Source organism: Emticicia soli, from assembly GCF_037860775.1.
Taxonomy (GTDB): domain Bacteria; phylum Bacteroidota; class Bacteroidia; order Cytophagales; family Spirosomataceae; genus Emticicia; species Emticicia soli.
This window is the reverse complement of the sequence record NZ_JBBEWC010000004.1, coordinates 115,344-173,014: the sequence shown is the minus strand read 5'-3', so window position 1 is coordinate 173,014 and position 57,671 is coordinate 115,344. Positions and strand designations below refer to the sequence as shown.

Below are 57,671 nucleotides of genomic sequence, written 5' to 3'. Positions count from 1 at the left end.
CGGTATGGCTGAGAGTTCAAAAAATCCGGTGGAATCGCTTATAGCTCCTTTGATTAAGCTTGAGTCCTGCGCAGCAAGCAATGATACATTAACAAACGGAACGCCTTGTTTATTGGTACTATCAAGTACTTTGCCTTTGATAGTAGTTTGGGCAATTGTGAGAAAACTAGAAAAAGCAAAAATAATGCTTAAAAGCAATGACTTAGACATAATATTAACATTTAGACAAATATTTGCCAAATGTAATTTTTGAAGAAAAACCAGCGGTTCAGATTTTAGAAATCAGGAGTTCGGAATTATAAAACCGAACTTTGTAGAGAAAATGTATGAAAATAATTGATTGATAGTGAGGTTTTTATATGGTTTTTTGTTTCTCTGTTTGTTCTTTATAAAGCATAGGTGTGGTATTCTTTAATTTTTTAAAAGTTGTATAAAAGGTAGATTTAGCGTTGAAGCCAACCTCATAGCCGATGGCTTCAAGCGTAAGGTTAGGCTGCTCGATAATCATTCTGCAGGCTTCTTCGATACGGTATTCGTTGATATAAGTAGAGAAGCTTTTACCCAGATTATCGTTTAGTAATTGTGAAAGTTGATGCCCTGAAATATTGAGTTTTTTCGATAAATCGTTCAGTTTAAGGTCAGGGTCTTTATATAATGCCTGCTCTTTTAATAATTGCTCAAGTTTATGTGCTAAAGTATTAGCTTGCTCGTCGGCTATTTTTTTGTTAGCATATCGGTCTTGTGGAGCAAACAAAAGATTATCCATCTTTTCTTTTTTTATCAAAAACAAGAGACTGATATATAGAATAAGCGTAAAAGAGAGCGGACCGCTTATATAAGAGCCTTCTACGATATTGAACATGAAAAATATATAACCGATAACAATGATGCTATTGCCTGCCAATAATAATAATTGAAACTGCTCAGAGAGGTTTAATTTTTCTTGTCGCTTATAGGCTTTAACTATGGTATCTTTCATGACGAATCCTGTAGCCACCATATACAGAAACCATTGTAGATAAATGCCTCTAATGACATAGTACCAAGGGGCAGGGTATGCTTCATAAGGAAAAATTACACCTATAGAAAGAATAATTGCCAGATGAAAAACAAAATTTCGCTTCCAGTAGGTAAGTAAATCTACGGTATGCTCACGAATAGATTTTATGAGATAAAACAGCGTAGGGCCAATAAAAAAACAAGCTGATAGGCCTATTTGTAGGTAAATGCGGTCTAAATCAGGCTTAAAAACCAAAAATACCGATTTACCGATTCTGACACTCAGGAAAAATAGTAATAGACCTAGCAGGAATCCGGTAAAGTTTCGATTCTTTTTGAAGAATAAAAAATAGGTAGCTAAAAGCAAACCATTGAAAGCGCCCAAGCCACTAAAGAAAAACATTAACTCTTGCCTGATACCCATGAGTCTTGAAGTTTTAGCATAGCTTTTACACAAAAATATTCAAAATAATCGGAGCTTCAAGATTATTTTTTAAACAAAAAAGGTCTTTCAGAATGTTCTAAAAGACCTTTTTTGTACGTATATCTGATAATTATTTTTTACCGTAACGTTTGTTGAATTTATCAACACGACCGGCTGTATCAAGCAATACATTTTTACCAGTATAGAATGGGTGTGATTGTGAACTAACCTCTACTTTGTAAACAGGGTATTCTTGACCATCTTCCCAAACGATGCTTTCTTTCGTATTAACACATGAGCGTGTTAAAAATTTGTAATCTGACGACAAATCCCAGAAAACAACTGGTCTATAATTTGGATGAATATCTTTTTTCATTGCTGTATTTGTATTGAACTTCTTAAAATCGCTAAAACGGGTTGCAAAATTATTAATATTTTATCATAAAAAAAAGAATATTCAAATTTTAATAGAAAAAACAACTATTTTTTACAATTAATTATAGCAAGCCTTTATTTCAGCCCTGAAAACCGTGTTATTATCAGCCTGAAAACCTGTTCCCAGAATAATTGCATTACCGGCTTCATAGCTCACATTTGATGGTGCAAATATTTTATTATTTGCGTTAATGGTTTCTCCGGCCTTCTGAATTACAGTAACACCGCTGTAGTTATCGCCCGGACTCACAAGGCTTAAAACGCTTGATGTAATAGTAATAGTTGTACCATTAGAATTGCCATTAATAGTAGGGTTTGTAGAAACCACCCTAATTTTATATTGGCCGCCTGCCACTACATTAGCCGGAATAGTACAAGCTACATTACCTGCACTGTTTGAAGTACCAATCACAACCGGGTTATCGAAAGAACTATATAAATCTGATAATTGAACTTCGAACTGATTGCCCGGCAAAAATGTGCCTGTTGTACCAAAGTTGACATTAAAGGTATTTGTACCACCTGCGCAAAGTGAGTTAATATTGAAGGTAGGCGTTGCAATAGCTGCATTGCTGGCAACAATGCTGAAATTAATAGCCGTAGGGCCATAGGTTACATTACCTTGCAAATTGCTTTGGTTGTAGCCTGTTACGGTTAATGTATAGTTGCCAACAGGTAAGTGGCGGCCCAGCACCGTATTGCCTGTATTGTTGAAAAGTGCATAAATAGGCACATTTTCTATGGTTTCAACATTCTGGAAAGGAGCAGGACCTTGTAAAACAATTCTGAAGCTCTCAATAACAACCGACGGACAAATAGGGTTTAGTATAATAGAGGTTTCTTCAGGAACCTGTGCAATTACCATATTATTCTCCAACGGAAATTTATAATCGAACGGTGTTCCGGCTAATACATAATCAAAATCTACTACTTTGCTACAAGGGTCATTATTACTTACCAATACAAAAGTTGTGGCAGTAGCAGTACAAGTACCTTGTGTAACCGTAACTGTATAAGTGCCTGTCATGCCAACAGTAGCATTGCTAATATTTGCAGGGTTATTACTGCTGCTAAAACTATTTGGACCCGTCCAACTGTAAGTACTACCACCAGAGCCGCTTAACTGAATGGTTTGCCCTACATTATAAGGGCCTGTATTACTTGCTGTGGCGTTAATAGTCGTAACTGTAATAGTGGCAGGCGTAGCTGCCGCTTCGCTGCATACACCATTTTTTACTATGGCTCTGTACTGTGTAGTTTGTGTTAATGCAGAATAACTAAGAGTAGTACTGATATTGTTAATTGTTGTAAAAGTGGCAAAATCGTTGGTCGAAGACTCCCACCTGAGAATAGTACCTGTGTGTCCAGTCAAGGTAAGCGTACCGCTGTTATTACCAGCACATACAGTAGCACTGGTATTTACGCTCCCGGCTTGTGTTACACAACCTTGCACAATAGTAAGCGTAGCGGGTTTTCTGATGCTAGTCTGGCAACTTAATCCACTGCCTGCACAACCAGCTTCGGCATAGTAGGTATAAGTACCAATTGCGGTATTAGTTGGTATAAACTCATTGCCTGTGCCTACCTGTGTGCCACCTGTTGGGGCATCCCACCAGGTAATACTGCTTGCCGAGCCTGCGCCTGTAGTATAAACTGTAACCGAAAAACTCTCTACACATAGAGGGTCGGCAGGTGCGTTATCATTGGCTATTAGCTTCCAGATACCGTTAGGGCTTGTGCCATCTAGCATAGACAAACTTTGAGCAGGACTAAATGTACCTGAAGCGGGGCTTGAACCTACCGCACTATTACCATCTTCAAATACTGTTGTAACCACACCAACATAAGTACCTGAAACTGAATAAGTACTGGCATTGAGCAGGTTTATTGTTGTATTGTTGGGGGCAATAATTTTAAATGATATTTCATTATTGAAAGGGTTAGCGTTACCACCTGTTGTACCACAGTCGTTGATAGTCCCTCCATTTCTTTTGCGCCATCTGATAGAAACCCTTGTAAGCACAATATTGCCATTCATGCCTGCAATTGTTACTGTAGGGTCAGAACCGCTTTTATTACCGTTGTCATAGCCAATAACTGGCCCCGAATAAGTAAAAGTTTGCATTGGATGGCAATTACTACTGGCTTGTAGTCCATTTCCGGCAGTAATTGTAGTGCCTTGGCTGATGGTGCGGTTTACAGTAGTAGGTGTAGGAACGCCTAGTTTACCTGTAATTTTTATAGGTGAAGACACCAGCGTACAGTTGAGGTTGGTAATAGCTACCGAATACAAACCTGATTCTTTAGCTATGAAGCGTGCCTGTGTTTGCCCTGGCAAATCGGTATTGTTTCGTTTCCATTGAAACGTATAACCTAAGGCGCTGTTGGCATCAAATATTACCGAGTCACCTTCACAGAAAGTAGTTGGTCGTGTTATACTAACACTAGCAGTTGGGCAGTTTGGGTTCAGCGTGCTTAAAACCGCTGCATCAGCTCTTATGAGCCCGTTTCCGGTAGCATAATCAAAACCTGTGTCGAAAGTGGGAGTTGAGGGGTCATCCATATCTACACACGAGTTAATAAGAGCCGTTTTGATAGCATTTGGACTTAGGCCCGGGTTGCCTTGTAGCATTAATGCGGCAACTGCTGCTGCATGCGGAGCAGCCGCAGAAGTACCATTGAAATTAGGTTTGCCATCATTTTCATAATCATACCCGGCAATAAAAAATGAGGTGTTTGCATTGTCAGGTGCAACTATTTCTGGTTTTTGTCTGACAACTGGCGTTGGAAGCAAAGTGCCGGAGATAGAACGGTAGATAGGTGTGCCTCCACGAGAGGTATAAGACTCAGGCAATGGGGGAGTAACACCATACGCCGGAGTTTTGTCATAACTGGCTGCTCCTACGGCTATTGTGTGTGTAGCATTATGATGGCCAATAATGGTTGATGCTTTAATACCCACAATATCAGATGGGGTGTTAGACCAGCTTAAACCACGAAACCCTATAAATTTTATATTACGAGGATTAGTACCTGCTTTTTTAGTAATAAGAACATAGGCAGGGCCAGAGCCATAAACCTGCAGTATTTCAGCCGGGTCTCCGCCAATGTTGCTATCGGTACTTGAGCTAACCACCTGATAGCCGCCTCCGGAGACCTGCACTAAAATATAAAGGTCGAGGTCGGCAGTAGCACCTGCCGAGCCATTGCCTGTGCTAAAATAAGGGTCGTCCCATTGCAAAGTCATGGTCATACCCCCAGATATCTGGATTGGTAAGATGTATTGGGGATTGGCCGATGTACCAAAATTATGAGCAGTTTCGGTGCTATTCAAAAAAGGCTCAAATGTAGTAAACTGAAAAGGGGCTTCATAAGAACTATTGATTGAGTTGCCGGCTGATGAATAATAAGACACACCATAATTTGCCGTTACTTCGTCGACCGCCTGTGCAATTATGCCATCCTGAAAGAAGGGCTCGAGCAGATAAGTAATATCATCAACAATAATTTTACATCCTGCTTGTGCCAGTGCTCTGATACCATTAGCAAAGTCGGCTTCGCCATTAAAGGCAGAATAATAGTATAGCTGCGCACCTGGTGCTACATCGTGTATAATTTCAATCATGGCCCGGCCTTCATCACCACCGCCTTGCATTGATTCACTCAATACTGTTACAGGGGTTGTAAAACCATCTGGGTTGCCTACACCTGGCAACTCTCCTGAGTTTACACCTGCCGTGGCTCCGCCTAATAAATTATAACTATCAGATAAAACGCCGATTTTTACACCAGCACCATTTAATCCTGATAGCTGTCTGGCTATGCCTGAGCGTTGTGCTGAATCGCCTTGGGTCATAACAGGGCCGGAGTTATTCAGTGGCTTAATTACGGGTTGTATCCACGAAATATTTTTTGAGTTCTCAATCAGGCCATTGATTTTATCTACATCTACCCAACAGGTAACTCTTTTCGACGAGTAGCTTATTATTTCAATAGCCGAGGCAGTAAGCTCTTTTTGCAAAGCTGCTACGTCTGCCGTGGCTATTACATCAACCATGATTTGTTTATTGAGCTCTTTAAATTGAAGCAAGTTGTAGTTTCGTACACTACTCACATCAACAAGTTGATTATTGGTGGTAAGAGAAGCTATTTGTGCCAGGCCTAGTTTTAATTTAGGATTTGTAGGGGCAGGAGTAAAGTTAATTTTCTGGGCATGAGTGTTAAAAATAAACAGGCTAAGCAAAAGGGTAAGAAATAGTATAGGTTTTTTCATGGTACCGACAAATTGATAGAAAAACAAAGTTGGAAATTTAAAAAATAGAAAACAATACAGTTTTATTTGTATTTTTTCCTTTGATACTTAAAACTCTTAGGTATTACTTAACTTAGTACTTCCCGTAATACCTGAAGAGATTTTACCTCACCAAAATCTTCTATGTGCAGTTGATAAAATAAAATAATTACTTCTAGTAGATGGTTTCTTGCTCCTCTGCTCATGCCGAGAGGTGTCTGATAATCGGCAGCAATAAGTTGATTCATTAAGGTTTTATAGCCTGAGTCGAATGGGATAATGATATTGGCTTCATGAAGTTGCGCCATGATTTCATTAGAATCGCGCGGTAAAAAGCCCAGAAAGAACGCATATTTCAATAAGAAAATAAGATGGAAATTCTCGAAATGCTGCTCAGTTTCATCTAAGAAAATAAAAGAATGATAGAGGAAATCGAATAAAACGGCGTTCTCGTTGCTTTCTTTTAGGGTTTTATTGAGAACCTCGTCAAGAAACATTGCTATGCTCGATTTATAAACATCATAAGGAAGCGTTTTAAAAGGATAAGCCGCTTTGATTTCCGAGATTCGGTGAATCTCTTTTTTGTCGTCATGGTACAATACCATATCTACCAGTGTAAGCGGCTGAAACAACGCAATCCGGTTTTTGCCTTTGCTACTCCGCACACCGTTTTCTATATATGATTGTATCCCAAATTTTTCGGTATAGATTTTGGCGATGATAGACGTTTCTCGGTAACGAATATAGTTAATTACTATTCCCCGGGTTTTGTGAAGCATGATAAAGTAAGAAAATAAACAAAAGTAGCCATAAGGCATCAATAAAATGCCAATATATACTAATCAATCGGAGTTTCAATTGATTTGGTGGATTTACACTATAAACATAAGACTCAACATATTCCATTCGCTGAAAAGCATCTTTGTTGGCTACTCCTAAAGCAATAATGCCACCAAGCGCATGAATCAGATGCAAGCCAGATAGAATATAAATAAACATTCCACCTGTATTGTTGCTCATAGTAATACCGCTGATAATCATTTGCCGCCAGCCTAGTGCCTGTAAAATCATAAAAACAATACCAAATATTAACGTTAGACTGATATTGAGCCGATAACTGCGAAAACGCTCTTCTCTGAATGCCTTATTGGCCCAATGAAGTGTAGAGCTGCTTACAAGTATTATCCAGGTACTAGCCCAGAATACGCCGGGTATTTTTAGTGTAATTTGTTGATTACTAAACTCTTTTTTAACAAAAACCAGAATGATGAAAAAAAACAGCAGACTACTCCCCAGAATGCCCAGATAAAGCATAAATGAAAGAGGTTCACGGCGTTTTGTAAGTTGTTTCAACATTCTCTTTGGTGGTATTAGTTAAAATAACCTTGCCATAGCGCAAAGTCCGGAAATTGTGCTTTTAAGTCTTTTTCTGTCTCAAAAATGCCATACACAGTAGAACCCGAGCCTGTCATAGAAGCATATAGTGCTCCTTGCTCATATAACACTTTTTTGGTCTCTGCAATGGTCGGATACTTCCATAACAAATTTTGTTCAAAATCGTTTTTCACAATACCCTCCCATTTATTTAATGGTAATAATAATGCTTCTTTCAGCGGAATTGCCGCTTTTTGGGGTTTTACTCCGGCATAAGCTTCGGCTGTTGATATATGAATGGCAGGATTAACCAGTACGATGAATCTGCCTTTTAAATTTAACGAAAATTCTTCAAATTCATCGCCTTTATTGTAACAAAATACCGGACGATTTTCGATAAAAAATGCACAGTCAGAGCCTAATAGGCGGGCATAGTTTTGTAGCTCATTTGTATTAAGACCCAACTCAAAGATTTCATTGAGTATTTTTAGGGCAAAAGCACCATCGGCTGAGCCGCCACCTAGCCCTGCACCCATAGGTATCACTTTGTGCAAATGAAAATGTGCCGCTTTATCTGCCATTTTAGGGTTTTTGGTGCGTATTAGCTGAAAAGCCTTAATACACAGATTGTTTTTTTCATCGCCCGGAATAGCCAGACCAGAACTCTGAAACTGAAACTGCGCAGCGGGGACTATTTCGAGCGCATCGCACCAATTGACAGGATAAAAAACTGATTCAATGTTGTGAAATCCATCGGGGCGTTTCTCAACAATGTTGAGCCCAAGGTTTATTTTGGCGTTTGGGAAAGTAAGCATTGATTGAGCAATAAAAAACCAAATGTAATAGGTTTAGTTAACATATAGTAATTCATTTTTTGTTTTTAAAGAAGTACCTATCTATATTCATGTTTTATTATTTCAGATACCAATACCATGCAAACACTCAAATACATATTTATTTTGTTGGCTACCAGTTTTTTAATGTTTAATTGTGGAGGTAATAAAGAAGAAACAAAAGCACCTGAAACAGCCGAAGATATAGTACAGAATATTACTGAAGAGGCCGAAAAACTAGCGAATGAAGAGCCCAAAGACGTAGTAGACCCAAAATTATTACAAGAGCTATTACCTGCTGATGCCAATGGCCTGCCCAGAGAAAAAGTATCAGGCGAGAAAACAGGTGCTATGGGTTTTCAGGTAGCAACGGCTGAGGGGAAATACTTTGAAGGAGATAACTCTATAGAGGTAAATATAGCAGATGTAGCAGGTACCGGTGGTATTATGGGTATGGCAGCTTGGTCAATGCTTAATATTAACACGGAGTCAGAGACGGGCTACGAAAAAACAACTACATACAAAGACCATAAGGCATTTGAAAAATATGATGCCCAAACAAAAGAAAGTGAAATGGCAGTGCTTATAGCCAGCCGCTTTGTGGTTAGCATAAAAGGTACTAATGTTGATATGAGTAAAATCAAAGCTACTCTTGATGACATCGATTTAAGAAAACTTGCAGACCTGAAATAGCCTTAGCCCTTAGTGGCCAGTAGGTTAACAAAGCACCCAAAAGTATTTAAAAAATATTCGTTGCTATTGAGAACTTCTGTTCTTGTTCTGAGGTTTATTATTTACCTCAACGTAAAAATTTTACCTTTGTTTGAATGTCATCTCATCATATTGTAAGAGAAAAACAAGAACCTGCATTGATTATTGCCAATGGTGAGGCATGTAGTTTCGAGTTGTTGGGGCAACTGCTGGAGTGGAGTCCTTTCGTTGTTGTTTTAGACCAGGCTATCTATCGTGTAATGGAGCTCGGCATAAAAGTTGATGTACTTTTAGGCGATTTTGATGTTAACATTGACTTAACAGAGATAGAGAAAAGCCAGTATCCTATCGAGATTATTCATACCCCAGACCAGGAAAAAACAGACCTTGAGAAGGCTTTTGAAATGTTGATAACTCGGGGCTTCCCTGCAGTTAATGTGGTATGGGCAACGGGCCGCAGAGCCGACCACTCTATCACCAACATGACCAGTATCATACGTTACAAAAGTAAACTTCGTATCGTCTTAATCGACGATTATTCAGTAATATATCCTTTATTACCTACTCCAAATGTCTTTGAGAAGTGGTTTGCTAAGGGCTCACCCATTTCTTTGATACCTGTTGGTACTGTTACGGGTATACGAACGGGGAATCTGTTGTACAAGCTTGATAATGAGGAACTTAAGCTCGGCTATAGAACCGGAAGCAGTAATGAGGCTGCCAGCGACGGGATTGTAAGTGTTTCTTATGAAAAAGGAGACCTTTTAGTGATGGAATGCCATGATTAATGGGTGATTTTTCAATGTGGATAACTTTTTCAGAAATAATTTTTTTTTCTGAAAATTAAATATTTACATTTGTTAATGAAAACCCAACCTAATCACTACGTAATTCTTTACTAAGAAAAAATCTAAAAAGTGTGCACAAGCTTGTGGATAACTTTTTAATTTGATTTTTTCTACCTTCCTTAAAAACTAACTGACTGATTATTAGGTCTTAACATTTTCTTAATATTAGACTTTTTTACTGTTGCTAAAATGGTATAGAAGTGCGGTTTTTTCAAGCCTTTAGAAATTGTTAATTTTACATACTGATTTAGTGATAAACCAGTGCGTAAAAATTTATATGACTAGCAGAGTTGACTGCTTGTAACCCAAAATAATTTAAACCCAAAAAGTAATGGCGGTCACAATAATTATAAATTCAATGTTGCTGTATTTTTTGCGTGTCCAGACCATACGTGCTTGGTCTATAAGAATATTTTTCGAATCCAAACCCCTTACTGAGACTGCCTTATGTATGTAATCAAACGAGACGGACGCCGCGAGTCGGTAAAGTTCGACAAAATTACTGCTCGTATTGAGCGATTGTGCTATGGCCTAGAGCCGGCATTTGTCCAACCCGTTGAAGTAGCCATGAAAGTTGTAGCAGGAATTTATGATGGAGTGAGTACTTCGGAATTAGATAATCTTGCTGCGGAAACCGCCGCTTCGATGACCACCAAGCACCCTGATTACGCTATTTTAGCGGCTCGGATTGCTATCTCTAATCTTCACAAAAACACTTTGAAGTCTTTTTCGGGTACAATGAAGATGTTGTATCAGTATGTTGACCCGAAAACCAGCCAGAATGCATCATTGATTGCAAAAGAAACCTGGAAAGTGATTCAGAAACATGCGGCAACGCTAGATTCTGCAATTATTTATGACAGAGACTTTGGTTATGATTATTTTGGTTACAAAACCTTAGAAAAATCGTATTTACTAAAGCTAAACGGTAAAATCGTTGAACGCCCGCAACACATGCTTATGCGTGTAGCAGTGGGTATTCATGGCGATGATATTGACCGTGTACTTGAAACTTACGAATTGCTTTCGGAACGTTGGTTTACGCACGCTACACCTACATTATTTAATGCAGGTACGCCAAAACCACAGCTTTCGTCGTGCTTCTTATTGACGATGAAAGACGACAGCATTACCGGTATCTATGATACCTTACGTCAAACAGCGCAAATTTCACAATCAGCAGGTGGTATAGGTTTAGCTATCCACAATGTGCGTGCAACAGGTTCTTACATTAAGGGTACTAATGGTACTTCTAATGGTATTGTGCCGATGCTTCGTGTTTTCAACGATACTGCCCGTTATGTTGACCAAGGCGGCGGAAAACGCAAAGGCTCATTTGCTATATATATTGAACCATGGCATGCCGATATATTTGAGTTTTTAGATTTAAAGAAAAATCACGGAAAGGAAGAACTACGTGCTCGAGATTTATTTTACGCTCTCTGGATTTCTGACTTATTTATGAAACGCGTTGAGGCCAACGATACATGGTCGTTGTTCTGCCCTAACGAAGCTCCGGGTTTGTCAGAGTGTTACGGAGAGGAATTTGAAAGATTATACCAAAAATATGAGTCAGAAGGTAAGGCTCGTAAAACAATTAAAGCGCAGGACCTTTGGTTTGCAGTGATGGAGTCGCAGGTAGAAACAGGTACACCGTACATGTTATACAAAGATGCGGCCAACCAGAAATCGAACCAGAAAAACCTAGGCACAATCAAATCTTCGAACCTGTGTACCGAGATTATCGAATACACAGCACCAGACGAAGTAGCCGTTTGTAATCTTGCATCAATTGCATTGCCAAAATACATTGTAAAAGATGCCAAAACCGGCTTTTTGAAATTTGACCATCAGAGATTGTATGAAGTTACGAAGGTTATTACCCGTAACCTGAATAAAGTGATTGATGTCAATTACTATCCTGTTCCTGAAGCAGAGAAAAGCAATCTTCGCCACCGCCCTATTGGTTTAGGGGTTCAAGGCTTGGCCGATGCGTTGATTATCTTAAGAATGCCTTTTGAATCAGACGAAGCCCGTCGATTAAACAAAGATATTTTTGAGACCATCTACTTTGCTGCAATGGAAGCATCGATGGAATTGGCAGTAAAAGAAGGACCCTATGCTACATGGGAGGGATCTCCTATTTCGCAAGGTATCTTCCAGTTCGACATGTGGGGTGTAACGCCTGACTCAAACCGTTGGAACTGGGAAGAGCTTCGTGAGAAAGTGAAGCAAAATGGTGTGCGCAACTCACTTTTGGTGGCTCCTATGCCAACAGCCTCAACTAGCCAGATATTAGGCAACAACGAATGTTTTGAGCCTTATACTTCAAACATCTATACTCGTCGTGTATTGTCAGGTGAGTTTGTAGTGGTAAACAAACATTTGTTGAAAGACTTGGTAAAAATTGGTCTTTGGAACGATACCATGAAAAACAAGTTGATTGCTGCAAATGGCTCGGTACAAGGCATACCTGAAATCCCACAGAATCTGAAAGATATCTATAAAACAGCGTGGGAAATCAAGCAAAAAACCATTATTGATTTAGCAGCCGACCGTGGTGCATTTATCTGCCAGAGTCAGTCGTTAAATATCTTTATGGAAAATGCTAATTTCGGTAAACTTACTTCTATGCACTTCTATGCATGGAAAGCAGGTCTGAAAACAGGTATGTATTACCTACGCACCAAAGCTGCTTCTGACGCTGTGAAGTTCACGGTAGACAGACAAGCAATTGCAGAAGTAGTACCGGCTGTTACAACCGTTGAGGAAAAACCATTAGATTATGCTAAATATGCCGAAGAACAAACGGCAAAAGCATCAGCTGCCGCAACTTTTAATAGTGATGATGAATATCAATATGCTGCTATGCAATGCTCACTCGACGACCCTGAGGGTTGCGAGATGTGTGGCTCATAGGGATTCCGACTTTCTTTCTTTCTTAATCTTTCACGAAAAACCACCTCATTTGAGGTGGTTTTTGCTTTGTTATGATGCCTCATTTATAATACGTATCCCGAAACCACTTCTTTAAAGCCTTATATTCGGCATTGTCTTTGGCTTTAAACCAAAGTTCTTTAAATACCTGTGCTGCCTGAGCTTTTTCGTTGGTCAGGGCATCGGTTTCTTGTGGCAATATGGGGTTGTCTTTAAACTTGCTTCCACTCGAGTATGGGTATTCAACAGCTTCTTCTCTTGGCTGTTCTTGGGCATACTTTTGTCCGCTGGCATGGTTGGCATAGCGACGGGCACGGGTAAAACCCATTTGCAGGTATTTACGAGCCATATCGGCCCCTACAAAATCTTTTTCTTTCAGGTATTTCTCAAATTGCTCATAAATAGCCTTGCTTGATTCTCGGGCTATTTCAACAGTTTTAAACCGCCATAGCGGCAGCAATTCAGATTTATATGGCTCAACCAACAATACGCCTTGTTCGCCAACACCAATGCGGTAAAGCTCCGGGTGCAGCCGAAAGTCTGTGTTTTTAAAATCTAAGTTGTAGTTGAATTTATTCATGGCTAAAAATCTTTTATTAATTGGTGTGGTTTCATGATTCAAATTTTTACTAAATTGAAGCCCAATACGTATTATTAAACGCTGCTGTTGACAAACAGTTTAAAATCTTTAGATACGCTCTATGAAACTCCTAAAAACAATACTTTTTGTTTTTATTTCTGTCTCTGCTTTTTCTCAAAAAAACTATGTTGATGGATTTATTATTCTAAAAAACCAAACTGATACATTAAAAGGAAGAATTGACGACCAGGACTGGATAAGTAACCCTACAAGAATCAATTTTAAAGATGTCAATAATAGTGAGCAATCGTATGAGATTGCAGAATTAAGCTCTTTTGGGATAACTGGGAAAGAGAATTATCTGGTTGCAAAAACAGACTTAGATATAACACCATTTACTACAAATGCATTACTTAAAGACCGTAATCTGATTGTTAAAAAAGACGTCATATTAGCGTTTTTAGTTTTGCTAAAAGCAGATTATACCCTCTTATATTTAAATGATGATACAAATAAACAGCATTTCTTTTACAAAGAGGGTGAAAAGATTACTGAATTAATCAATCATAGTTTTTTGGAGGAAAGAAATGGGAAAGTATTTGAGTTTAATAATAAATTGTATCAAAAGCAGTTAGAACTCTTATTTAATAATTGCGCTAAGACAATAAAAACCAATAATCTGACTTATGAGATTCGTACAATGACAGACAAATTTATTGAGTTTAGCGAGTGTATTGGTTGTAATTACACCTGTTATGTGAAAAAAAAAGAAGATAAAGGTATTTTTGCGGTAGGTGTAATGGCGGGTATAAGTTCTGATAGAAACCTCGTTGCTCATGGGGTATATACTACCTATTTCTCTTCAAAAACAATTGTTCCGAATATGTTATTTGGTTTAAGTGTCTCCTTTTTTACTAAAAGAAATCTTAACCGGACTAGTTTTGTATTTGAAACTTTCTTTAATAGAGAAAATGTAAAAATTGAGGCTCTAAACTATTCGACTAGTATTAATTATCTGAATTTTGTTCCACTTATGAGGCATCAGTTTAATATTAGGTCTAAAATTAAGCCTTTTGTAGGAGGTGGTATTCATATTAAGCATATCCCTACCTTTAATTCTGGAATACAAGTATATGGTCCCCCAATAAGCATTTTTTTAGTTGGTGAAGGAGGGATTAAATGGAATAATCTACTTGCGTCGGCTCGTTTTAAATTCATGCCGCAAAAGAATAGCGAAGGTATAACCGTTTATAAGCAAGATGGGGTAGATAGAATCATATATGAAAGAATAAACTTTCAGTTTAGCCTTACATATTTGTTGTATACTACTGCTAAAAAAGCTAAGTAACAAAACAGAAACCACATTTGGAAAGTTAATTTTTGGCGCCACTTATAGTACCATGAAAAACTTCACCTTTATTGTTGATAATTAAGGGCGTTGAAGACCGGCCCAGGCCTATACTATTTAAAGGAAAACTCCATTTTTGTTTGCCTGTATTGGTATCTAATGCAAACAGGGTTTTAGTTGAATTTACATATACAGTAGATTGATAGCAATTAATCGCACCACCAAAGTTGCTAGTATTGTAGTGCCATTTTTTTGAACCGCTTTGGGCATCAATAGCATATAGATTACCGCTACCGACTGAATAAACAGTTTTGTCTGCGATAAACGGAGAATCAGAAGTATCTATTATATTATCAGAGTCGCCAAAACTCCATTTTTCTGTAAAATTACTTAAATTGATTGCCAGTAATTTACGGTCATTATGAATATAAAGTAATCCACTATCAATTGTTGGCGACGAAAAACCTGTATAATTCAGATTAGATATATTCCTTTCACCACTAGTTAAATTGTATGAAAAAAGAACATTGTTAAATGTATAATAACAAATACCATTGTGTATAGCAGGAGAAGAATGTGCTAAATGGAATCCTTGTGGTTTTCTAAATTTACCATTAGAAAATACCTCGTTTTGTATTCGGGCATTTTTTATTAGAGTGCCCCTTTCTGCATCAATTATCTGTAAGCCTGTTCCAGTAACAATGAATACCATTCCATTGTAAACCGTGGGAGAAGAATCCATAAATGTCTTAGAACTAAGCTCCCATATTACTTTTCCATCTTTGGTATCTAAACAGTATAAGATACCATCCTCGATCCAATCATACGATATAAAGTATATTTTATCATTCACAACCATAGGAGAAGATATAATACTTTTATATGTTATAAACTCCCAATTTTTAGTGCCTTTCTCAAGATTTAGGCTAATTATTCCAGCGGTTTCACGAGAATTGCCTGTAGTTGTTATAAACAATTGTCCTTTGTCAAAAGTAGGGGAAGAACCTATATAAGGATAGAATTTGTAGTCCCAGATTTTTTTTCCTGATGCCGCATCCAATAGATAACAAGTACCTTGGTCTTCGCATACAAATACGTAAGCTTCTACGGGAATATCGCTTATCACTACAGTCTTTTCAAGTGAGTCTCTTTTTTCGGCATTTTGAGCAAATAACTTTACAGCATAGCTCCCATTCTGCTTATAAATATAACTAGGGCTTTTTTCTGTAGAAGTTTCTCCATTGCCAAAGTCCCAAGAGAAATTTGTAGCATCGGTAGAAGTATTTGTAAACTGAACTTCACCGTTTTTGCCAATTTTGAAATCAAAAATAGCCTTAGGTTCGAGAACATCGCTTATTACTACAGTCTTTTTAAGTGAGTCTTTTTTTTCGGCATTTTGAGCAAATAACTTTACAGTATAGCTCCCATTCTCTTTATAAATATATTTAGGATTTTCTTCAGTAGAAGTTTCTCCATTACCAAAGTCCCAAAAGAAATTTATAGCATCGGTAGAAGCATTTGTAAATTGTACTTCGCCATTTTTGCCAATTTTGAAATCAAAATTAGCTTTAGGGTCTTGAGGTTTTAAATTTTTCTCTTTATTAAAACAACTTTGAGTAAAGCAAATAATAAGAAAAGCGATTAAAGAAAGGCTTAAAAATTTCATTTTGATTAGTACAGCTAAACTTAGTTAGGTTAATGAGCATAAACTGAAAGCAAAATAACTGATTTAAAACTAAGATTAGTGTTATCTATCAATAAAAGTTTAACTATACCCTACCTCAACCCAAAATCATACCTTTCATGCACAATGCGTTTCAGAATACCTAGTTGGCCGCAGTGCCACATGGTGTGTTTGATATTCCAGTCTATGGCTTCAAATTTGGTTTTGGCAATAGGGTGGGGCATTGGTGTAGGAACTAAGGGCTTTTCGAGGTCTTCGATGCTTAGGGCTTGTATAGTACTGATTGACTTTTGTGCTATGAGTTTTAAATGATTTCTCAGCTCTTGAGGTTTTGTTTTTCCGACACATTGATGGGCAGAAGTATTATGAAAAAGTGCTGAATAATCTTTCATCGGAATTTGTTGTAGTATATCCATCTGATGCCCGACAGTTACCATTACGGAGTGATAATAATAGCTGATTACCAAATGTCCCACCTGCCAACTTACATTTGAATCTACACCGTCAGGAATAATATCCCATTGTTCATCAGTAATATTGTCGATAAGTTTATTTACCCAATTGTAAGCACTTTCGGTTTGCTTTACCAATAAATCAAGTTCATTCATAATTCTGTATGTATGTTTAGTGTTCTACAAACTTATACAATATCAGAACTATGTGCATTGACCTAGGTCAATAAAGTAGTATTGCTCATTTTTTTCCTGATTCGGCTGATGGTTTCAGGCTTTACATGTAGATAAGAAGCAATCATGTATTGCGGAATACGCCTGGCGAGGTCTTGCCGTTGGGCAATCAGTTTTTCGTAGCGCTCTTGCGCCGATTCTAGTAATAAAGATTTTATTCGCTCGTGGGCTCGTAGAAATAGCTTTTCGTTCATAATTCTGCTCATGCGCTCGATAAATGGGTGTTGGCTTCCCAGTACTTCAAGGCTTTGGCGGCTTATGATGTGTATCATACTATCTTCAAGCGCTCTGATTTCTTTGAGTGAGGGCGTTTGGGTCAAGAAACTATAATAATTAGTGATAAAGCCATTTTCAAAGCCAAATTCGTCTATTATTTCTTCGCCATCTTTGTTATATACACATACCATTAAGCCTTGTTCTATCAAACCCACAACATGGCATATCTCACCTTCTGCAATAAAGATTTCGTTTTTCTTTACTTCTTTCTTCTTGAATTCAGCCAGAAATATGCTCGCCTCTTCCTGACTTATGTCAAAAATTTTACAGATTTGTTCTTTGAGTTTTTCCAATCTATTCAGCGTTAATCTTTTCAAAAGTAAGTAATACACATTGAATCTACAAAGAGCATAACAGCAGGGTTTTGAATTATTATAAGCGCATAAGGTGCTTAAATCGGCTATTTAATCCTTGCTACCCCCGGTTACACACTGAATTAGAGATTGGCTTAAAGCGCCCCAAAGAGTGCCCCAATATGATTTGGTCGGAACGCGTGTGTGATCAATAGTGCCTACTCGCAGGTTGTCTTTCTTACTTGGGTTCGAGTCTTTCAGTACCAGATTGTTTATTAAAAACGTAGGTACGTGACGCTTTTTAAACAACCTGAATCTGCGGGGTTTCTCTTGTACTGTATCTTTCTTTTCGCCTATTTTTAAAAGCGTAGCTTGCAGATTTTCATAATATAAAGTACCCGAACCTGTTACCCGATAGTCGTCTCCTTTGAGCTTAAAAACATACTTATTTACCTGCAAAGATTGTACGCTTACTTTCGTAAGCGCAACAGTGATGTTGTTGATAGAAGTGCCCTCAAAACTACCTAATTGCCCTTCGCAGGTGAAATCACCTTTTTTAGAAGGCGTATTGAAAGTAAAATATACGTTCAGGCTACCTCTGTTCATAAAATAGGTATGAAACTGAGCTTTACAGATAGGGTTTTTCAGTAGGGGCAGGCTATCATTTGTTGCATTAAATATCTTGCCTTTTATTCTGTCAAAGCTAATAGCGCCAGTCAGTTTTGCCTCGGGGTCATATTCGGCATACGAAACGCTTACATTGCTTATGTTTACGGTATCAATATTAAGCTTTAAATCAAGTTTTTTCAACATCTGGTGAGGATATTCCCCCACTTTATTACGTTTGGCTCTCAGGTAACGCTTATCATTAAATACCTTTACAAAGCCGCTATCAATACTTAGCGTTTGTGCATAAAGTTTATTGTCAGGAAACAACATTTCGGGCTGGATTTCCTTGATAAGAATATTTTTAAACATCACTTCAGCACGGTCTTGCCCGCCCGATACTTTGCCAAAAGTCATGTTGCCTGCCCGGGGTTTAAGATGGTAGCTGCTCAGGCTTAGTTGCCTGTTTTTGAGCGAAAAAACGATATTTTTGAATATATTATCATTCAACTGTTTTTTATCAGGCAAATTAATTTCTTTGATAGAAAAGGTATAATCATCAGCATAATAGACCTTCTGGGTGGATTTATCAGCAAGAGAATCAAGCAGTATGTTTGTAATTTGAATGTCAAGATTCTTAATAGTACTTTTCTTTGCTTTTGCAGATTCCTTGTTTTCAAAAGTCAGGTCTACATTTCTAAGTAAGACACTATTAATGTACAGAGATTTAACAAATTTAGATATTAACTGATAAGGCGTTTTTCTTTCTACCGAATCAATAGTTTTGTTGTAAGGCAGGCTTTTATGAGAAACAGTAATAGTTGGGTTATCTATACGTACAGAGTTTATATCGAGTATTTTAGTAAAAATAATAGCTAGTGGAGAAACACCCGTAAACTTTACGCTAGGTACATGGATTGACAGTAAATCGTCAGGTGCTTTCTGAACTTGATGTAGTCTTTTATAAATGAGGGTATCGGGTACAAAATGTGCGTCAGAAATGACAATATCGCCAATAATGGGATTGTAACGTATATCAGAAAAGGAAATATGGTATAAGCGATTGGTAGCTTTTAGCACACCTTTTTCAATGCGGTTGCTTACGATGGGTTTTAGGAAGAAAAAACCAACGATGGTCAGGACAATGAGCAGAATCAGAATACTACTTATGATACCAATTGTAATTTTTTGCCATCGATGCTTAATTTTCATAGTGGTTGTGGAATTTGTATAAAAGTACCATGCAGGAGACGAGGCATGGTACTTCCGGAATTAATCTTAGTCTTGTGAAAGTACTAAAGCACTATATGGCCCTACTGAGATTTGACCCATAATAGTTCCATTTTCTATAGTTGTATCAACTTCTACACATTCGGTATGTATGAAGTCTGATTCGTAAGTTTTGGAATCACCATTGAAACGCACCAACCATTTTCCTTCTGCCGGAAACCTGATTGGATAGTCAAGAATAGTCTCGTGCGAGAAATTCATCACGACTACTGTAGTATCTTTTGGCCCTCCCTGATGCCATCTCTGGAACGCAATCAGTTTTTTCTCGTGGTCTAGTGCCAGCACTTCGGTATGTTGACCCATCAATCCAGCCGAAACGCCTGTAAGATTCCTGCGTAGATGAATCATGTCTTTATACATATTCGAAATACCCGATAAGTTTTTCAGGCGTCCCCAGTCTAGTGGCTCAGTATCCTGAAACCAGCTATCCTGCTGAATAGTTTGCCCTTGAAAAATCATCGGAATTCCAGGCGAAGTTAAAACCATTACCGCACCCAAAGTAGCTTTTTTACGGGCATACCATCCTGTTGCGTTACCGGGTTCTACCTCTTCGGCTACTCTTGCACGGCCGTTGGCTACTTCGTCGTGCGATTCTGTAAATACTACACGACGCATGGCATCGTCGCTATAACGATTAAATAAAGCCGAGCAAATCAGGTTCATGTCTACGTATTCGTCTGATGCCTGTGTAAGCACATTACGGAGCGGGTGTACAAAGTCGGCATCCCATTGAGACCCATAACCTAAGCCACCATCATGAACATTGTCGGTTATGAAGTTTTGCCCATGCATATCTTCTGCTACAACCAGCGCATTCGGAAAACGTTCTCTTACTTCGGTATTAATCCATCGTATCATGTTCAATCCCTCTTGCAAATCATGTGCAGGATTTCCGTCGGCGTGTACATTTCTGATATAAGGCACCATATCCATTCTGAGGCCGTCAACCTTATAGTCTTCAAGCCACATAATGGCATTGTCTTTAATATAACGCCCAACTTCAGGACGTTCATAATCCGGACGGGTATCGCCCCAAGGAGTTATCGAACGCCAGTCGTTATAGAAATAAATACCACCTTTGCCGTTTTCGTGCCAGCCGTCAAATTGCCATAAGTCGAGGTCCGAAGGCCCAAAGTGGTTATAAACAACATCTAATACTACTGCAATACCCAATTTATGGGCTGCCTTAATAAAATCTTTAAAAGCTACGGGTCCGCCATATTCGGTTTCGATTGCAAAAGGGTGAGCAGGGTTATAACCCCACGACACACCACCGGCAAACTCGAAAGGAGGCATAATTTCAACAGCATTAATGCCAAGCCCTTTCAGATAAGGCAGTTTCTTGATAGCATCATGAAATGTACCTACTGTATCAGGTTTTGGTCTGTTAAATGTACCTATGTGTAACTCATAAATTACCAGTTCGTTCCAGGCAGGCATTTGGAAAGTAACATTCTCCCAATCGTATGCTTTAGGATTATATACTACCGAGTTGCCGACTGAATTGGTTACTTGTCGGGCGTAAGGATCGTTTTTGTAAAGATTTAATTCACCATTTTTAATAAAAAATTTATATTGGTCGCCTTCTTTAGCATTTTCAATATTTACACCCCAACAGCCATTCTCTCCTGCAATTAAAGGATTTGCCCCCTCGTTCCATTTATTGAAGTCTCCCACAACCGATACGTAGTCGGCATGTGGTGCCCATACTCTAAAAAAAACTCCGTGTTCATGGGGGGTAGCTCCCATTGCATTAATGTAAATTTCAGTTTGATTTTCTACGTTTCTCATACTTTTAAGTAGGTTTATATACTATTAAAGTAAAAAATCTATGCCACTACGTATAGCTGGTTCTTGGGAAAAAAAGTCTACATTGAGCCGTCAGATAATTGCTTTTATGTAAGAATTCTTTAATTTTGGATGCATAAAAATTCCCCATATTTCAGAACCAAAAACTTTGCTCTGAACAACTCCCGTTATCAAACGTGACTAAAAAAGACGCTCTTTGTAAACATAATTTTGGGTCTGGCTCAGTGCTGGCTCTTGGGTTAAAGAGGCAAAGCAGTTGCTTAATTTTTGTACTGTTTTTGCTAACGTATCTGTCTCAAGCGCAAACCCGACCACGCCCTGAAATCAACCTCGATGAGTTTATACAGCGCATTTTCTCTTTACAACAAGAAAATATTAATTACGAAGACCTATACGAAAGCCTGTTTCAATTATACCAGAATCCAATCGACTTAAATACAGCGAGTTATGAAGAACTATCGGCTTTATACGTGCTTTCGGTAGTACAAATTAAAAATCTGCTGGCGCATAGGGCACAATACGGAAACCTACTGAGTATCTATGAGCTTCAGGCAATTACGGGCTTTGATCTGAATACCATTCAGCAACTATTACCCTTTGTAGAGGTTAGCCAAAAGTTTAATATCAAGACATTGCCTGGTAGTGTTGCTAATGCGAGCGACCACTATTTGATATTAAGAGGAAGCCAGACTCTGGAAAAAAGTAGAGCTTTTAAAGAAAACAAATATCTTGGCTCACCCCAACAAATATATGCACGATACAGGTTGAGCCACCCACGAGACTTTCAGATAGGTTTAGTTGCCGAAAAGGACGCCGGAGAGAAAAACTACCTCGATTTTTATAGTTTTCACTTACAATTACAGAACAAAGGTAAGCTGAAAAACCTTGTGATAGGCGATTATCAGGTGCAATTCGGGCAGGGGCTTGTGTTAGGTGCCGGGTTTTTCTTAGGTAAGGGCAGCGAAGCCGTAACAACTGTGCGGCGTAGTAATATGGGTATAAGACCTTATAGCTCTTTGCTCGAAGGTGGCAATTTAAGAGGCATAGCGGCTACTTACCAGCTCAATAAAATTGACCTTACAGCTTTTTACTCTTATACCAAAAGAGATGCCAGTATTGACGAAGCCGATGGCGAAAGAGAGCAATACTTTAGTTCTATTCTTGCATCGGGGTACCATCGTACTGAAACGGAATTGGCCCGTAAAAACCAACTTACAGAGCAGAATATTGGCGTAAATGCCACCTTCCGTTTCCGTAATGGTTATGTGGGGGCTACTATGCTACATACACAATTTGATGCCGTGCTGATGCGCCGACCAAGGCTTTACAACAAGTTTGAGTTTACGGGTAAGCAAAATATAGTAATAGGTACAAATTTTACTTATACATGGCAGAATATCAATTTCTTTGGCGAAGCTGCCCGCAGCAGTAGCGGAGGCATTGGGCTTACAGGCGGTTGGGTAGCAGCTTTAAGCCGACAAGTAGAATGGGCTATGCATCTGCGGTATTATGGCAGAGACTTCCATAGTTTTTATGCCAATGCTTTAGCCGAAGGTAGTAGAACTATCAACGAACAGGGTATTTATTGGGGGCTTAAATATACGCCTGCAAAGAGTCTTACTTTTAGTGTTTTTTATGACCGATTCCGTTTCCCCTGGCTCAGGTATTTGGTTGATGCTCCCTCGCAAGGTTTCGATTATTTATTCAGGGTATCTTATCAGCTCAATCATAGAGCACTTTTATATGCACAATACCATGCCGAGCATAAAGGAAAAAACCTGCCTGATAATACTACTCCGCAAGACATTGTGGTAAATACTATTCGGGAGAATATACTTGGCAATTTTGATTATACTATTAACCGGGCATTCAAGATTCAGAGTAGGGTACAAATAAACACTTTTCATTACCAAGGCAGAGCAAAGTCGGTAGGCTATGCGCTTATGCAAGATATAGATGGAAATATCAAAAAACTGCATTTAAAAGGTAGAATAGCATATTTTGCTACCGACGATTATGACTCCCGTATTTATGCTTTTGAAAACAACGTCTTGTATGCAGTTTCTTTTCCGGCTTATTATGGTAAAGGGCTACGGATGTATCTGATTGCCAGATATGCTTTAAATAAGCATCTGGATTTATGGGCACGCTATGCTCGTACGCAACTACAAAACCAGCATAGCATCGGTAGCGGTAATGATACCATTGAGGGAAACCATAAGTCAGATGTTAGTTTGCAGGTGAGATATAAGTTTTGAAGATATTAAATTGATTATTATAACCAATATTCTGAATTCTTAATTTCGCCTAAATTGCATATATTTAAAAAAACAATAAAACAATATAATGGAGCAACGGGAACAAGTAATAAAGCAGTATATAGCGGCTTATAATAGCTTTGATGTTGAGGGTATGTTGAAAGATTTAGATGAAAACATTAATTTTGAAAACATATCGGGTGGAGAAGTCAATTTGAGTATTACAGGCATATCGGCATTTAGAGAGCAGGCCGAAAAAGCAAAAGCTTTTTTCGTATCTCGTAAGCAAACTATTACTGCGTTTAGACATGACGCTAATCAGACAGAAATAGACATAGATTATCATGCTGTTTTAGCCATTGATTTTTCGGATACTTTAAAAAAAGGTGATACGCTTAATATGAAAGGAAAATCTGTGTTTAATTTTCTTCATTCAAAAATTACTTCTATTACTGATGTAAGCTAAAACCATGACAACAAAACCTACACAAAAAGAAAAAGCGCTAAAGCTCTATGCCTTGCACCATACAGGCAAATTGTTGATTTTGCCCAATATCTGGGATGCACTGGGTGCTATCTTGCTCGAAAGCCTTGAGTTCTCTGCCATAGCAACAGCCAGTGCCTCAATAGCTTTTTCGAATGGCTATAACGATGGCGAACAACTGCCTTTTGCTGATGTTCTGGCACGCCTCAAGCAAATTGCCAATAGTGTAGCTGTACCTGTTACTGCCGATATTGAAAGTGCCTATGCTACAACTGATGCCCAATTGCGCAATAATATAAATCAATTGCTAGATACAGGCATTGTCGGTATAAATATAGAAGATACTAATACCGATACAAAGGCAATATATTCGCTTGAAGAGCAATGTAAAAGAATACGCATCATAAAAGAAGTAGCGCAGGAAAGAGATATTCCACTTTTTATAAATGCCCGAACCGATGTATTGCTACATGGACAGCTTTTTAAAGGCGAAGAAGAAAAATTTGATGAGATAATAAAGCGAGGGCTTGCCTATAAAGAAGCCGGTGCTGGTTGTTTTTATCCGATTCTTATGAAAAAAGAAGAGGATATAAAAAGACTATATGAGCTTATCGAATTCCCGATTAATGTGCTGACTTTCCCTGGCATTCCCCCGTTGAAAAACCTTGAAGAAATAGGAGTAGCCAGAGTAAGTTTAGGCCCTAATTACCTGAAACTAGCCCTGAAAACCATGAAAGACATGGCTACAAAACTAAAAGACTACGATGGCCTAAGCGAAATTATTAATAATGATGTAACGAGCGATTATGTGAAGAGCCTCATAAATAGAGAACTACAATAATCTCATTAGAGATAAATTTGTGGGTTGTTTTGCCCTTTTTTACCCATTCCCATATAGTATTCTTTGTCTTTATCTACTTGGCATGAAGTTTTTGAGTTTTATCCTAACAAAAGTATTTATCAACTCAATTGATTAAGACAATGGAAACTACACACAAAAACACAAACAAGGATACAAAGGATAAGTATTCTACAAATGCCGATGATGATTTTTCAGGAACACAAGGCAAAGAGTATGCAGGAAATAGAAAATCAGAGGCTACGGTTAATAACCCTGGCAGCGTGAATCGTTTGCGAGGCTTAAAATCAGATGCTAATGCAAAAACAACAGGAGCACGCTCAGACAACAGGCTTTAATAGCTGATACCAACAAAAACGCGATTCAGGACTCGTCATGATTGAATAATAAAAAACGTGGTGGTCGGTTCGTAAGATATAAAATCTGTGTTGAACACTATTTTCGATGATTGTTTCCATAGCTTTATTATTTTAAATCACGCGATAGGCTCTATCGCGTTTTTGTTTTTATTAATTTTAAACATTCCTCATTTTCTGTTAGAAAAGTTATCTATCAGTAATAAAAAACTATACCAAACACACTTGGAGATATTTTGCAGAATTACTGATAATGTTTGGTCCAAAGCTATACTACACCTAGAGATGCTACTGTTATACGTGGGTTTATTCTTCCTCATTATCTTTGTTACTGTTGACAATATGCTACAAAAAAAGCCTTTTTGAGTTAATATTCAGTCAGGTATATTTTTGCTGAATTTTAGTGTGCAGGCTCATAAAACAGATCAACTGTTTTTATTGAACAAACTGCCTCATAAATGGTTTATTATAAAGACTTAACGACAGATTGGTATTAAGCCTTTGTTGTAATTAATACGTGTATATCATGAAAACGAAAGCTGTAATTTTTGTAATAAGCAGTGCTTTTCTTCTTAATGCCTGTATAGGCCCTCAAACTTGCTTATATTGTGTTAGCTTCACCAACAATTCCAATCAACCTGTTCAATTTGGTTGGGGAAATCGTTCGATGGGAAATATAAAAATGATAGAAGTGGAAAATCAGAAAACAATTGATTTTAGTTTCTGGTCAGACGAGAGCCCACTGGGTAGTTTTCTTCAAGATGGCGATTCTGTAATTGTTGTACTTGCCAACGGCAAAAAAATTATTGATGTGAAACAATGCGAGGTAATAAATGGCGAAATTAACTGTAAGCAAGAAGCCCGTAGTTTCTTTAATCCAAAGGCTTATTCAAGATACCAGAATAGTATGCTTAACAAAAGCTGCGGAGGCGTAGAGTATGTATTTACCGATAACGATGCACTAAGAGCACAATAAGACTTATGCTTATTGAAAATATTTATTGAGTATTTTTATTAAATACTTAACGACCCTTACAATTTTTGTAAGGGTTGTTGGCGTTTTCAGAGGGCTGTTATGAACACGCAACCAATAAACATACACTTTAAACACAACATAAAAAGTATTATAAAGAATAATACCCGTTGGGTGAAATTAAAAATATATTATCCCTACGGGATACATTACTCTGATATTACTATTTTTACTACCGATATATCGTTCCGATGGGACTGAAAAATATCCCGTAGGGATGTCATATTGGTAGTAAAAATTAAACGATTTAAGAGCGAAGTCCCGTAGGGATGATATCTTAAAATCTGAAAATCTATTTCACCCAATAGGTATAAAGAATAATAACAAACTGTACATAGGGGTTTTTATAAATAGCATTGTCTATTAGTATATCAAAGCTTGTTAGAGTTCATATTTAAAAATACCTAATCGGATAACATTATGAAAAAAACTATTACCCTTATACTGCTTATTGGCCTTTCATGCGTTGCTTTTGCTCAAAGTACAACCCTTAACAAAAAACTTAAGATTCAAATAAACAAGAATGTTGAATTGCTGGGGCTTGCCTATTTTATTGGTTTTGAAGGCAACGATATCGAAACCAAAACGATTGATGTAAGAGGTAAGAAAATGCCTAAAAAAGACTGGCACAATTACGGATACAGCATTTATGAAAAGTATAAGAAATTTGCCACAAACGAGAGCCTCGCAACAAGCTTTGCAGTAGCCGACCACCTTTGGTTAGATTATCTTATCGCATTTTTGGTACAAGTAGACGCTTGCCCGAATGCCCAACTGACAGACGCAATTGCAGAATCATATTATATCAATTTCTCGAAGACCAAGAATCCTAAAGAAGCAAAAGAAAACGTAATAGTATTTTTAAGTGGGCTCAATGCCTTCAGTAAAGAAATTAATTTTGAGCAGTATTTAGCCGACTCACAAAAGTATTATGAGGTTGCTCTTGAAGAAGTAAGAAAAAGCCTGCCCGAAACCGATTTTATAAGTGCTATGGAGAACTTTTATAAGGGTAGTTTCAATACCTACAACCTTGTGCCAAGCCTTACAATACCAAAAGGCATGGGCTTTGGGATAAGGTACACAAAAGACAAGCAAACGCATATCTACAATGTATTTGGGGCGCTCGATTTCCAGCAATTTTCAGGTGTTAATACTCTGCAAATGGGTTTTGCCGATAAACAAAGACTAAGAGAGCTAAGTGTGCATGAGTTTGGGCATTCGTTTGTAAACCCAAGTGTAGATAAATTGCCTGAAAAACTGATAATAGAAACCGAAAGTTTACTGGAACCCATGAGACTGGTGATGTCGAACCAGGGCTATAATACCTGGCGTGCCTGCTTGTATGAGCATTTTGTGAGAGCAGGAGAAATTATGATTGCAGAGAAAATAGGTGATAAGCAGGGAGCTAAAAATTTACTAAATTCCTACCTACAAGACCGACGCTTTGATTATATACCAACTATAATTACGGAGCTTCGAAAATACGATAACGGGCGATACAAAACTTATGATGAAACACTGCTGGCTGCTATGAAAGAAATTGCAAAACATAAATAAGTGTTGTAATATTGGCCGATAAACCAAAATACAAATACTTCTATGAAAAATACAAGCCTGAAAAACCTAAGTTTGGCCGAACTACAGAAAAGAGAAAAAACTTATAAAGGAGTTTTAGGAGGAATAATCGGCGTATTGTTTGTGCTAATAGCAGCGGTAGTTTTCTTGATTGTTAAAAAGGGCTTTACGGCTATTTCAATTGCATTGATGGTAATGCCTATTAGTTTAATAGTTATTATGGCAGCTAATAAAAAAGGACTCGATGAAATTAAGGCAGAAATAGAATCAAGAGAAATCAGCAACTAAAATTCTATTATAAAAACTACTGCATTTGTAGCTATCTAAGGCATCAAAGATATATTTTCTTAACAAGGCTCTCTGTTTCAAAACAGAGAGCCTTATCTATATAGTGCCTTTTAATAAATTTTCATATAATTTTATTTTTAGCTCGTAAACATTTTTGTTCTGTGCCAATTATTTAGGTTTAACTATTATACGTTACTGGTATAAGTTTTTTATGGGATTAATATAGCCATTTAACTTTTAAAATAAGTTAGCCATGAAAAATTACATCACAGATATTGTTAAGCATAATGGAGCAAAACTAAGAAAACTATTTATTATTGGCTTACGAGATATGTATTGGGCCGAGAAGAAATTAATAAAATCGTTACCCAAATTAGCCAGAACTGCAACATCAGAAGACCTAAAAGTAGTTTTTGAGACCCACTTAACAGAAACGCAAGCCCATGTAAACAGGCTTGAACGTATATTTAAGGTAATAGATGAACCTGCTAAAACCAAGAAATGCTCGGCTATGGTAGGTTTAATAAATGAATGCGACGAAATCATTGAGTCGACTGAAGAACAAAGTAGTGTAAGAGACTGGGGTTTGATTTTTGCTTCTCAGAAAATAGAACATTACGAGATTGCCTCTTATGGTACATTGCGCACAATCGCCCACATACTGCGATATGCAGAGGTAGCAGAACTTTTACAAATTACATTAGATGAAGAGATACAGGCAAATGGTAAACTGAATGATTTGGCCGAAGCTTACATTTATATGGAGGCGGTACTCGATTAAAAACGAGAAATAATGCCTGAAATATTGAAGAATTTTATGATAAACCTTGCCAAATGGCAAGGTTTATTTGTTTTATCCTAGCTAGTCTTTTTTATTTCGTCTAGCTCTTTCTCTTTTACCTTGGCTTCTAAGCCTTCTTTTTTAATACCGATTCTGATATTGAAAAACAAACTCATGTATATATTGGCCACCCAAACCAACGAAAACACAGCTATCACGTAGCCCCGCCAGTCGGTAAATAATAATTGAAAATCGGTGATGATAATAAAAAGAATACTCACATAGAAGCTGAAACAATATTCACAAGTGAAAATATAAAAGAACTTGCGTTGCAGTAAGCGTTTTGCTTTCTGACTTTGTTTTTTGCAGTATTCTCGGGGTTCGGCAAAAATTTCTTCATGCGTAACCGTCCATGCAACACAAGAGATAGGTATTGCCAATACGAAGAGCCATATGATTTGTGTGTAAAGTGCCATAGAAATGAAATTGAGATGATAACTATGTGCTTATCAGAAAACTATATTCCATGAACTTGTGAGGAATTATTTCCCCAGAAATAGTAATAAAAAGACAACAATGCCAAAAGGTGTTTCATGTATGCTTTCTTACAGTAAAAATTTAGTGTTTTTACCTAAGGAAACAAGGGTTTCTCCGCTATTTCGGCAGTGCTTTTAAAAGTACTTTTGTGGCTCTAAAAGCTGCTATATCTCATAAAATATAAATGCTTAAGCCATGAAAAAATTACTGATTAGCACCGTTATGTTTTTTGCCATGCTTGGCTGTAGTCTGAAATCAACAATCAGAGACACAGCCCAGGATATAACAAACAATACAGTAGCTATGCTAGACGATGCCATTGACAAAATTACACAAGAGTCGGAGTCATGGCAGGCCACATTGCATGAATTAGCCGAGAACCTGACAGACGAAGCTCAAAGCACCATTCGTAATGAGGTGCAGAATCTGGCCAACAGAACCATAGCCGCGGCTGGCTCAGAGCTTCGATGTAATGTCGATTTTCTAGGTGCTAGAGTTGTACAAGCCTTGCAAAGAATAAAAGCTGAGGTGCTAAAGAAGCCAATACCAGCGCGAAACCCGGCTATTTGCCAGGTTGTCCCTTCGGCTATTGATATGAATCTGATGCCGAGTAGAAGAAATAAGGTTGATATTTCAGGTTATGATTTTGATAACCAATCATTAAAACTGTATCTGGTAACAAATACAAACCAGAAACTTGATGTTACGCATGCACTTAATAGGTTGTCGCATTATCATCTGGTGCTTAATCTGGGTAGTAATGGCGTTTTATTGAATAATGCCAGTAAACACCTAATACTGGAATATAAAAATAATGCAATGTCTTCTATTGCTATTACGCAACCTGTTGTGCCCGATTGCAAAGAAGAGGAAGTATCGTTTTCGCCCGATGTAGTTACTTATATGCCACCACGTACTCGTGGAGACAGAGATTATGGTGGAAATGGCCCAAGCGTGACTTCAAATGTGAAAATTTATGTAGATAACAATACCATTAAAGCAAAGGTGAAGATGCTTGCCAGAGAAACAAAAAGTGATTGGACAACGGCTGAGGGAGAATCTGTTTTTACGATTTATACAGCACCATCTAGCAGAAGAATCGTAAGTATTGTAAGTGATAACGAAACCAGTACAAATTATTTAGACAGCAACCACGCAGAAGATTTTTTTGAAACAGGTAGTGGCGAGCTAATTAAACGATTTGCTTTTGTTGGCGATACCGCCGGAGACGAAGCCGGCACCCGCACACGGGTAAAGGTTACTTTCAACAGAGTGCGGGTAAAACTGAAAGAAATTGGAAATTGTAACGAATAGTGCCTGAAACGCAATATTTTTTACGTACTACCTATTATTAGTATAAAACAATGTATGTCTTAGATGCCTCGGAATATTTCTTAATGAAGCATTCCGGGGCTTTCTTTTACCACTCAGTAGAAATATCTACCTGTTCAGCCTGAAAAATTATTTACTTAATCTTATTACTCCCATATTTACTCCAGAAATCTTTACATGCTTTTACTTTAACTGCTATGCTTTTATTCTGGATATTTTGGGGTATCGATGCCACCGTGGCTTTAGTAGCTCTGTATTTTTTCTTTATAGGTTTAGCCGATGGCTCTGTTTCGTCGGTCAATATTACAATCTGGGCTGCATTGTTAGCAGTTTTAGCTGCATTGTTGATAGGTACACTCTATCTGAAATCGGGAGGGAATCTGACACTGGCAAAAATCCTGACCGGAGCTCTGGCAATACCTGCGCTCTTGGCTGCACTTGCCATTATTTTTATGGTAGCTTCAGGTACAAAGTGGAACTGATACCAGCGGTTAATCGGCCTTATTTACTTTCGACCATAAAACAGTTAGTAAACCAGATAAAGCTCCCAAAATAAGCCAATACACAGGAGCCCACATCAACAAAACAAGTTGAGGAGCAAGGCTGCGGTTATAATCTTCTATATGTTGTTTTTCTTCGGGGTGGCTCAGGAAATAATCGTTGGTTAGAATAAGATGCGTAAAAGAGATACTTATACCTACTACTATGGCATATCTGAATCCGAGCCAGAACAGACCTTGGTCTGCTGTTCTGGCTGCAAAGTAACCAATGACAACAATGAGCACGGGCCACAGAAAAAGTTCAAATTCAGCCGGTAGTACATAAATGGTAACAAGGCCGATACTAATACCGGCCACCGAGGCATACAAATATCGCTTCAACATGGCTAAGTCGTAGTCTACTTATACTTAATCTCGTTCTGGTATATACACGTTAAAAGTAGCCCCAATGTTTGGTCTTCCAAACACCTCTATGAGGCCCTCATGATTCTGAACAACTTTACGACAGATAGTGAGGCCAATGCCCGTACCCGAATACTCTGTTTTTCCGTGTAAACGCTGGAAAAGCTCAAAAATCTTGTTTTCGTATTGTTGCTCGAATCCTATACCATTATCTGTAAAACTTATTTTCCAATACTTTTTATTATTAATAGCCCTTGCGTCGTCTATTTCTTCACCCAACATCAATTGGGTTTTAATCACTATTAGTGGTGTAACGTCTTTTTTGCTATATTTAATTGAGTTTGAAATAATATTAGTGAATAACTGATAAAACTGCGTAGGTATAATATTGAGCGTAGGCAGCGTATCTGCTTCTATTATTGCTTTTTTCTCTTCTATTCTCTCGCTTAAGCTTTGTTTTGCTTCATCAAGTAGCACATTCAAATCGGTTTTGGCAAATATCGCCTCGTCGGTTGTCATTCTTGAGAAATTCAACAAGTCTGCTAATAGGCTTTTCATGCGTTGTGTTGACCTGATAATGCGCGAGAAATAGTCTTGTGCTGTTTCAGACAATTCTTCTTTCAGCATAATACGCTCAGTAAAGGCCTGGATTTTATAGAGTGGGTCGCCCAAATCATGAGATGCAATATAACTAAACGAGGCCAGTTCGGCATTGCTATGCTCAAGTTCTATATTTTTACTTTCAAGTTGCTGGAAAGTCTCAAGTAATTTTTGCTCTTTTAGGCGAAGCTCTGTCAAATCAATGCTTATACATAGCATACCAGTAGGTACTCCTTTTTTATCTTTACGCACATCGCCTTTAGAATAAATATAGCGTAAAGAACCTTGCTTATCATAGCGGCGATACTCTGATTCAAAAGCCTCCCCTGATTTTCTTGATTTTTCAATTGCTTCTCTCAGTATCTCAATATCTTCAGGGTGCACACGCCCAAAAGTATCAAAATCTATTACAATTTCTTTAGGCTTATAGCCATACAGGCGGTAGTTTTCGTCTGACCACTGAATTGTATTACTTGCAAAATCAATCTCCCAACTGCCTATTTTTCCTATGCGTTGCGATTCTGATAACTGTGCTTCACGTAGCTGAAGGTTTTTATTCAGTAGTACATCTTCAGTTACATCTTGTAGGCTGGCTACCAGCATATTTTCAGTACCAAGGCTTAATATACCTCCTGTGCCTTTTATATATTTAAGCGAGCCATCTTTGGTATAAGCCCGAAACGACAACTCACTTATTTTTTTCTTTACCAGCAGTTTCTTGCTTATTTTTTCTAAATCGGGCAGGTCATCGGGGTGTACAAAGCTTTTTAGTTTTTTTACGGTCGGTGTAAAATCTTTTGGCTTATAACCGAAAATACGGAAGAGATTATCAGAATAAGTAAATTCATCGGTTTCCAAATTCCAGGTCATACTACCCATTTTAGAACTCACCTGGGCTCCCTCAAAAGCTCTATTCTGAATGATTAGTTTTTTATTAAGCTCTTCTAACTGTGCTTGCGTTCGGCTCAGGTGTTCTTGTCGGTTAATCAATTCCTGATTCATCGAAATCAGTTCTTCATTGCCCGACTGTAATTCCTCTTTTGAGGTTTCCAGTTCTTCGTTTAGTGTTTGTAACTCTTCACTACTACTCAATAATTCTTCGTTGGCATTTTGTAGTTCTTCGTTAGCCGCTTCCTGGCTCTCGGTAATATTCAGGATATCCTGGCGTATCTGTGCCAATTCTTTTTCGAGTTGCTCAATGTGGAGTTCCTCAAAGCTCTTTTTGTTCCTCTTGGTGCCACGTTTATATGGCTCCGATTCTGTTGGTAAAACAGCTCTTTTACTAAATACAATCAGGAAATGCAAGGCAACTGATTGCAACAAAGGAATGACCTCAATCGAAACCAGATAAGACTCAGTGCCATGCTTCACTAATATATTTTCTTTGTTTACTACCTCTTTTTCTGCATGCGCTTTATGTAAGAGATTCCGCAAATCAAAGGCTAATTCTTTGCGCACCATTTTGAGCACATTCAGGCTTGCTTTGCCAGGCGATGGCATAAAAAACAACGAGGTATCACCTCTGAAATGAATGATGTCGTTCTGGTCGCTCACAATTACACAAGGTGGCGTATAGTGATTCAGCAGTATTTCATCAGCATTTTTCTGAAAATCAGCCTGACTTATCATGGGTGTATGGATTGTATCGGTTTTATAGTTTCTGGTTTCGTCAATACTTTCATGAGAGTCTTGTGTAAAATGGCTAGTGGTATATTTTCGGCTGAAGAATTTATCGTGATTGCTGATAAGCGTAAACAAATCAGATACTACATTGGCAGTTTCTGACTTGCCAAGCCATAAAACCCCTTTTTCTTTAAGGGCATAATGAAAAGTTGTAAGGGCTTTTTTCTGTAAGAAAGTAGTCATATAAATGAGTACATTCCTGCAAGTAACCAAATCTATTTTCGAGAAAGGAGGATCTTTCAAGAAGTTATGTACGGCAAAAACACAACTGTTTCGGATGGTCTTATTTATCTGATAAGTATTATTATCAACCTTAATAAAATAAGTATCTAACAAATGTGCCGGAATAGCCTGTATATCTAAGGCATTGTAGGTGCCTGAGCGTGCTTTGGCAATATTACTTTCTGAAATATCAGTGGCAAAAACCTGAATTTTTATGTCTGGGGCACGTGAAGATAAAAAATGATGCAGACTTATGGCAATAGAATAGGCTTCTTCGCCCGACGAGCAACCGGCTACCCATATTCTTATAGTACTTTGGCTTAATTTACTTTCTAGTAAGTGAGGAAAAACTCTGTCGGCTAATGCCTGAAACGTTTTAGCATCACGAAAGAAAGAGGTAACAGGTATCAGAAAATCTTTTAGTAAGAGTTCAAGTTCTTCTTTGTTAGTTTTCAGAAACTCGTAGTATTCGGCAACATCTTCGTATCGGCAAAGACCCATGCGGCGGGCTATTCGGCGGCGAAGTGTAGACTCTTTATAATAGCTGAAATCGATGCCTTTGTGCTGACGAACCAGAAAAATAATTTGTTTAAGAATCTCTTCATAACTGCGAGGGATAGACTTTTCGTCGTCGCCAGGATAATTCTTGTCAACTACCTGTTGTAGCTTTATTAATTGCTCAGGTATTTTTTCAACAGGTAAAACAAAATCTACTGCTTCGGCTTCAATAGCGTTTTGTGGCATCTGCGGAAAGCCGGCAGACTCAGGTATTTGCGCAAAGGTAATACCGCCGTATTTTTTTATAGCTTTTAAGCCAAAGGTTCCATCATTGCCATTACCTGAAAGTACTACGCCAATGGCATTATTCTGATGTATTTCGCCAAGAGAATTGAAGAAAATATCAATTGAATAAACTACGGGATTTTCATTATCACGAGGCAGCAACTTTAATACACCATCAACAGTAATTAATATTTTGTTTTCAGGAATTACGTAAATGTGGTCAGGTTTTATATTAATATCGTCGCTTATCTCCAATACAGGTAACTCGGTATGACTAGATAGTATTTCGGGTAAAATACTATCGTGGTCTGGATGTAAATGTAAAACCATTACATAGGCCATACCCGAATTTTTAGGAATTGCAGCAACGAATCGTTGAAATGCTTCTACGCCTCCGGCAGAAGCCCCTAAACCAACTATTGTGAAATCTTGTGGGACGTGCGAAAGTAGTGCAGAGTGTTTTTTACTCATAATGGACAAGGGTTAGTCGAGTCTAATGGGTAAGGTTATAAGCCAAAAATAAAGGTGACACCCTAAATAATTAGGAGAAACCAAAGTTAGGGATTTTTTTAGAATTTCTTTCTAATTTTGAAAACCTTGCATACATCAAAGTAATTGTTTTATGATTATAACCCTTCTGAAACCTTTTTGAGTTTTATTTGTAATAATAAATAAGAGACCTGAAAACTAAAACAAGAATATGGCTTGGAACCCTGATACCTACAATAAATACAAGTCAGAGCGATTTGCTCCATTTTATGATTGCCTGAACTTAATAACAATAAAGCCTCAAATTGATGCAATAGATTTAGGCTGTGGTACGGGTGAACTGACAAGGAAACTAGCCGATGCATTGCCAGGCTCAAAAGTAACAGGTATTGATTCTTCGGCTGAAATGCTCAACGACTCAAAAGCGTTTGCAAACGAGCAAGTAACATTTGAACTAAGGAGCATTGAAGAACAACTGCAACAAGCTACCAAATGGGATTTGGTTTTTTCGAATGCAGCTATTCAATGGGTAAATAATCATGAAGAAATATTACCCCGTATTATTGCTATGCTAAAACCTGAGGGACAATTGGTGATTCAGATACCTGACCAAACCCAAAATGCAGCAAACCTTATTTTGCATAGGTTAGCCGGCGAAGAACCATTTAGCTCGGCTCTTAACAATTGGAAGCGTGATACCCCGGTGCTAGATATAGAACGATACGCACAAATACTTTTTGAGAATGGCAGCAAAGGCATGACTGTTTTCGAAAAAATCTATCCGCTGGTGTTAAAAGATACCGATGCTTTGTTTGATTGGGTATCGGGCACAACCTTGATTCCGTATATCGAAAAACTGAGCAGCGAAGTAAAAAATCATTTTATTGCTGAATACAAAAAGCGTCTGAAAATCAGATTCCCAAAAACACCAGTGTTTTATCCGTTTAAGCGAATAATCATGGAAGCAAAATTTTGATTAATTAGGATTCAATCTATTATTTTGAGTTAGAATCTGTTTGAACTTTTTATTTAATGGCGAGAATGAGCCATTCGTAGGCAAAAGAAATAGGTTTAAACAGGTTCTTATTAAAGACAAGCGTATGGAATTAATTTCGATAGAAGAGTTTTATAAACAAACCAGCTATACTACTGATGACGGCGACATAATTTCTCTTTTGCCAAAAGACTATAGCAAGGAGATTGGACACTTTAATGTGTTTAATATCGCAGAAATCACGAAACAAATCAAGGAAAAGCCGGTTATGCCTTATAATCGTAGGGCTTATTATAAAATAAGCTTGATTAAAGGCAGAAATAAGGCTGAGTACGCTGATAAAGTGATTGATATTGAGAAGAACGCGCTACTCTTTGCATCGCCAAAAATTCCTTACCATTATGTGCCTAAAGATGCTAATCAATCAGGTCATTTTTGTGTATTTACTGATGAGTTCCTGATTAAAAATAAAAGTGGTGTTGTGCTTGACGACCTTCCGATTTTTAAATCAGGCGGGTATCCGGTCTTTCAGCTTTCAGATGAAGAGGTGGAAGAAATCAGTTATATATTCAGAAAAATGCACAAGGAATTAACATCTGACTACGCCTATAAATATGATTTAATACGAAATTATGTTTTAGAGTTGATACATTACGGGCAAAAATTACAGCCTATTACAGCACTATATACCAGCCATAATGCTTCTGCTAGAGTTTCGTCTTTATTCATCGAATTACTAGAGCGCCAGTTCCCGATAGAATCGCCTCAGCAGAAACTAAACCTGCGTACTGCCAAAGACTATGCCGATAGACTAGCCGTACACGTAAATCACCTAAACAAGGTTTTGAAAGAGAATACGGGTAAAACAACTACTGACCTTATCAGCGGCCGGATTATTAAAGAAGCTAAAATATTACTTAAGCAAACCGACTGGAATGTGTCTGAGATTGCGTACTCGTTGGGGTTTGAAGAAGTAGCACATTTTTCTAATTTCTTCAAAAAACAAACGGCATTCACGCCACTAGGCTTCCGCTCCTGATTTGATTCTTATCCCTTCAACCTCACCGGTATCCAAATTTCTTCTTCAGAGTCTGAGGAAGCATTTTTGTATTTGGCTCCTAAAAGCTCAAAATGAGGGCGGTTGTCGAGTATGTACTCAGAATTAGGAAGCCATGTACTAAAAATATATTGAAATGTACTTGTGTCAGTGTTTGAACCTTTGTGTAGAAAAACAGCATACAGGCCACCCACAAGCGTAAATGTTTCCATGCCCTCAGGTATAGTATCAAAATTGGCCACTTCAATAGCTGCCCATTTCTCGAAAGACCTATGAGGGTTGAAATGTGTAAAAAAATCAGGTTCATATACCTGTAATGAGTAAAGGTCGTTCCCTATTGCTTGTCCAATAATTTTGCGCAGAGGCATAAAACTTCCCCATAATTCACCTGTTTTGTTATTGGCAAAAGACATTGTCAGGCGCTTGCCGATTAGCTTTTTTGCTTGTAGAGTCTCAAATCTAGGCTTTTTCATTGTTAGTTTGTTGAAAACATAATAGACATATGTTTTTAATCACACAAAGCAGTTGCAGCAGGATTATTGGCGAGCTCAAACATCTTCTCTAATTGCGAATAAGTGGCTCTATCGGTAGAGAGTTCCAGATTTGGTAAGTCTTTTTGGTTTACCCAACCTATGCCCGATGTTTCGTTGGTTTGTGTTAATAGTTCACCGCCTGTTACTTCACACAAAATAAAAAACTTATAAACATACCAGGGTTGGTACGGATGTGGGTGCATTTTTTTATCAAATACTGCTAGTAGTCTTGTGGCTTTTACTTTCAGTCCGGTTTCTTCCCAAGCCTCTTTTTCGGCTACTTCAAAGGGTGTATAACCAACATCGGCCCAGCCACCGGGAATTGTCCATTTATTATTATCTATTGTTTCCTGTACCATCAATAGCTCGTCAGTACCTCGGAAAATAACAGCCCTTATATCTACTTTTGGAGTCTGGTAACCAATTTCTTCAGGTAAAAGTTGAATAACATGCTCGATAGAAACATTGCTTAGTTGTGCCAGAATTTGCTGTCCAATAGTATTAATTTCCTGATAACGTTCACGGTCATATTCACTTTCGGCATAAGCTAGTCCGGTTTGAGCAATGGCTTGTAAACGCTGCGAGACAGCCAGCCAGTTGAGTGAGTTCATGTTTTATGATTTAGGTTAATTAATTTACTCTTCCATCGGCAACCAAATATTAAAAGTAGCGCCTTCGCCTGCTTTCGACTCTGCCGAAATATAGCCTCTGTGTTGCTCAACAATTTTCTTTACAATACTTAAGCCGATGCCCGTACCTGAGTATTCCGACTTGCCATGTAACCTTTGGAAAAGGTTAAATATCTTTTCTTTAAATTCATCAGGGAAACCTATACCATTGTCTTGAAATATCAGGTATGCAAATTTTTGTTCAGGATTCGCCTGAGCATTTATTTCCTTACCCTTAACAATTTTTGAAGAAATACTGATATGAGGGCTTTCTGTTGAAAATTTAAGAGAATTGCTTATCAGATTTGAAAAAAGCTGGTTTATCTGTAAAGCATTAGCTTTAATTATTGGTAATTTATTACTTTTAATCGTAGCATTTTTCTCTTTTATCAATAATTCAAAATCTGTTTTTACTTCTTCCAGAATTTTATTCAGGTCGGTTTCTACAAAATCTTCTCCAGTTTTTGACAGTCGGCTATAAGTAAGCACCGACTGAATCAAATCACTCATGCGTTGTGCCGAAGAATTGATTTTCTCAAAATACTTTTTGCTATTTTCGCTATCTAATCCACTCTTTTCAATCAGATGAATAAAAGTTCTGATTTTGCGGAGTGGCTCCTGTAAATCGTGGCTGGCTATATAGTTAAAAGATTCAAGTTCTTTATTAGAAATTTCGAGAGCCAAATTTTTATCTGATAACTCGGTGGTTCGTTCTTCAATAAGCGTTTCCAGATTTTCGGTAAATATCTTTTGTTCATGAATATCCATGAAAGTGCCAATCCACTTAATAATTTCTCCTTGTTCGTTATAAATAGGCTCGCCTTGCCCAAAATGCCAGCGGTATTCACCTGCTTTGTTTTTCAGACGTAATTCAATTTTGTAAACCACACCTGTACTTAAACTATTGTTCCACGCTTGAAACATCCTATCATAATCTTCAGGATGCAGTGTTTCTATCCAGTTTTCCGCTGATGATGGTCGCCCGGTGTATTCTTCCCAGCGAGCAGAAGCATATAGCTGATTACCATTTGCATCTGTCATCCAGACCAACTGTGGTAAGGTTTCGGCTAATGTTCTGAATTGCTTTTCGCTAGCTTCAACTTTCTTTCTGGCTTCTACTTGTGCCGTCGATTCAATGACGTGTATCATTAATTCGTTAATAAGCCCATTATCATTTTTTATCGGGTAGATCACAAAATCCCAATAGCCTGAACGAATATTGCCTTGATACAAAAAAGATATAAAAAACTCGTTGGCTGAAAAAGGCTCGCCACTATTGTATACATAAGAGAATATTTCATAAATACCCTGCTCTTCAAATTCAGGAAATAGTTGTTTTAAGCTATTCCCCAGCATTTCTTCATGACTACGCCCAATTAATTGTTGGAATTGTGTATTGGTTAAGCTAAACGTATGTTCAGGGCCTTCGAGAATAGCAATTGCGGCCGGCGCCTGCATCAGGAATCCTCTGAGGCGTTGCTCTACCTCCTGGCGGGTGCGAGCAATTTTCAATTGGGATTTTACTCTTGATAATAACTCGTTGGCCGAAAAAGGCTTTGTCATGTAATCATCGGCTCCGGTTTCATAACCCTCTATTCTTGATTCTTCGCCAGCACGAGCAGTAATCAGAATAATAGGTATATGTGCAATAGCAGCATCGCTCTTTACTACTTTCAATAATTCAATGCCATCCATAACTGGCATCATAATATCGCTCAGAACCAAAGCAGGTTGTTGGTCAGTAATAATTCTCAATGCTTCTACGCCATTTGCAGCAGTTATTGTATTATAATTTGTACTGATAATAGACTCAATGTGCTGCCTCATATCAGTATTATCGTCTACAATCAGAATTGTTGGCAGGCTTGCATCATATTTTGTCTTCTCGTTTGTTGGTTTCTTTTTTATATCCTGCAAAAAAGAAGCAGCTTCGTCGATGTAAACATTTGAAATGGCTTCTGTAAATTCAGAGTTTTCATGTATCTGAGTAATCGACAGATGTGATTTTCCCAACGGGATGCTCACCGTAAATTTACTGCCTATGCCTTCTTCACTTTCTACACTTATTTGTCCTTTATGTAGTTGTACCAATTCCTTTATTAAAGACAACCCAATACCTGTGCCTTCGTGCGTGCGCCCTGCCGTATTTTGTACCCGATGGAAGCGGTCGAACATATAAGGGAGTTCTTTAGCCGGAATCCCTACTCCGGTGTCTTCTACCGTCAGCACAGCTTGTTCGTTATTGTTAGAGATTTTTACTGTAACCTGCCCTTTAAGTGTATATTTGAAGGCATTTGATAAAAGGTTGAACACAATTTTTTCCCACATCTGTTTATCAATATACACAGGTGTGTTAACAGTATCTTCAACAACAATTAGCTCAAGACCTGCTTTTTCCATTACTGAACGGAAATTAGAGGCAAGGTTTTTAGTATAGGCCGATAAATCGGTAGGTACAAAATTTGCCTGATGCCTGCCGCTTTCAATCCGGCTGAAATCAAGTAGAGTATTTACAAGTTTAAGTAAACGCAGGGCATTGCGGTGCGTTACTTCTACATGTTGGCGTTCGTATGGGCTAAGATGTATATCAGGTTTGTTTAACAGTTCTTCTAAAGGCCCCAGCATGAGTGTAATAGGTGTGCGGAACTCATGGCTGATATTAGAGAAAAACAAGGTTTTGGCTTTGTCGAGCTCCTCTAGTACTTGCGCACGTTTGCGCTCTTCTTCATAAGCAATAGCATTGTTTACACCCAGCGAAATCTGGTCGGCGGTTAATTGGATAAAGTTTTTATATACATCATCAAATTTTCGATAGGGATTCAAGCCTATACTTAAAATAGCCAGTGGATATTTTTTACTGGCACTTTTGATAGGCACATGAATAAAATGATGCGCGATAATATCCCAGGCTCCCTTTGGTAAATCACCCCAACGGCCATTGTTTTCTGATTCTACGAGGTGGTTTTCACTTACTGCCCGGCAGAAGTTTTCGGTATATTCATTAGGACTGGTAATATCAATAATATCTGGTATGGTAGGGTGTTTCTCATCAAATCCGGCTGTAGCTACCAATTCACCTGTATTGCCTTCGTCGTTTATTTTATAAATAAGTGCAAAGGGAAAGTCCCATTTGTTAAATTCAAGAGCCTTGGCAGCTTGTAGATATACATCTCTTTCGTTTTTTTTCTGTACAAGGCTATCGAGCTGTTGTAAGGTTTTTAGTGAGCGTTCGTTTATTATTCTTTCGGTATCGGTTGTGTTATAGCAAATAATTCCTGCTGGCTTATCGTCGTCGCCTAATACAGGTGTATAAGAAAAAGTATAATAAGTTTCTTCAGGAAAACCACTCCGATGCATAATCAGTAGTTGTGATTCAGCATAGGTGCCTTCGTCTTTTAGCATGGCTTTTGAGAGCATAGGGCCAATGTCTCGCCAGATATCTTTCCAGACGACAGATGCAGGTTGCCCCAGGCAACTGGGGTGCTTGCCACGTACAATATCAATATAAGTATCGTTATATAATTTTATAAGGTCTTTGCCCCACCCAAGCCAGATAGGTTGCTGAGAACTAAGCATAATACGTACGCAGGTTTTTAACTCCTGCGGCCATTTTTCTGGCGGGCCTAATGAGGTTTCTGCCCAATTAAAGTTACGAATACGCTCTCCCATTTCTCCACCTCCGGTAAGGAATTCGTGGATTTTTTTCTCAGACATAAGCTTTTACATTTTGAGCTTGGTAATAATGTTTTGAAACTCCAGTTTCGCCAAGTCAGTATCAATATGTTTTTTTATAAACCCCGAAGCTCCCAATTTTTTACTTTCTTCTACAACTGTATTTTCGTCACAAGTAGAATACATATATATTGGTGTATTCGCAAACCTTTCCAGTTTTTTGAGTTCTTTCAGAATCTCTAGTCCGTTCAGACGTGGCATGTTCATATCAATAAAGATAACATGAGGGCAAAATGAAACATCCTGAATTTTCTCTAGCGCATATAAACCATCATCGGCAAAGACACATTGTGCTTGTGGATAAGCCTCTGACAGAATAAATGAAAAAATTTCCTGATCGTCTAGGTCATCATCAATGAGAAAGACAGTAATTTTTTGCATTATTGGATTTAGCTGAAAATAATAAGATGTTTAAGCAGGGTAGTTTTGGTTAAGGTGTTTGCTAAAGCTATATAATGCAATACACAAAAACTATTTTTTGTTTAAAAGAATAGTCAATCTGGCTATATTGTTTTGCATATATACCTGCAATCAAAATTATGTATTTTTTTGATGTTTTTGCAAATATGCTCTGAAATTATTCTTTGAGCAAAATAATCCTGAGCACAATATAGGGTTTAGAACTTACTTGCTTTAACGATGAAGTAAAAGTTAATATAAGTTGTAACCTAACAACCAAAATTAAAAATGGTACGCTATTATCACGTACCATTTTATTTTAATCTTTCTATGTTACTAGGCTTTAGGTAAGGCCCAAGGCGAACGATAATTTGCTTTCAACAGTTTGTTACTTTCAGAATCATTTTTAATCTGTCGCTTTTCGGCATCCCACTCTAGTTTTCGCCCTGTTCGGTAGGCAATGTTGCCTAGTTGTGCAACTACTGCTGTGTCTCTGCCCATTTCAATGGTGCAGTTGGGGTCTTTCCGGTCTCTAATGCATTCGAGCCAGTTTTTAGTATGTGCATCAAGACCCGAATCATAGCTTCGGCGAGCAGGCATAGGATTCACCATATATTTGCCGTTATCTTCAAGCGGAATAATCTTCCAGTGTACCCTGTTAATGGCAAGAATGCCTTTTTCTCCTATAAATGCTACACCGGGCTCGCTTACATCATCTAAGTAAGGCGATGTGCCCATGCCCATAAATTGCTCCCAAACCAAACTGAAATTACCAAAATCATAAACGGTTGTTAGAGTATCAGGTGTTTCGGCAGCATCATTCGGGAATGCCAGTTTACCACCAATAGCCATTATTGATTTGGGTTGTTGGGCATTCATACCAGCAAGCACCATGTCGAGCATGTGCACACCCCAGTCGGTCATTAATCCTCCGGCATAATCCCAGAAATAGCGAAATGTGCCATGAAAACGATTTTTGTTGAAAGGTCGCTTCGGTGCAGGGCCAAGCCAACGGTCGTAGTCTACACCCTTTGGCACTTCCGAGTCTGGCACTATATCAAAACCACGACCATAATTTACGTCAGCCCATGCTTTTACTTGTCTTATTTTACCTATTGACCCACTGCTTAATTCTTTTAAGGCATCTTTCCAGTGTCTGTCGCTGCGCTGCCACTGCCCAACCTGTACTATTCTATTGTTTTTTCTGACCACTTTTACCATCAGGTCGGCTTCTTCTACATTCAGTGAAATAGGCTTTTCTACGTACACATCTTTTCCGGCGGCGCAAGCATCACATAATTGAATGCAGTGCCAATGGTCGGGCGTACCAATCATTACAGCATGCAGGTCTTTTACTTTAAGTAGTTCCCGATGGTCGTTAAAGGTCAGTGGCTTGTTGCCAAATTTTTTCTCTATCTCAGCAGCTCTTTGCGCTAATAAATCGGCATCAACATCGCACAAAGCAATACATTTAGTATTGGCGTTTTTCAAGAAAGAGTGTAAATCGGCCCAACCCATGCCCCGTACGCCTATTAGTGCAACGTTTACCAAGTTGGCAGGGTTTGTAGGGTTTTGCTTAGCTTTTGTTTCTGTAAGAGGTAATGAGCTTATAGCTGCTGCTCCTATGGTAGTTTTACTTAGGTTTTTTAAGAATTTTCGTCTGTCAGTCATAGTTTAATCAGGATTTTTGAATAATCAAAAATAGAAAATTAAAACTAAATTTTTAGAATATTCCAAGAAGTGTTCAGTTTTTAAGTATGTTTTTTCAAGGTTTTGTACAATGTTAGCTTAAAATGAGATTAAAATTTTTATTTTGTTATTAAGCGGTAATTTATGTTTAAATGGTTTTTGCGTACTTTGTTTAGACACAACTTCACTTAATGTAATGAAGATACTCTTATGCTACCTCATGCTTTATTGTGCTATCTACTCTACTTATGCACAAGTTCCGGCCATCAGATGGGAAACCTCAATAGGCGGAAGCAATACGGATAAAGTTGAAAAAATTATTGCTACCAAAGATGGGTCTTATGTGGTAGTTGGTTATAGTTTATCAAATAGTACAGAGATTATTTCTAATAATGGTGGCTCGAATAAGCGTATGCCTGACAAGCCATTGAGTAATATTTCTTTGTTTCTTCCTAATAACAGTGGCTGGAATAGTGGGAATTGGGATATTGTTGTAGCTAAGGTAAGTTCTACGGGTACAAAAATATGGGCTAAAACATTTGGAGGTAGTGGAGAAGACCTCGGCTATGCGGTTCAGGAGCTAGACAATGGCGATTTTATGGTTTGTGGAACAACTATTGGTAGCCCCGATTTTTTGCCTAGCTACGGGCATACTGATATGTTTTTAATGAGGCTCGATAAAAACGGTAATTTAATATGGAAAAAGAACATAGGCGGAAGCTCAAATGATTATTGCCGCAACATGATAAAAACTTACGACGGCAACCTGATTATTGCCGCAAGTTCGAATTCGGTAAATTGGAATTTAACTGCAAATTATGGTGATACTGATTTCTGGATAGTAAAGATTGATACTTCGGGTAATATACTATGGCAAAAGTCTTATGGTGGTAATGGCCCGGAAATTACATATTCGATAATGGAGACACACGACAGAAACTATATTGTAGTAGGAGAGTCGAGGTCTAATATAAACGGAACAGGAAATTATGGCGATGCCGATGCTTTTGTTTTCAAAATAGATTCGGTTGGAAATATGCATTGGCAAAAACATTTTGGTGGTTCAGAACACGACAAGTTCAGAACATCGTTGCAATTGACCGATAATAGTTTTTTGATATTGGGCGATACTTATTCTAATGATTTTGATGCTACACAAAACCATGATTGGTTTAATCGTGATGGTTTTGTAGTAAAACTATCGGCAACAGGGCAAACAGAATGGATTAAATGCTATGGCGGAAACTCAGAAGATGACTGCCGCAAAGCAGTACAAACCTCCGACGGCAAGATTGTGATTTTACATCAGATTCACTCACCATCGGGCAGTGGTGATATAGAAGAAATGTACGGAGAAGCCGACTTCTGGCTAACCAAAATCGATTTACAAGGTAATATATTATGGCAAAAAAACTATGGTAGCTCAGGTCACGAAGAATCTACAGATATGCTTGGCACTCCCGACGACGGCTTTATATTTGTTGGGAATGTATATGCTTACATCGACTATGATGTTAGTGTAGGTTATGGCAATGATGATATCTGGATTGCTAAACTCGAAAACCGTGAGCCTTGCCGTAATAAGCTTGATTTATCGCAAACTGTGTATCTTAACACGGCAGAATTTCAGGCAGAAACAAAAATTAATTCTACTGTTAAAATAGTTAACGAAGGCTCTTATATTTATTACAAAGCCGGAACCAGCATTATGCTAAACCCCGGCTTTGAAGTTGACCACGCAAATGTTTTTGAAGCCCTCATTGAAGATTGCCCTTAATAATTAAGCTTTTTTGTATTTTTCAAAGGCTGTTTTAAGTATAGCTTCTAGTTCGTTAAAATCATATTTAAGCGTAGTAATGGCAATATTGATAGGCATAACAGTATTGTCATTACTTTTGGCTGAGCCTTTTTTATTGCCATCAGTTTTTGCGGGCTTAGTGGCTGCCTGTGGTGTATTAAGCACAATGGTAATAAATTTCTGATTGATTATTTTAGTAGTCTTAATTTCTTTTATCTCTTTCCAAGGAATTAAGCCGGCAGCTACCCCCGTTGAGTTATCGGTGATACCAGATTTATCAATGATTAAGCCCGGTTTATTATCAGTTATTTTTTTTACTACCACAATGGCACTTAAGCCAAACACAACTATAGATAACATTCCGATTGCTGATACTATGGTGGGGTTTCCGAGTAAGCCATTTTTAAAAGAGTCAGGCTTTGCTGTAAACCAGATGCCAATACCACAAAAAGCAACAGCACTGACTAATAAAATAATTAAGCGCTGCTTGTTTAATGGAATCTCAATTGTTTCTTCACTTGTATGTTTCATTCTATTCTAAATGGTTTAAGGTAATGGTTTAAAATTAGATTATTAGTTTCGGATAAGCAAACAGTAATGTGCTAGCAGGCAAATAATACATAATGTACACCTGCTTAAATAAATTTGCAAAGCAGTAGTAAAACTGCTAGCTTTCGTATTCAACCTTAAAAATAAGCAAAAATGATTAACACTAACCTAAAAAAGGCATTGGCCGTAGTAGCTGTTGCTACTTTTATGGGTGCTTGCACTAAAGAAACCCAAACCGACACTAAGCCTCCGCTCACTGGTACCTGGAAACTGCTCACCGGAACGCTAATAGAAAAAGGCGATACAACAGTAACAGATTATACCAAAAACGTATCTTTTATTAAGATTATAAACGATACTCACTTTGCTTTTATACAACACGACCTTAGTCATGGTAAAGACTCAACGGCCTCTTTTTCGGCGGGTGGCGGTACTTATACACTAAAAGACAACAATTACACGGAGCATCTGGAATATTGCAACGCCAGAGACTGGGAAGGGCATGATTTTAGTTTTACTGTCGAAATCAAAAATGATACTTTGGTACAGCGAGGCATAGAAAAAATAGAAAGCGCAGGTATTGAGCGCTTAAATATTGAGAAGTATGTGAGGGTTAAATAAAGATATTAAAAAGACGTATGTTTGAAGTAAAAGTAGATGACTATATTGTAACAGCCCATAAAATTGCAAAAGCTGTATATTGCCGCCATGACAGAGTTTTTCTGAACAATAATCTCTTTTTTAGTACGTATATCTATTAAGACCACTATTTCTAATCTTAATAATGAAAAAGACATTACTCGCCTTACTATTACTTATCTCTTCGTGTGCGTTTGCCCAAAATGTTAAGTTTAACCACCCCTACGAAAACATCAGCATTGCCAAAGGCTCTGATTTAGTACTGAAACTGAAACTTGAAAAAGGTACTAATTACCAGTTTTTAGTACTACAACAAGGCATTGATATAATGCTGGTACTTACTGACGAAACCAAGAAAATTCTTTTAGAGAAAGACTCTCCTAATGGCAGTCATGGCCTGGAAATAGCAGATTTTTCTCCGCAAGTGAGCAAAGAATATACACTCACTATCAAGCAATTTGAGGAGGAAGGTAATGCCAATAAAGGGATTGTCAGCTACTATATTAAGAAATACACGAAAGCTGAACTCGCTCTTAAAGAAAAAACAAAACAGGAACTGGCAATTGAAAACAATAAGAATGTTTTAACGGCCGATATAGACCATTTTTGGGAGGCAATGGATAATCTGAAAAACTGTCAGACCAAATGGGACAGTATTTTATCGTTCCAGAACCTATATCTGGACAGAGCTACCAATGGACTCATTGATTTTATAAGAGTACGCAATTTTGCAGCCGAAGATTTTGTGCGTACAATTGCTAAATACCCAAAATACTATAATTCGGTTCGGCCTTATACCTATGAATCTAAAAAGGCTGAACCATTGATTGAAGAAGTTTTTGCCAAGCTGCAATCTATTTATGGTAATTTTAAGCCTTTTAAAGTTTGCTTTGCCATAGGCGTGCATCGCACAGGCGGCACAGTATCTGACCGATTTGTATTGCTGGGCACCGAAATGATTACCACAGGTAAAAATGTTGACTACTCAGAGCTAGGCGAAAACTGGGCACCCAAAGACAGAACCAAAGAGCCAGATATACCGCTGCGTATCAAGGGTATGATAGCTCACGAATGTGTGCATACCCAACAAAAAGAAAAACTAGCCGAAAAAGCGGTGGTTTGTAACCAGTTATATAGCTGTCTGCGAGAAGGCATAGCTAATTTTATCGGAGAATTAATAACCGGAGAAACCAATTATTCGGTTGTGAATGAGTATGGAGATAAAAATGAAAAAGCACTTTGGACTGAATTTAAATCAACCTTGTGTGCTCCTAGTGCACAAAAATGGCTCTATAATGGCGATTCTGCCAAAGACAGACCCGCAGATTTAGGCTATTACATGGGTTATAAAATAGCAAAGGCATATTATAACAATGCTACCGATAAGGCCCAAGCTATAAAAGACATCATAGATATGGACGACCCGCTGACTTTCTTACAGAAAAGCGGTTATGACCAGCAAAAGAAGCAGTAACATGAATTTAGCAGTGAGTTGTCAATCAAGATAACTCACTGCTATTTGTTTATTTAGAGCCTTTAAGGGCATTAAACTCTTCAACTATTTTCTTAATATCTTTAGCTTCATAGCCTGTGCTGCCGATTTTTTTCATTAGCTCTGGAGCATCAGAAAAGAAAGTTAATGCGGTATCCATAAAATCTTCTTCTTGTGCTTTACGTGCGCCCGTGTTTACTTCTACTGCCGGAGCATTTCCTCTTTTCAGATATAAGTGTTTTACCAGTTTTTTCTCATTAACAAATGTCATACGGTTATTCACATTTTTGGTTTCACGCACATACTCATTTGCTTCATAGGCTATAAGGTCTATTGTGCCTTTCACTAATAATGCACCTAGTACAGTTTTGGTTTTATCTTGCTTTTTATTGTTTACAATCTCAACCTGAACATATTCTTTTACTCCATCGGGCAGATGCTTAGTGATTGACTTTACATCTTTATTCTGAATTGTCGACTTTTTGCTTGTTTGGGCATCTTTAAAACTAAAACTGTCGTCGGCAATAGGAGAGGTGCTTCCTTTCATTACAGTTCCGTTATTCAGCGTTATTTCGGTAGAATAGTATTTCGGTTTTTTAGTATTAAAACTCTGGCAGGCAAATGTGCTAGCCACTAAGAGGCAAAATGCCAGCCAATGTTTAGTAAATCGGGTAAGAGAAGTGCTCATGTAAAGTGTTCGTTTTTCTTTGGTTATTTAGCAAATATCGCTCATAGAATGCTAATATTCAGAAAATTATATAGGTATTTTTTTAGATAATGCAGAAAAGTAGATGGATTTATTATAAGATAATTGACTAACTATACTTGATTTTCTATATTTGAACCTATCCAAAAAAGCAGGCACTCAATGACAACAAACCAACAGATTGATAGGATACTGGCTACTTTATACAATAAGCAGGTAAAACAAAATATAGACCGGATAGCCTTGCCCAATTATGATATGCTTTGTAAAGAGTTGTTTGCCGATGTGCCTGGTTTATCAGAAAAACATTATCAAAACCTGCTATATATGCTCGTCAGCAAGCGGCTCATAGATGCACAAGCCGATAGCCTGGAGCAAGCCTATTATTTGCCTATAAGCCTGAAACCAGATGTAATTGTATGGTATGAGCAGTTTCATTCATATCTTGATTATCTGGCTTATCTCGAAGAGAAAAACCAACCAAGAGCCTTTCAGGAAGATTATGACGATGTTGATGACGAAGGCATAGAACGCAAATCTATCTGGGCAACAATGCCACTTTGGGCTAAGGCTCTTTTAGCCATAATTCTAATAGCTGCTATTACAGTATTTGTTATGGGGATTGGTAAGAAGTAAATTTTTCAGTCAGATATTTTAAAGAATACTGGAATACGCATCCCAAAGCTCATAGGCTTACCATCTTTAGTTGCTGGTTTCCATTTAGGCATTGATTTTATGATTCTAATGGCTTCTCGTTCGAAAGAAGGATTAGATTTGTTCAAAATTTCAATTTCGTCTACTGATCCATCCTCTTTTATACTAAAACCTATGGTAACTTCTCCCTCAACATTCTCTCGTCTTAAAGATTCGGGATACCTGAGCTTACTGTTAATATATTCTTTTATAGATTGCCCGTTAGGCAATTCTGGCATTGTTACTATGCTTTCAGAGCCATCTTCTTTATAGTAAAACTCTTTAATTCTTTTATGAGAAGTTCTGTCATATATGTATAAAAATTCTTTCTGTCCATTTTCATAAAACTTTATTACACTATCAACAGGAGCATCGTTTTTATAGGTCTCTATCATTTCAAGTAAGCCGTTTTCTCTGAAATATTCAAATTTGCCGTCCTTTATAGTAAATTTAGAATCTGCATAATAACCAATCATCTGGATTTTGTCTGGGGTATAGTAGTCAACTTGTTTCCAGCGACCATCACTAATCTTAAAACCTTTTCCAAAATATGTCGCATTTTTTTTGCTTTTTACTTCATTCCAGTCTTTATCATAATAGAATCTTGTAGTATCTGTTTGAGCGTTTGCAAAAGATATATTAAGGATAATGAATAGTGGGAGAAATCTCATTTTATTGAATTTTAAAATATGCTCTTCGCTTCTTTTGATGGGTGAAAATATTTTTTATGTTGCTTTAGCCAATCAACTTTTGATAGAAAGTATAAGTACCAATACAGAAAGTACAAAATAGAATGTGTATTTAATAAACTTACGAGATTTAATATTGATTACGAACGGATTATGATGCGCCAACATAAAACGGCTTGGTGTATTTTTTGAATAAATTATCTCCACCTTTGAGCCTTTCTCAACATAACGTTCGGCATCGAGCCCATGTAGCGTTCTTCGATGAATTTCTTGTCCTTCTTGAGTATTAAACCTTATAACAGGGAAGAAAGATTGTACATTTTCATTGTTTGAATAGGCTTCATAACCAGTAATCTCTCCTTGCGTTTTCAATCCTGCTTTCTTTAATATCAAATAACGCAAATAGCTTATTGCCACAACCACAAATAGTAGTGTGATTATGAGTAAGTAAGAAAAAGCGAATGGTTGTATGAGTATTTTTAAATAATTCATTTCTGTGAAATTTAAGTATACAACATTGTTATTTTAAACCTTTCATTAATCCTTCAAACCAGTTTGCATCAATATCACTAATAATAAATACTGATGCAATATAGCCTATAATAAGCCCGATAAACACTATAACAAAACTTAGTGTTGGGTTATAAGAATCTATCATAAACGTAGTTGGCTCATTTTCGGCATACAAAAGCCCGACTTCCTGTCCTTTTTCAATGTATTGTCGTTTATCAAGCCCATAGCTGGCTTTCTGATGTATTTCGTGTCCTAGGTATGTTTTGAATTTGATAATCGGGAAGAAAGTCTTGCGTCCTTTGCTGCTTTGTCTTACCTCATAATCGGTAATAATGCCCTGTGCTTTTATGCCATGCTTTTTTAGTTGCGTGTATCGCCAGTAGGCTCGCCCGATTACAATCAGAATAACTGTCTGAATAAAAGTAATAAATAAAATGACGAATCCTGTAGCCATAGTATTAGCATTAATGGTTCATGAAAGGCTGTAGGTAAAAATATAGATTTTATCAGATAAGACGAAACAAATTTTATTAAAAGGTTGCAGGAATATACACTAAAACACTTCGCCGAAATTAAAATATATATTACGTGAGCCATCGGCTCCCATGGCATAATCAATAGCCAGATTTGCTCTCGAAAACTTATTAAGTCGCACACGCAGCCCTGCGCCCGCCGAAGGCATTACTTTCTGGAAACGTTTAGTATGTAGCTCGCTTACGGTTTGTATATTAGAAAAAAGTACACCGCCTAAAAACTGATTTCGGAGTATGGTAAACCGATATTCAGCTTCAAGATACATCAGGTTTTCGCCTCTGAAACGCCCTTGAATAAAGCCTCGACCTGTGTTTACGTTAGTATCCCAACCTGTACTTGGCATATCTAGGTAAGGAACTGTACCGTTTGTAAACGTATTATAAGACCACAAAGCCAATACCTGCGTACGGCTTTTATTGAGAGGAAAATACTTGCGGGCGTCAACCAACAAAGATTGATAATTGGTATTACTACCCAAACTTTTAAGGCTTTGTTTAAATACTACATTGGCATATAAGCCCTGCCTTGCACTCATAGAGTTGGTGCGACTATCATATAATAAAGCCAGTGTAGGCCCCGACGAAATAGAGTGCCCCGAAACACCAAGCGTAAAGCCTGATATTTGCTCTACTTTTGCGCCATCATACATACTCTCTATTTTCCAGTGGTAATCATACTGATAACCGATACCCAGATACAAGTTTTTACCTACACTACGCATGATGGTCTGGTATAATCTCAGATAACTGAAATTCATATCAGTGGCCTTGTCTAAAGATGTATTTATGCCCAAGCCATAGGTAGCCTGTGGATAATTCATCAGCCGCCAGTCGGTCGAGAAATAGTATTTATTGTTTTTAGAGAAGTAGCTTATGGTGTTTTGTAAAATTGTTTGCCGATATTGGGTATAGGTAGCTAATAGATTTATAACCGACACATTGGCACCTGTGTTGCGTATAGCTACATTAGTAACTATTTGTGCAAAAAAGCCACTTTGTGGCGCATAGCCGGGTGTTGGCAATACTGTTATTACTTTTCCGCCTTCTTTCAGTGAGGTAGAATCAGTTTTTCGGGGTTTCTTGGTCTTGAGAATTCGCCTGAGTACGTCAGTTGCGTCTACTTGCTGAGAATAGGGTATCTGGGCCAAAAGAATGCTTGGGGCAAAAAATAAGATGAAAATAGCAATGATTCTTATGTTCATGTATTCAACAGAAGTCGGTCATTAAGTAAGTGTGGTAATAGAATAAACAATTATTAAGAATAAAACGACTTTATCTTAAGAGTGTTTTATTCTTATAAACGAAATAAAACAAAAAAGGTGGCAAAGAGCCACCTTTCTTTAAAAGTTTTTATGAAAACCCGCCGGAATTAGGTTTGAGCGATGGGCTACCATAATGAAACATATATCCTGCTAACATCAATGTCCACTATTCGGGTCGTTGCACTATAGCAACCCACCCTCTCATTCCTGACAAATTAAATTTATTAAACTATCATCACCTCACTTCGTTTTATATGATTTTGTTGTACTCCTTATTTACTTAATTGGCATTGTTTCTTACATAAGCCGATAACACGTTTTTGATTTCGTGAAGCGGTTTGTCGTCTGATAAATTTACTTTATTAAGTGCTTCTACAAACGGAATCTGGTCTGAGAACACTTCTGTAATATTGTCGGCTGTTAACGGATAAATAGCAGATTGACTGTTGCGGCTAAAATAATAAGTATCTTCAAATTCATCTTTTACATTGCCTTCTCCTGTAGCTTCACCTAACGTATAAAAGATAATAGATAAACCTTTGGGCATATAGGCTACGGCATAATCCTGATTATCGAAAGTGCGGTAATCCTGATTGTTTTTACGGAAACCCCAAATTGCTGATTTAGGAAACGTCGCTTTTTCTGAATTTTCAATTAAAACCACTTTGTTGTCAAATTCTCGGATATGGTTTTCCTTAGATTTTTTATCAAAACCCATTTCTGGAATACCATTCTGAAATTCATCAGCATTCAGAAAAATTCCGTTTTGAGGAATATCAGTCGATACAGAATTAATTATTGTGTTATGAGCAACCAATGTAGTGGTGCTTGTTTGTGCGTTGGCGAAAAATGGCAAGGTCAAGATACCTGCCATAATAATGTTCGTTTTCATTGTCTTGTTGAGTTTTAAAAATATAATGATTTAATTGGAATAGAGTAGATGTAAATGCTATCATAAAATCTTATATTTTGGTGTTCAATTTTAAATGATTCGTTGCCGTTTTGATGCTACAAAGTAAAAACGATCATTTAAAAGCGGTTTAAAATTTATATTAAAGGTGAGTTAAAATAACGAGTGATAAGAAGCGTACAAGAATGTTTTTTTTGATTAATATTGAAGACTAATTGATAATCTTTGGATGAAAAGCCGATGATAAACAAAAAGAAACTCAAAGTAATTGGCTGGAGCATATTGATTGTTTTTATTCTACTAAACATAGTAGCTTATTTCCACGCGTATAAGTTTACGCATTTTGGTGAAAATACAGATATGCGTACAAAAGACCCAAAAAGCCTTTCGTATTTTAGGAGAGTAAAAACCCTATTTTTGGGAATTAACAACCCAAGGCCAACAAACGGTCAGTTGCCAGGCAAACCTTATCAGACTATTCTTTTAAAAAGCAATAAAACTATTGAGTGTTGGTTGATGAAAACAGAAAATGCTAAAGGAACAGTTGTGTTGTTTCATGGCTTTGCAGGTGAGAAATCATCATTATTAGAGAAGTCAGCTATTTTTCAGGAATTAGGGTATAATACTATGCTCGTTGACTTTATGGGTTCGGGTGGTTCAGAAGGAAACCAAACAACCATAGGCTTTTTTGAAGCCGAACAGGTAAAAAGTTGTTTTGATTATTTAAAAAAGAATAACGAAAACAAAATCTACCTCTGGGGTACATCAATGGGAGCGGTGGCTATTATGAAAGCCATAAACGACTACGCTATTCAACCAGCGGGTATTATGATAGAATGCCCTTTTGGCTCAATGTACGAAACCGTCTGTGCCCGATTCAGGCTTATGCATGCACCTACGGTTCCTATGGCTGGCTTACTTGTTTTTTGGGGCGGGCTTCAGAATAATTTCTGGGCATTCGGGCATAATCCTATACGCTATGCCGAAAAAATTACGTGCCCTACTTTGTTGATGTATGGCGAGCTGGACGATAAAGTAAGTCGAAAAGAAATCGACGAAATATATGCCAATTTAAAAGGACCTAAGCAAATCAGTACTTACCCAAATGCCGGGCATGTAAGTTATCTGACAGAATATGGGAAAGAATGGAGGGCCGATGTAAATAACTTTCTATCGGCTCTTTGAGTTGTAACTAGAAAATAATTCTTATAAATATGCAAAAAAGCACATTCTTGTTTACACTTATTTATTTACTTGGTTTTGGTGTTGCTATCTCTCAGCCAGTGGCGCAAACAGTTACAATGCCAACGATACCCGCTTCACTAGAGTTCGCAGGTGAGAAAGTGCCATTGAACGACCCTGTTGTGTATGAGCAGTTGGCGCAAGAGTTAATCAAAAATGTGTATAAACACTCGTCAACCTTGATGATTCTAAATAGGGTAGCGCAGCATAAAGCCAAAATAGTAAGTATATTAGCAAAGAATAAAATACCCGAAGATTTCTTTTATCTGGCAGTTATCGAGAGTGAACTCTGGCCTTATGCCAATTCGGGCAAAGCAGCCGGCTATTGGCAGTTTAGAGATACAACTGCCAAAGAATATAAATTGGAGGTAACAAAATTTGTTGACCAACGCCGTGATTTAGAACTCTCGACACAGGCCGCATGTAATTTTCTGAACAACCTCAATAAAACATTCAAGAACTGGACACTCACGGCTGCGGCCTACAATTCGGGCCGTACGGCTGTAATGAATACTATGAAGGCTCAGGCTGTGCAGTCTTATTATGACTTGCATCTGGCTTTAGAAACAAACGATTATGTGTTCAGGATTCTGGCTTTGAAACTAATTTGTGAAAAGCCTGAGAACTATGGCTTTGCGCTAGGTAAAACGGAACCAATGCCGCCTATTGAGACTGTTGAGGTAAAAGAGGATATAAACCTGATAGAGCTAGCCAAAAAACATAAGATCACTTACAAAACACTAAAGTATTATAATCCGTGGTTGGTGTATAATCCGGGCTCTGTGAAGGGAGATAAGTATTTTGAAGAGAATAAAATAATGAATGTGATGTTTGAAGTGAGGGCCGGAAAAAGCTATAAGTTCCTGATTCCAAAAGAAAAATAACAGCCTTACTCTTACAGAAATTATCTCTATCAAGAAATTAATAGCTTTGAAAAGAATAACGTAATTATTAAAAAAAATAAAAACTACTGTTTTGTAGAAGGTTTGTTCTAAAAAAAATTCTATTTATTAAACAAAGTTTTACTTTAAAAATGTGAAAAATAGGTGTGTTTTAACACAAATTTTGTATTTTTGGGATAAATTATACGTTTACAGTTTATCTAGGAATAATAATATTTTTCGGGAGAAATATATCCGAATATTGCATTTTATCATAAAAAAAATTTAATTTGCTTTTTTTATGGCACGAAAAATGTCTAAAGTAATGCAAACTCAGTTGATTTGATGTGTGGATAATTTTTTTTTGCAATATTGTGTCATTTTCTTTGGAAAATACAAAATAATAAAATAAAATTTGTAATCAGTCTATTTCTATAGACTGATTACAGCAAAAGTTGTTTTAGAAAGTCGTAGGATTTTATCTTACGACTTTTCTTTTTGTATATAGCCCCAATATATAGAGACAAACAAGCCAAAGCCTTTCTGATTGTTGGGAAACCTTGGAAGTATTTGTTTTAATATAGGTAGCTGTAAATGGCAAAAACTAAAAAATGTAGTACTTGGCAAAAGCCGTCTGAGAAAATCGTCAAGTATAATCTGAGTTTTTATATACAAAATTTAGCTATGTATTAAAAAAAAGCAATACTTCGTAGCAGTTTCGGTGAATTTTAATCTGCTTCTCAACTAAACTTAATTAATCTTTTTTAGCTATTCAAAATAATTAATAAAGCAACAACAGCTATTTCAGCTAAAACTCCTTAGTCGTTATCAGATATATTTATTATGTAGGTATTTGTTAATAAAGTTGTTCAAAAAAGTTTATTTGAGCTAATTTGTACTACAAAACCACATTATACATTGTTATGACTGAAATCTCTAGAGCTATTACACAAAAATCGTTTCAAAGTCCACAGCAAGAAGCTATTATAAGTTTAATGTTTGTTTCTCAGCAGGTAAAAGCAAAACTGGAAAACTTATGTGAGACAGAAAAAATCACGCTGTCTCAGTTTAATATTCTTCGTATCC

General features: G+C 37.5%; 51 protein-coding genes (2 of these 51 cut by a window edge). 23 read left to right on the top strand and 28 right to left on the bottom strand.

Translation table 11 applies throughout. The features are described from left to right. The 7 genes from WAE64_RS06510 to ispE all read right to left on the bottom strand — a co-directional run. Positions 1 to 210, bottom strand: partial view of an outer membrane beta-barrel protein gene (locus tag WAE64_RS06510; RefSeq protein ID WP_340235441.1) — the start only. Its footprint begins 2,184 nt before the window's first position; the window shows 210 of its 2,394 coding nt (coding positions 1–210); the start codon lies at positions 208 to 210; the stop codon falls past the left edge of the window. A 145-nt stretch (positions 211 to 355) separates the two neighbouring features. Next, positions 356 to 1,423, bottom strand: coding sequence for a helix-turn-helix domain-containing protein (locus WAE64_RS06505; protein ID WP_340235440.1), 1,068 nt, complete (start codon positions 1,421 to 1,423; stop codon positions 356 to 358). A gap of 130 nt (positions 1,424 to 1,553) precedes the next feature. Beyond that, on the bottom strand, positions 1,554 to 1,799 hold the full coding sequence (locus WAE64_RS06500; protein ID WP_340235438.1) for a type B 50S ribosomal protein L31: 246 nt from the start codon (positions 1,797 to 1,799) through the stop codon (positions 1,554 to 1,556). Positions 1,800 to 1,916: 117 nt separating this feature from the next. Further along, complete coding sequence (locus tag WAE64_RS06495) at positions 1,917 to 6,131, bottom strand: 3-coathanger stack domain-containing protein (RefSeq protein WP_340235437.1); 4,215 nt, start codon at positions 6,129 to 6,131, stop codon at positions 1,917 to 1,919. 107 nt (positions 6,132 to 6,238) lie between these two features. Then, positions 6,239 to 6,928, bottom strand: coding sequence for a DNA repair protein RecO (gene recO / locus WAE64_RS06490; protein ID WP_340235436.1), 690 nt, complete (start codon positions 6,926 to 6,928; stop codon positions 6,239 to 6,241). Next, complete coding sequence (locus WAE64_RS06485; protein WP_340235435.1) at positions 6,897 to 7,505, bottom strand: cytochrome c oxidase subunit 3; 609 nt, start codon at positions 7,503 to 7,505, stop codon at positions 6,897 to 6,899. The genes recO and WAE64_RS06485 overlap by 32 nt, the downstream gene beginning before the upstream one ends. A 14-nt stretch (positions 7,506 to 7,519) precedes the next feature. Continuing rightward, entirely contained in the window at positions 7,520 to 8,338 is an 819-nt protein-coding gene (gene ispE / locus WAE64_RS06480) for a 4-(cytidine 5'-diphospho)-2-C-methyl-D-erythritol kinase (RefSeq protein WP_340235434.1), read from the bottom strand. A 117-nt stretch (positions 8,339 to 8,455) separates the two neighbouring features. On the opposite strand from ispE, the gene WAE64_RS06475 reads away from it, so the two are divergent. From WAE64_RS06475 to WAE64_RS06465, 3 genes are all read left to right on the top strand, one after another. Then, a complete protein-coding gene (locus WAE64_RS06475; RefSeq protein ID WP_340235433.1) occupies positions 8,456 to 9,049 on the top strand; it encodes a transposase in 594 nt (197 codons plus the stop codon). 134 nt (positions 9,050 to 9,183) lie between these two features. Further along, a complete protein-coding gene (locus WAE64_RS06470; protein WP_340235432.1) occupies positions 9,184 to 9,855 on the top strand; it encodes a thiamine diphosphokinase in 672 nt (223 codons plus the stop codon). Between the two features lie 507 nt (positions 9,856 to 10,362). Beyond that, entirely contained in the window at positions 10,363 to 12,834 is a 2,472-nt protein-coding gene (locus WAE64_RS06465; RefSeq protein WP_340235431.1) for a ribonucleoside-diphosphate reductase subunit alpha, read from the top strand. Positions 12,835 to 12,913: 79 nt separating this feature from the next. Here WAE64_RS06465 and WAE64_RS06460 read toward each other — a convergent pair whose 3' ends face one another. Beyond that, positions 12,914 to 13,432: a DUF4385 domain-containing protein gene (locus WAE64_RS06460; RefSeq protein WP_340235430.1), complete on the bottom strand. Its 519-nt coding sequence runs from the start codon at positions 13,430 to 13,432 to the stop codon at positions 12,914 to 12,916. A 121-nt stretch (positions 13,433 to 13,553) separates the two neighbouring features. On the opposite strand from WAE64_RS06460, the gene WAE64_RS06455 reads away from it, so the two are divergent. Next, the gene (locus WAE64_RS06455; RefSeq protein WP_340235429.1) at positions 13,554 to 14,780 is read left to right on the top strand and encodes a hypothetical protein; all 1,227 of its coding nucleotides are present in this window, start codon (positions 13,554 to 13,556) and stop codon (positions 14,778 to 14,780) included. 25 nt (positions 14,781 to 14,805) lie between these two features. Here the strand turns inward: WAE64_RS06455 and WAE64_RS06450 are convergent, their stop codons facing one another. The 5 genes from WAE64_RS06450 to WAE64_RS06430 all read right to left on the bottom strand — a co-directional run bounded on the left by WAE64_RS06450 (position 14,806) and on the right by WAE64_RS06430 (position 21,406). Further along, the gene (locus WAE64_RS06450) at positions 14,806 to 16,446 is read right to left on the bottom strand and encodes an outer membrane protein assembly factor BamB family protein (protein ID WP_340235428.1); all 1,641 of its coding nucleotides are present in this window, start codon (positions 16,444 to 16,446) and stop codon (positions 14,806 to 14,808) included. 110 nt (positions 16,447 to 16,556) lie between these two features. Next, positions 16,557 to 17,072 carry a DinB family protein gene (locus WAE64_RS06445; protein WP_340235427.1) on the bottom strand — a complete coding sequence of 172 codons (516 nt, stop codon included), beginning with the start codon at positions 17,070 to 17,072 and terminating at the stop codon, positions 16,557 to 16,559. Positions 17,073 to 17,134: 62 nt separating this feature from the next. Beyond that, positions 17,135 to 17,719: a Crp/Fnr family transcriptional regulator gene (locus WAE64_RS06440; protein WP_340235426.1), complete on the bottom strand. Its 585-nt coding sequence runs from the start codon at positions 17,717 to 17,719 to the stop codon at positions 17,135 to 17,137. 111 nt (positions 17,720 to 17,830) lie between these two features. Continuing rightward, the gene (locus WAE64_RS06435; RefSeq protein WP_340235425.1) at positions 17,831 to 19,537 is read right to left on the bottom strand and encodes a hypothetical protein; all 1,707 of its coding nucleotides are present in this window, start codon (positions 19,535 to 19,537) and stop codon (positions 17,831 to 17,833) included. Between the two features lie 66 nt (positions 19,538 to 19,603). Beyond that, positions 19,604 to 21,406 carry an alpha-amylase family glycosyl hydrolase gene (locus WAE64_RS06430; protein WP_340235424.1) on the bottom strand — a complete coding sequence of 601 codons (1,803 nt, stop codon included), beginning with the start codon at positions 21,404 to 21,406 and terminating at the stop codon, positions 19,604 to 19,606. Positions 21,407 to 21,702: 296 nt separating this feature from the next. Between WAE64_RS06430 and WAE64_RS06425 the strand changes: the two genes are divergently transcribed. From WAE64_RS06425 to WAE64_RS06390, 8 genes are all read left to right on the top strand, one after another. Then, on the top strand, positions 21,703 to 23,682 hold the full coding sequence (locus WAE64_RS06425; protein ID WP_340235423.1) for a helix-hairpin-helix domain-containing protein: 1,980 nt from the start codon (positions 21,703 to 21,705) through the stop codon (positions 23,680 to 23,682). Between the two features lie 88 nt (positions 23,683 to 23,770). Then, complete coding sequence (locus WAE64_RS06420; RefSeq protein WP_340235422.1) at positions 23,771 to 24,148, top strand: nuclear transport factor 2-like protein; 378 nt, start codon at positions 23,771 to 23,773, stop codon at positions 24,146 to 24,148. A 4-nt stretch (positions 24,149 to 24,152) separates the two neighbouring features. Beyond that, a complete protein-coding gene (locus WAE64_RS06415) occupies positions 24,153 to 25,007 on the top strand; it encodes an isocitrate lyase/PEP mutase family protein (RefSeq protein WP_340235421.1) in 855 nt (284 codons plus the stop codon). Between the two features lie 140 nt (positions 25,008 to 25,147). After that, positions 25,148 to 25,363 (top strand): hypothetical protein, encoded by a 216-nt coding sequence (locus WAE64_RS06410; RefSeq protein WP_340235420.1) that lies wholly within the window; start codon positions 25,148 to 25,150, stop codon positions 25,361 to 25,363. 544 nt (positions 25,364 to 25,907) lie between these two features. After that, on the top strand, positions 25,908 to 26,357 hold the full coding sequence (locus WAE64_RS06405) for a hypothetical protein (RefSeq protein ID WP_340235419.1): 450 nt from the start codon (positions 25,908 to 25,910) through the stop codon (positions 26,355 to 26,357). Positions 26,358 to 26,834: 477 nt separating this feature from the next. Continuing rightward, positions 26,835 to 27,971, top strand: coding sequence for a DUF4932 domain-containing protein (locus tag WAE64_RS06400; protein ID WP_340235418.1), 1,137 nt, complete (start codon positions 26,835 to 26,837; stop codon positions 27,969 to 27,971). A 42-nt stretch (positions 27,972 to 28,013) separates the two neighbouring features. Beyond that, positions 28,014 to 28,277: a hypothetical protein gene (locus tag WAE64_RS06395; protein WP_340235417.1), complete on the top strand. Its 264-nt coding sequence runs from the start codon at positions 28,014 to 28,016 to the stop codon at positions 28,275 to 28,277. A 253-nt stretch (positions 28,278 to 28,530) separates the two neighbouring features. Further along, positions 28,531 to 29,058, top strand: coding sequence for a YciE/YciF ferroxidase family protein (locus tag WAE64_RS06390; protein WP_340235416.1), 528 nt, complete (start codon positions 28,531 to 28,533; stop codon positions 29,056 to 29,058). Positions 29,059 to 29,135: 77 nt separating this feature from the next. Here the strand turns inward: WAE64_RS06390 and WAE64_RS06385 are convergent, their stop codons facing one another. Beyond that, a complete protein-coding gene (locus WAE64_RS06385) occupies positions 29,136 to 29,534 on the bottom strand; it encodes a hypothetical protein (protein WP_340235415.1) in 399 nt (132 codons plus the stop codon). 256 nt (positions 29,535 to 29,790) lie between these two features. Between WAE64_RS06385 and WAE64_RS06380 the strand changes: the two genes are divergently transcribed. Both WAE64_RS06380 and WAE64_RS06375 read left to right on the top strand, forming a co-directional pair. Continuing rightward, on the top strand, positions 29,791 to 30,909 hold the full coding sequence (locus WAE64_RS06380) for a hypothetical protein (protein ID WP_340235414.1): 1,119 nt from the start codon (positions 29,791 to 29,793) through the stop codon (positions 30,907 to 30,909). A 215-nt stretch (positions 30,910 to 31,124) separates the two neighbouring features. Continuing rightward, a complete protein-coding gene (locus tag WAE64_RS06375) occupies positions 31,125 to 31,409 on the top strand; it encodes an osmoprotectant transporter permease (RefSeq protein ID WP_340235413.1) in 285 nt (94 codons plus the stop codon). 9 nt (positions 31,410 to 31,418) lie between these two features. On the opposite strand, the gene WAE64_RS06370 is transcribed toward WAE64_RS06375, so the two are convergent. Beyond that, positions 31,419 to 31,811, bottom strand: coding sequence for a hypothetical protein (locus tag WAE64_RS06370; protein ID WP_340235412.1), 393 nt, complete (start codon positions 31,809 to 31,811; stop codon positions 31,419 to 31,421). A gap of 24 nt (positions 31,812 to 31,835) precedes the next feature. After that, a complete protein-coding gene (locus tag WAE64_RS06365; RefSeq protein WP_340235411.1) occupies positions 31,836 to 35,588 on the bottom strand; it encodes a CheR family methyltransferase in 3,753 nt (1,250 codons plus the stop codon). A gap of 229 nt (positions 35,589 to 35,817) precedes the next feature. Between WAE64_RS06365 and WAE64_RS06360 the strand changes: the two genes are divergently transcribed. Beyond that, entirely contained in the window at positions 35,818 to 36,582 is a 765-nt protein-coding gene (locus WAE64_RS06360) for a methyltransferase domain-containing protein (RefSeq protein ID WP_340235410.1), read from the top strand. 124 nt (positions 36,583 to 36,706) lie between these two features. Then, a complete protein-coding gene (locus WAE64_RS06355) occupies positions 36,707 to 37,639 on the top strand; it encodes a helix-turn-helix domain-containing protein (protein ID WP_340235409.1) in 933 nt (310 codons plus the stop codon). 8 nt (positions 37,640 to 37,647) lie between these two features. Here the strand turns inward: WAE64_RS06355 and WAE64_RS06350 are convergent, their stop codons facing one another. The 5 genes from WAE64_RS06350 to WAE64_RS06330 all read right to left on the bottom strand — a co-directional run bounded on the left by WAE64_RS06350 (position 37,648) and on the right by WAE64_RS06330 (position 44,660). Beyond that, positions 37,648 to 38,130 (bottom strand): GyrI-like domain-containing protein, encoded by a 483-nt coding sequence (locus WAE64_RS06350; protein ID WP_340235408.1) that lies wholly within the window; start codon positions 38,128 to 38,130, stop codon positions 37,648 to 37,650. Positions 38,131 to 38,165: 35 nt separating this feature from the next. Beyond that, positions 38,166 to 38,801 (bottom strand): NUDIX hydrolase, encoded by a 636-nt coding sequence (locus WAE64_RS06345; RefSeq protein ID WP_340235407.1) that lies wholly within the window; start codon positions 38,799 to 38,801, stop codon positions 38,166 to 38,168. Positions 38,802 to 38,825: 24 nt separating this feature from the next. Further along, the gene (locus WAE64_RS06340; protein ID WP_340235406.1) at positions 38,826 to 42,572 is read right to left on the bottom strand and encodes an ATP-binding protein; all 3,747 of its coding nucleotides are present in this window, start codon (positions 42,570 to 42,572) and stop codon (positions 38,826 to 38,828) included. Positions 42,573 to 42,578: 6 nt separating this feature from the next. Next, positions 42,579 to 42,971, bottom strand: coding sequence for a response regulator (locus WAE64_RS06335; protein ID WP_340235405.1), 393 nt, complete (start codon positions 42,969 to 42,971; stop codon positions 42,579 to 42,581). Positions 42,972 to 43,325: 354 nt separating this feature from the next. Beyond that, positions 43,326 to 44,660: a Gfo/Idh/MocA family protein gene (locus WAE64_RS06330; protein ID WP_340235404.1), complete on the bottom strand. Its 1,335-nt coding sequence runs from the start codon at positions 44,658 to 44,660 to the stop codon at positions 43,326 to 43,328. 214 nt (positions 44,661 to 44,874) lie between these two features. Here WAE64_RS06330 and WAE64_RS06325 point away from each other — a divergent pair, with 214 nt between their 5' ends. After that, entirely contained in the window at positions 44,875 to 46,455 is a 1,581-nt protein-coding gene (locus tag WAE64_RS06325) for a 3-coathanger stack domain-containing protein (protein ID WP_340235403.1), read from the top strand. Positions 46,456 to 46,458: 3 nt separating this feature from the next. Here the strand turns inward: WAE64_RS06325 and WAE64_RS06320 are convergent, their stop codons facing one another. Continuing rightward, entirely contained in the window at positions 46,459 to 47,007 is a 549-nt protein-coding gene (locus WAE64_RS06320; RefSeq protein ID WP_340235402.1) for an STM3941 family protein, read from the bottom strand. 225 nt (positions 47,008 to 47,232) lie between these two features. Between WAE64_RS06320 and WAE64_RS06315 the strand changes: the two genes are divergently transcribed. Together WAE64_RS06315 and WAE64_RS06310 are read left to right on the top strand one after the other, a co-directional pair. Then, positions 47,233 to 47,646, top strand: a complete 414-nt coding sequence (locus WAE64_RS06315) for a hypothetical protein (RefSeq protein ID WP_379976663.1) — start codon at positions 47,233 to 47,235, stop codon at positions 47,644 to 47,646. A gap of 163 nt (positions 47,647 to 47,809) precedes the next feature. Then, complete coding sequence (locus WAE64_RS06310; protein WP_340235400.1) at positions 47,810 to 49,138, top strand: DUF2268 domain-containing putative Zn-dependent protease; 1,329 nt, start codon at positions 47,810 to 47,812, stop codon at positions 49,136 to 49,138. A 49-nt stretch (positions 49,139 to 49,187) separates the two neighbouring features. Here the strand turns inward: WAE64_RS06310 and WAE64_RS06305 are convergent, their stop codons facing one another. Next, positions 49,188 to 49,844: a hypothetical protein gene (locus WAE64_RS06305; RefSeq protein WP_340235399.1), complete on the bottom strand. Its 657-nt coding sequence runs from the start codon at positions 49,842 to 49,844 to the stop codon at positions 49,188 to 49,190. A 180-nt stretch (positions 49,845 to 50,024) separates the two neighbouring features. Here WAE64_RS06305 and WAE64_RS06300 point away from each other — a divergent pair, with 180 nt between their 5' ends. Continuing rightward, positions 50,025 to 50,498: a hypothetical protein gene (locus WAE64_RS06300; protein WP_340235398.1), complete on the top strand. Its 474-nt coding sequence runs from the start codon at positions 50,025 to 50,027 to the stop codon at positions 50,496 to 50,498. A gap of 5 nt (positions 50,499 to 50,503) precedes the next feature. Here WAE64_RS06300 and WAE64_RS06295 read toward each other — a convergent pair whose 3' ends face one another. The 5 genes from WAE64_RS06295 to WAE64_RS06275 form a co-directional block, all read right to left on the bottom strand. Continuing rightward, positions 50,504 to 51,226 carry an energy transducer TonB gene (locus WAE64_RS06295; RefSeq protein ID WP_340235397.1) on the bottom strand — a complete coding sequence of 241 codons (723 nt, stop codon included), beginning with the start codon at positions 51,224 to 51,226 and terminating at the stop codon, positions 50,504 to 50,506. Between the two features lie 72 nt (positions 51,227 to 51,298). Further along, entirely contained in the window at positions 51,299 to 51,736 is a 438-nt protein-coding gene (locus WAE64_RS06290; protein ID WP_340235396.1) for a DUF3592 domain-containing protein, read from the bottom strand. A gap of 28 nt (positions 51,737 to 51,764) precedes the next feature. After that, positions 51,765 to 52,211 carry a DUF3592 domain-containing protein gene (locus WAE64_RS06285; protein WP_340235395.1) on the bottom strand — a complete coding sequence of 149 codons (447 nt, stop codon included), beginning with the start codon at positions 52,209 to 52,211 and terminating at the stop codon, positions 51,765 to 51,767. A gap of 99 nt (positions 52,212 to 52,310) precedes the next feature. Beyond that, positions 52,311 to 53,492: a BamA/TamA family outer membrane protein gene (locus WAE64_RS06280; RefSeq protein ID WP_340235394.1), complete on the bottom strand. Its 1,182-nt coding sequence runs from the start codon at positions 53,490 to 53,492 to the stop codon at positions 52,311 to 52,313. Positions 53,493 to 53,832: 340 nt separating this feature from the next. Then, entirely contained in the window at positions 53,833 to 54,444 is a 612-nt protein-coding gene (locus WAE64_RS06275) for a hypothetical protein (RefSeq protein ID WP_340235393.1), read from the bottom strand. Positions 54,445 to 54,702: 258 nt separating this feature from the next. Between WAE64_RS06275 and WAE64_RS06270 the strand changes: the two genes are divergently transcribed. From WAE64_RS06270 to WAE64_RS06260, 3 genes are all read left to right on the top strand, one after another. Further along, a complete protein-coding gene (locus WAE64_RS06270) occupies positions 54,703 to 55,647 on the top strand; it encodes an alpha/beta hydrolase (protein ID WP_340235392.1) in 945 nt (314 codons plus the stop codon). A 29-nt stretch (positions 55,648 to 55,676) separates the two neighbouring features. After that, complete coding sequence (locus tag WAE64_RS06265; protein ID WP_340235391.1) at positions 55,677 to 56,588, top strand: lytic transglycosylase domain-containing protein; 912 nt, start codon at positions 55,677 to 55,679, stop codon at positions 56,586 to 56,588. 920 nt (positions 56,589 to 57,508) lie between these two features. Further along, positions 57,509 to 57,671, top strand: partial view of a MarR family winged helix-turn-helix transcriptional regulator gene (locus WAE64_RS06260; RefSeq protein WP_340235390.1) — the 5' portion only. Its footprint extends 287 nt past the window's final position; 163 of the gene's 450 nt are visible here — the first part of the coding sequence; it begins with the start codon at positions 57,509 to 57,511; its stop codon lies beyond the right edge, outside the window.

Bases quoted from the DNA above. Each gene is read 5' to 3' on its own strand.
- WAE64_RS06505 (WP_340235440.1), bottom strand. From the start codon at position 1,423: ATGGGTATCAGGCAAGAGTTAATGTTTTTCTTTAGTGGCTTGGGCGCT.
- WAE64_RS06500 (WP_340235438.1), bottom strand. From the start codon at position 1,799: ATGAAAAAAGATATTCATCCAAATTATAGACCAGTTGTTTTCTGGGAT.
- WAE64_RS06495 (WP_340235437.1), bottom strand. From the start codon at position 6,131: ATGAAAAAACCTATACTATTTCTTACCCTTTTGCTTAGCCTGTTTATT.
- recO (WP_340235436.1), bottom strand. From the start codon at position 6,928: ATGCTTCACAAAACCCGGGGAATAGTAATTAACTATATTCGTTACCGA.
- WAE64_RS06485 (WP_340235435.1), bottom strand. From the start codon at position 7,505: ATGTTGAAACAACTTACAAAACGCCGTGAACCTCTTTCATTTATGCTT.
- ispE (WP_340235434.1), bottom strand. From the start codon at position 8,338: ATGCTTACTTTCCCAAACGCCAAAATAAACCTTGGGCTCAACATTGTT.
- WAE64_RS06475 (WP_340235433.1), top strand. From the start codon at position 8,456: ATGCAAACACTCAAATACATATTTATTTTGTTGGCTACCAGTTTTTTA.
- WAE64_RS06470 (WP_340235432.1), top strand. From the start codon at position 9,184: ATGTCATCTCATCATATTGTAAGAGAAAAACAAGAACCTGCATTGATT.
- WAE64_RS06465 (WP_340235431.1), top strand. From the start codon at position 10,363: ATGTATGTAATCAAACGAGACGGACGCCGCGAGTCGGTAAAGTTCGAC.
- WAE64_RS06460 (WP_340235430.1), bottom strand. From the start codon at position 13,432: ATGAATAAATTCAACTACAACTTAGATTTTAAAAACACAGACTTTCGG.
- WAE64_RS06455 (WP_340235429.1), top strand. From the start codon at position 13,554: ATGAAACTCCTAAAAACAATACTTTTTGTTTTTATTTCTGTCTCTGCT.
- WAE64_RS06450 (WP_340235428.1), bottom strand. From the start codon at position 16,446: ATGAAATTTTTAAGCCTTTCTTTAATCGCTTTTCTTATTATTTGCTTT.
- WAE64_RS06445 (WP_340235427.1), bottom strand. From the start codon at position 17,072: ATGAATGAACTTGATTTATTGGTAAAGCAAACCGAAAGTGCTTACAAT.
- WAE64_RS06435 (WP_340235425.1), bottom strand. From the start codon at position 19,537: ATGAAAATTAAGCATCGATGGCAAAAAATTACAATTGGTATCATAAGT.
- WAE64_RS06430 (WP_340235424.1), bottom strand. From the start codon at position 21,406: ATGAGAAACGTAGAAAATCAAACTGAAATTTACATTAATGCAATGGGA.
- WAE64_RS06420 (WP_340235422.1), top strand. From the start codon at position 23,771: ATGGAGCAACGGGAACAAGTAATAAAGCAGTATATAGCGGCTTATAAT.
- WAE64_RS06415 (WP_340235421.1), top strand. From the start codon at position 24,153: ATGACAACAAAACCTACACAAAAAGAAAAAGCGCTAAAGCTCTATGCC.
- WAE64_RS06410 (WP_340235420.1), top strand. From the start codon at position 25,148: ATGGAAACTACACACAAAAACACAAACAAGGATACAAAGGATAAGTAT.
- WAE64_RS06405 (WP_340235419.1), top strand. From the start codon at position 25,908: ATGAAAACGAAAGCTGTAATTTTTGTAATAAGCAGTGCTTTTCTTCTT.
- WAE64_RS06400 (WP_340235418.1), top strand. From the start codon at position 26,835: ATGAAAAAAACTATTACCCTTATACTGCTTATTGGCCTTTCATGCGTT.
- WAE64_RS06395 (WP_340235417.1), top strand. From the start codon at position 28,014: ATGAAAAATACAAGCCTGAAAAACCTAAGTTTGGCCGAACTACAGAAA.
- WAE64_RS06390 (WP_340235416.1), top strand. From the start codon at position 28,531: ATGAAAAATTACATCACAGATATTGTTAAGCATAATGGAGCAAAACTA.
- WAE64_RS06385 (WP_340235415.1), bottom strand. From the start codon at position 29,534: ATGGCACTTTACACACAAATCATATGGCTCTTCGTATTGGCAATACCT.
- WAE64_RS06380 (WP_340235414.1), top strand. From the start codon at position 29,791: ATGAAAAAATTACTGATTAGCACCGTTATGTTTTTTGCCATGCTTGGC.
- WAE64_RS06375 (WP_340235413.1), top strand. From the start codon at position 31,125: ATGCTTTTATTCTGGATATTTTGGGGTATCGATGCCACCGTGGCTTTA.
- WAE64_RS06370 (WP_340235412.1), bottom strand. From the start codon at position 31,811: ATGTTGAAGCGATATTTGTATGCCTCGGTGGCCGGTATTAGTATCGGC.
- WAE64_RS06365 (WP_340235411.1), bottom strand. From the start codon at position 35,588: ATGAGTAAAAAACACTCTGCACTACTTTCGCACGTCCCACAAGATTTC.
- WAE64_RS06360 (WP_340235410.1), top strand. From the start codon at position 35,818: ATGGCTTGGAACCCTGATACCTACAATAAATACAAGTCAGAGCGATTT.
- WAE64_RS06355 (WP_340235409.1), top strand. From the start codon at position 36,707: ATGGAATTAATTTCGATAGAAGAGTTTTATAAACAAACCAGCTATACT.
- WAE64_RS06350 (WP_340235408.1), bottom strand. From the start codon at position 38,130: ATGAAAAAGCCTAGATTTGAGACTCTACAAGCAAAAAAGCTAATCGGC.
- WAE64_RS06345 (WP_340235407.1), bottom strand. From the start codon at position 38,801: ATGAACTCACTCAACTGGCTGGCTGTCTCGCAGCGTTTACAAGCCATT.
- WAE64_RS06340 (WP_340235406.1), bottom strand. From the start codon at position 42,572: ATGTCTGAGAAAAAAATCCACGAATTCCTTACCGGAGGTGGAGAAATG.
- WAE64_RS06335 (WP_340235405.1), bottom strand. From the start codon at position 42,971: ATGCAAAAAATTACTGTCTTTCTCATTGATGATGACCTAGACGATCAG.
- WAE64_RS06330 (WP_340235404.1), bottom strand. From the start codon at position 44,660: ATGACTGACAGACGAAAATTCTTAAAAAACCTAAGTAAAACTACCATA.
- WAE64_RS06325 (WP_340235403.1), top strand. From the start codon at position 44,875: ATGAAGATACTCTTATGCTACCTCATGCTTTATTGTGCTATCTACTCT.
- WAE64_RS06320 (WP_340235402.1), bottom strand. From the start codon at position 47,007: ATGAAACATACAAGTGAAGAAACAATTGAGATTCCATTAAACAAGCAG.
- WAE64_RS06315 (WP_379976663.1), top strand. From the start codon at position 47,233: ATGGGTGCTTGCACTAAAGAAACCCAAACCGACACTAAGCCTCCGCTC.
- WAE64_RS06310 (WP_340235400.1), top strand. From the start codon at position 47,810: ATGAAAAAGACATTACTCGCCTTACTATTACTTATCTCTTCGTGTGCG.
- WAE64_RS06305 (WP_340235399.1), bottom strand. From the start codon at position 49,844: ATGAGCACTTCTCTTACCCGATTTACTAAACATTGGCTGGCATTTTGC.
- WAE64_RS06300 (WP_340235398.1), top strand. From the start codon at position 50,025: ATGACAACAAACCAACAGATTGATAGGATACTGGCTACTTTATACAAT.
- WAE64_RS06295 (WP_340235397.1), bottom strand. From the start codon at position 51,226: ATGAGATTTCTCCCACTATTCATTATCCTTAATATATCTTTTGCAAAC.
- WAE64_RS06290 (WP_340235396.1), bottom strand. From the start codon at position 51,736: ATGAATTATTTAAAAATACTCATACAACCATTCGCTTTTTCTTACTTA.
- WAE64_RS06285 (WP_340235395.1), bottom strand. From the start codon at position 52,211: ATGGCTACAGGATTCGTCATTTTATTTATTACTTTTATTCAGACAGTT.
- WAE64_RS06280 (WP_340235394.1), bottom strand. From the start codon at position 53,492: ATGAACATAAGAATCATTGCTATTTTCATCTTATTTTTTGCCCCAAGC.
- WAE64_RS06275 (WP_340235393.1), bottom strand. From the start codon at position 54,444: ATGAAAACGAACATTATTATGGCAGGTATCTTGACCTTGCCATTTTTC.
- WAE64_RS06270 (WP_340235392.1), top strand. From the start codon at position 54,703: ATGATAAACAAAAAGAAACTCAAAGTAATTGGCTGGAGCATATTGATT.
- WAE64_RS06265 (WP_340235391.1), top strand. From the start codon at position 55,677: ATGCAAAAAAGCACATTCTTGTTTACACTTATTTATTTACTTGGTTTT.